The 54,442-nt window shown below is 70.8% G+C and carries 55 protein-coding genes and 8 pseudogenes (1 of these 63 cut by a window edge); 37 read left to right on the top strand and 26 right to left on the bottom strand.

Annotated features, from left to right (window positions below; translation table 11 throughout):
* Window positions 1–17 carry the final stretch of an endo alpha-1,4 polygalactosaminidase gene (locus RMT89_RS04470; RefSeq protein WP_315882590.1) on the top strand. 766 nt of this gene lie to the left of the window's left edge, so the window shows 17 of its 783 coding nt (coding positions 767–783); its start codon lies off the left edge, out of view; it ends in the stop codon at window positions 15–17.
* Between the two features lie 28 nt (window positions 18–45).
* Window positions 46–522, top strand: a complete 477-nt coding sequence (locus tag RMT89_RS04465) for a molybdenum cofactor biosysynthesis protein (protein ID WP_315882589.1) — start codon at window positions 46–48, stop codon at window positions 520–522.
* A 9-nt stretch (window positions 523–531) separates the two neighbouring features.
* Here the strand turns inward: RMT89_RS04465 and RMT89_RS04460 are convergent, their stop codons facing one another.
* The 7 genes and pseudogenes from RMT89_RS04460 to RMT89_RS04430 all read right to left on the bottom strand — a co-directional run bounded on the left by RMT89_RS04460 (window position 532) and on the right by RMT89_RS04430 (window position 5,051).
* Window positions 532–1,902 carry an endo-1,4-beta-xylanase gene (locus RMT89_RS04460; RefSeq protein ID WP_315882588.1) on the bottom strand — a complete coding sequence of 457 codons (1,371 nt, stop codon included), beginning with the start codon at window positions 1,900–1,902 and terminating at the stop codon, window positions 532–534.
* 165 nt (window positions 1,903–2,067) lie between these two features.
* Complete coding sequence (locus RMT89_RS04455; RefSeq protein ID WP_315882587.1) at window positions 2,068–2,712, bottom strand: SRPBCC family protein; 645 nt, start codon at window positions 2,710–2,712, stop codon at window positions 2,068–2,070.
* Entirely contained in the window at window positions 2,705–3,058 is a 354-nt protein-coding gene (locus tag RMT89_RS04450) for a metalloregulator ArsR/SmtB family transcription factor (protein ID WP_315882586.1), read from the bottom strand. Before RMT89_RS04450 ends, RMT89_RS04455 begins: the two co-directional genes overlap by 8 nt.
* Window positions 3,059–3,098: 40 nt before the next feature.
* Entirely contained in the window at window positions 3,099–3,449 is a 351-nt protein-coding gene (locus RMT89_RS04445) for a hypothetical protein (protein ID WP_315882585.1), read from the bottom strand.
* A gap of 11 nt (window positions 3,450–3,460) precedes the next feature.
* Complete coding sequence (locus RMT89_RS04440; protein ID WP_315882584.1) at window positions 3,461–4,246, bottom strand: alpha/beta fold hydrolase; 786 nt, start codon at window positions 4,244–4,246, stop codon at window positions 3,461–3,463.
* 197 nt (window positions 4,247–4,443) lie between these two features.
* Window positions 4,444–4,635: pseudogene (locus RMT89_RS04435) on the bottom strand (hypothetical protein); the annotation flags it as partial.
* A gap of 179 nt (window positions 4,636–4,814) precedes the next feature.
* A complete protein-coding gene (locus RMT89_RS04430) occupies window positions 4,815–5,051 on the bottom strand; it encodes a hypothetical protein (RefSeq protein WP_315882583.1) in 237 nt (78 codons plus the stop codon).
* A 186-nt stretch (window positions 5,052–5,237) separates the two neighbouring features.
* Between RMT89_RS04430 and RMT89_RS04425 the strand changes: the two genes are divergently transcribed.
* The 9 genes and pseudogenes from RMT89_RS04425 to RMT89_RS04385 all read left to right on the top strand — a co-directional run bounded on the left by RMT89_RS04425 (window position 5,238) and on the right by RMT89_RS04385 (window position 12,341).
* The gene (locus RMT89_RS04425; RefSeq protein WP_315882582.1) at window positions 5,238–5,891 is read left to right on the top strand and encodes a helix-turn-helix domain-containing protein; all 654 of its coding nucleotides are present in this window, start codon (window positions 5,238–5,240) and stop codon (window positions 5,889–5,891) included.
* A gap of 8 nt (window positions 5,892–5,899) precedes the next feature.
* Window positions 5,900–6,364 (top strand): annotated as a pseudogene (locus tag RMT89_RS04420) (SDR family NAD(P)-dependent oxidoreductase); the annotation flags it as partial.
* Window positions 6,365–6,416: 52 nt separating this feature from the next.
* A pseudogene (locus RMT89_RS04415) lies at window positions 6,417–6,968 on the top strand (zinc-binding dehydrogenase); the annotation flags it as partial.
* 192 nt (window positions 6,969–7,160) lie between these two features.
* The gene (locus RMT89_RS04410) at window positions 7,161–8,516 is read left to right on the top strand and encodes an ATP-binding protein (RefSeq protein ID WP_315882581.1); all 1,356 of its coding nucleotides are present in this window, start codon (window positions 7,161–7,163) and stop codon (window positions 8,514–8,516) included.
* Window positions 8,513–8,935: a roadblock/LC7 domain-containing protein gene (locus tag RMT89_RS04405; RefSeq protein ID WP_315882580.1), complete on the top strand. Its 423-nt coding sequence runs from the start codon at window positions 8,513–8,515 to the stop codon at window positions 8,933–8,935. Before RMT89_RS04410 ends, RMT89_RS04405 begins: the two co-directional genes overlap by 4 nt.
* Window positions 8,932–9,294, top strand: a complete 363-nt coding sequence (locus RMT89_RS04400) for a DUF742 domain-containing protein (RefSeq protein WP_315882579.1) — start codon at window positions 8,932–8,934, stop codon at window positions 9,292–9,294. The genes RMT89_RS04405 and RMT89_RS04400 overlap by 4 nt, the downstream gene beginning before the upstream one ends.
* Window positions 9,266–9,874: an ATP/GTP-binding protein gene (locus RMT89_RS04395; RefSeq protein ID WP_315882578.1), complete on the top strand. Its 609-nt coding sequence runs from the start codon at window positions 9,266–9,268 to the stop codon at window positions 9,872–9,874. The genes RMT89_RS04400 and RMT89_RS04395 overlap by 29 nt, the downstream gene beginning before the upstream one ends.
* Complete coding sequence (locus RMT89_RS04390) at window positions 9,871–11,109, top strand: cytochrome P450 (protein ID WP_315882577.1); 1,239 nt, start codon at window positions 9,871–9,873, stop codon at window positions 11,107–11,109. The genes RMT89_RS04395 and RMT89_RS04390 overlap by 4 nt, the downstream gene beginning before the upstream one ends.
* Complete coding sequence (locus RMT89_RS04385) at window positions 11,106–12,341, top strand: cytochrome P450 (protein ID WP_315882576.1); 1,236 nt, start codon at window positions 11,106–11,108, stop codon at window positions 12,339–12,341. The genes RMT89_RS04390 and RMT89_RS04385 overlap by 4 nt, the downstream gene beginning before the upstream one ends.
* Before the next feature lie 127 nt (window positions 12,342–12,468).
* Here RMT89_RS04385 and RMT89_RS04380 read toward each other — a convergent pair whose 3' ends face one another.
* Window positions 12,469–13,977 carry a helix-turn-helix domain-containing protein gene (locus RMT89_RS04380; protein WP_315882575.1) on the bottom strand — a complete coding sequence of 503 codons (1,509 nt, stop codon included), beginning with the start codon at window positions 13,975–13,977 and terminating at the stop codon, window positions 12,469–12,471.
* Between the two features lie 410 nt (window positions 13,978–14,387).
* On the opposite strand from RMT89_RS04380, the gene RMT89_RS04375 reads away from it, so the two are divergent.
* From RMT89_RS04375 to RMT89_RS04365, 3 genes are all read left to right on the top strand, one after another.
* Window positions 14,388–15,008 (top strand): L-threonylcarbamoyladenylate synthase, encoded by a 621-nt coding sequence (locus RMT89_RS04375; protein WP_315882574.1) that lies wholly within the window; start codon window positions 14,388–14,390, stop codon window positions 15,006–15,008.
* A 110-nt stretch (window positions 15,009–15,118) separates the two neighbouring features.
* Entirely contained in the window at window positions 15,119–15,922 is an 804-nt protein-coding gene (locus RMT89_RS04370; protein WP_315882573.1) for a dienelactone hydrolase family protein, read from the top strand.
* Window positions 15,919–16,698: an SDR family oxidoreductase gene (locus RMT89_RS04365; RefSeq protein ID WP_315882572.1), complete on the top strand. Its 780-nt coding sequence runs from the start codon at window positions 15,919–15,921 to the stop codon at window positions 16,696–16,698. Before RMT89_RS04370 ends, RMT89_RS04365 begins: the two co-directional genes overlap by 4 nt.
* Before the next feature lie 4 nt (window positions 16,699–16,702).
* On the opposite strand, the gene RMT89_RS04360 is transcribed toward RMT89_RS04365, so the two are convergent.
* The gene (locus RMT89_RS04360) at window positions 16,703–19,096 is read right to left on the bottom strand and encodes an excinuclease ABC subunit UvrA (protein ID WP_315882571.1); all 2,394 of its coding nucleotides are present in this window, start codon (window positions 19,094–19,096) and stop codon (window positions 16,703–16,705) included.
* Window positions 19,097–19,192: 96 nt separating this feature from the next.
* Window positions 19,193–19,526: pseudogene (locus RMT89_RS04355) on the bottom strand (VOC family protein); the annotation flags it as partial.
* 127 nt (window positions 19,527–19,653) lie between these two features.
* Between RMT89_RS04355 and RMT89_RS04350 the strand changes: the two are divergent.
* Window positions 19,654–19,875: pseudogene (locus RMT89_RS04350) on the top strand (alpha/beta hydrolase fold domain-containing protein); the annotation flags it as partial.
* Window positions 19,876–19,944: 69 nt separating this feature from the next.
* On the opposite strand, the gene argG reads toward RMT89_RS04350, so the two are convergent.
* Window positions 19,945–21,387, bottom strand: coding sequence for an argininosuccinate synthase (gene argG / locus RMT89_RS04345; RefSeq protein WP_315882570.1), 1,443 nt, complete (start codon window positions 21,385–21,387; stop codon window positions 19,945–19,947).
* A gap of 103 nt (window positions 21,388–21,490) precedes the next feature.
* Entirely contained in the window at window positions 21,491–21,841 is a 351-nt protein-coding gene (locus tag RMT89_RS04340; protein ID WP_399497568.1) for a hypothetical protein, read from the bottom strand.
* 200 nt (window positions 21,842–22,041) lie between these two features.
* On the opposite strand from RMT89_RS04340, the gene RMT89_RS04335 reads away from it, so the two are divergent.
* From RMT89_RS04335 to RMT89_RS04325, 3 genes and pseudogenes are all read left to right on the top strand, one after another.
* Window positions 22,042–22,869 (top strand): MHYT domain-containing protein, encoded by an 828-nt coding sequence (locus RMT89_RS04335; RefSeq protein WP_315882569.1) that lies wholly within the window; start codon window positions 22,042–22,044, stop codon window positions 22,867–22,869.
* Between the two features lie 20 nt (window positions 22,870–22,889).
* Window positions 22,890–24,392, top strand: a complete 1,503-nt coding sequence (locus tag RMT89_RS04330; RefSeq protein ID WP_315882568.1) for a metallophosphoesterase — start codon at window positions 22,890–22,892, stop codon at window positions 24,390–24,392.
* 50 nt (window positions 24,393–24,442) lie between these two features.
* Window positions 24,443–24,871: pseudogene (locus RMT89_RS04325) on the top strand (LLM class flavin-dependent oxidoreductase); the annotation flags it as partial.
* A 9-nt stretch (window positions 24,872–24,880) separates the two neighbouring features.
* On the opposite strand, the gene RMT89_RS04320 reads toward RMT89_RS04325, so the two are convergent.
* Window positions 24,881–26,083 carry an erythromycin esterase family protein gene (locus tag RMT89_RS04320; protein ID WP_315882567.1) on the bottom strand — a complete coding sequence of 401 codons (1,203 nt, stop codon included), beginning with the start codon at window positions 26,081–26,083 and terminating at the stop codon, window positions 24,881–24,883.
* A gap of 58 nt (window positions 26,084–26,141) precedes the next feature.
* On the opposite strand from RMT89_RS04320, the gene RMT89_RS04315 reads away from it, so the two are divergent.
* Entirely contained in the window at window positions 26,142–26,873 is a 732-nt protein-coding gene (locus tag RMT89_RS04315; protein ID WP_315882566.1) for a TioE family transcriptional regulator, read from the top strand.
* Window positions 26,874–26,989: 116 nt separating this feature from the next.
* The gene (locus RMT89_RS04310; protein ID WP_315882565.1) at window positions 26,990–27,205 is read left to right on the top strand and encodes a hypothetical protein; all 216 of its coding nucleotides are present in this window, start codon (window positions 26,990–26,992) and stop codon (window positions 27,203–27,205) included.
* Between the two features lie 34 nt (window positions 27,206–27,239).
* Here RMT89_RS04310 and RMT89_RS04305 read toward each other — a convergent pair whose 3' ends face one another.
* Entirely contained in the window at window positions 27,240–28,592 is a 1,353-nt protein-coding gene (locus tag RMT89_RS04305; RefSeq protein WP_315882564.1) for a phosphatase PAP2 family protein, read from the bottom strand.
* A gap of 317 nt (window positions 28,593–28,909) precedes the next feature.
* The gene (locus RMT89_RS04300; protein WP_315882563.1) at window positions 28,910–29,884 is read right to left on the bottom strand and encodes a TauD/TfdA family dioxygenase; all 975 of its coding nucleotides are present in this window, start codon (window positions 29,882–29,884) and stop codon (window positions 28,910–28,912) included.
* 144 nt (window positions 29,885–30,028) lie between these two features.
* On the opposite strand from RMT89_RS04300, the gene RMT89_RS04295 reads away from it, so the two are divergent.
* Complete coding sequence (locus RMT89_RS04295; RefSeq protein WP_315882562.1) at window positions 30,029–30,193, top strand: hypothetical protein; 165 nt, start codon at window positions 30,029–30,031, stop codon at window positions 30,191–30,193.
* Between the two features lie 95 nt (window positions 30,194–30,288).
* On the opposite strand, the gene RMT89_RS04290 is transcribed toward RMT89_RS04295, so the two are convergent.
* A complete protein-coding gene (locus RMT89_RS04290) occupies window positions 30,289–31,839 on the bottom strand; it encodes a GH32 C-terminal domain-containing protein (protein ID WP_315882561.1) in 1,551 nt (516 codons plus the stop codon).
* Window positions 31,840–32,002: 163 nt separating this feature from the next.
* On the opposite strand from RMT89_RS04290, the gene RMT89_RS04285 reads away from it, so the two are divergent.
* Genes RMT89_RS04285 through RMT89_RS04270 form a run of 4 tightly spaced genes read left to right on the top strand, consistent with a single transcriptional unit; the run spans window position 32,003 to window position 36,624 of the window.
* Complete coding sequence (locus tag RMT89_RS04285) at window positions 32,003–33,412, top strand: extracellular solute-binding protein (RefSeq protein ID WP_315882560.1); 1,410 nt, start codon at window positions 32,003–32,005, stop codon at window positions 33,410–33,412.
* Window positions 33,409–34,359, top strand: coding sequence for a sugar ABC transporter permease (locus RMT89_RS04280; RefSeq protein ID WP_315882559.1), 951 nt, complete (start codon window positions 33,409–33,411; stop codon window positions 34,357–34,359). The genes RMT89_RS04285 and RMT89_RS04280 overlap by 4 nt, the downstream gene beginning before the upstream one ends.
* Window positions 34,360–34,372: 13 nt before the next feature.
* Complete coding sequence (locus tag RMT89_RS04275) at window positions 34,373–35,227, top strand: carbohydrate ABC transporter permease (RefSeq protein ID WP_315882558.1); 855 nt, start codon at window positions 34,373–34,375, stop codon at window positions 35,225–35,227.
* Window positions 35,224–36,624 carry a glycoside hydrolase family 32 protein gene (locus RMT89_RS04270; RefSeq protein ID WP_315882557.1) on the top strand — a complete coding sequence of 467 codons (1,401 nt, stop codon included), beginning with the start codon at window positions 35,224–35,226 and terminating at the stop codon, window positions 36,622–36,624. Before RMT89_RS04275 ends, RMT89_RS04270 begins: the two co-directional genes overlap by 4 nt.
* On the opposite strand, the gene RMT89_RS04265 is transcribed toward RMT89_RS04270, so the two are convergent.
* Window positions 36,587–37,651, bottom strand: a complete 1,065-nt coding sequence (locus tag RMT89_RS04265) for a LacI family DNA-binding transcriptional regulator (protein WP_315882556.1) — start codon at window positions 37,649–37,651, stop codon at window positions 36,587–36,589. The two genes, RMT89_RS04270 and RMT89_RS04265, sit on opposite strands and share 38 nt — an antisense overlap.
* Window positions 37,652–37,747: 96 nt before the next feature.
* Here RMT89_RS04265 and RMT89_RS04260 point away from each other — a divergent pair, with 96 nt between their 5' ends.
* The 3 genes from RMT89_RS04260 (at window position 37,748) to RMT89_RS04250 (ending at window position 39,919) form a co-directional block, all read left to right on the top strand.
* Window positions 37,748–38,344 (top strand): DNA polymerase ligase N-terminal domain-containing protein, encoded by a 597-nt coding sequence (locus tag RMT89_RS04260; protein WP_315882555.1) that lies wholly within the window; start codon window positions 37,748–37,750, stop codon window positions 38,342–38,344.
* Window positions 38,345–38,347: 3 nt separating this feature from the next.
* Complete coding sequence (gene ligD / locus RMT89_RS04255) at window positions 38,348–39,379, top strand: non-homologous end-joining DNA ligase (RefSeq protein ID WP_315882554.1); 1,032 nt, start codon at window positions 38,348–38,350, stop codon at window positions 39,377–39,379.
* 99 nt (window positions 39,380–39,478) lie between these two features.
* Window positions 39,479–39,919 (top strand): cupin domain-containing protein, encoded by a 441-nt coding sequence (locus RMT89_RS04250; protein ID WP_315882553.1) that lies wholly within the window; start codon window positions 39,479–39,481, stop codon window positions 39,917–39,919.
* Here RMT89_RS04250 and RMT89_RS04245 read toward each other — a convergent pair.
* From RMT89_RS04245 to RMT89_RS04230, 4 genes and pseudogenes are all read right to left on the bottom strand, one after another.
* A pseudogene (locus RMT89_RS04245) lies at window positions 39,920–40,401 on the bottom strand (SpoIIE family protein phosphatase); the annotation flags it as partial.
* Window positions 40,402–40,493: 92 nt separating this feature from the next.
* Window positions 40,494–40,961, bottom strand: coding sequence for a peroxiredoxin (locus RMT89_RS04240; RefSeq protein ID WP_315882552.1), 468 nt, complete (start codon window positions 40,959–40,961; stop codon window positions 40,494–40,496).
* Between the two features lie 74 nt (window positions 40,962–41,035).
* Window positions 41,036–41,542, bottom strand: coding sequence for a MarR family transcriptional regulator (locus tag RMT89_RS04235; protein ID WP_315882551.1), 507 nt, complete (start codon window positions 41,540–41,542; stop codon window positions 41,036–41,038).
* A gap of 50 nt (window positions 41,543–41,592) precedes the next feature.
* Window positions 41,593–42,240, bottom strand: a complete 648-nt coding sequence (locus RMT89_RS04230; RefSeq protein WP_315882550.1) for a TetR/AcrR family transcriptional regulator — start codon at window positions 42,238–42,240, stop codon at window positions 41,593–41,595.
* Between the two features lie 181 nt (window positions 42,241–42,421).
* On the opposite strand from RMT89_RS04230, the gene RMT89_RS04225 reads away from it, so the two are divergent.
* From RMT89_RS04225 to RMT89_RS04215, 3 genes are all read left to right on the top strand, one after another.
* On the top strand, window positions 42,422–43,402 hold the full coding sequence (locus tag RMT89_RS04225) for an RNA ligase family protein (protein WP_315882549.1): 981 nt from the start codon (window positions 42,422–42,424) through the stop codon (window positions 43,400–43,402).
* A 143-nt stretch (window positions 43,403–43,545) separates the two neighbouring features.
* The gene (locus tag RMT89_RS04220) at window positions 43,546–44,322 is read left to right on the top strand and encodes an NPP1 family protein (protein ID WP_315882548.1); all 777 of its coding nucleotides are present in this window, start codon (window positions 43,546–43,548) and stop codon (window positions 44,320–44,322) included.
* A 91-nt stretch (window positions 44,323–44,413) separates the two neighbouring features.
* A complete protein-coding gene (locus RMT89_RS04215) occupies window positions 44,414–45,433 on the top strand; it encodes a questin oxidase family protein (protein ID WP_315882547.1) in 1,020 nt (339 codons plus the stop codon).
* Here the strand turns inward: RMT89_RS04215 and RMT89_RS04210 are convergent.
* Window positions 45,411–46,124 (bottom strand): annotated as a pseudogene (locus RMT89_RS04210) (DUF5937 family protein); the annotation flags it as partial. The gene RMT89_RS04215 and the pseudogene RMT89_RS04210 overlap by 23 nt on opposite strands.
* A 12-nt stretch (window positions 46,125–46,136) precedes the next feature.
* Between RMT89_RS04210 and RMT89_RS04205 the strand changes: the two are divergent.
* Together RMT89_RS04205 and hemC are read left to right on the top strand one after the other, a co-directional pair.
* Window positions 46,137–46,361 (top strand): hypothetical protein, encoded by a 225-nt coding sequence (locus tag RMT89_RS04205; protein WP_315882546.1) that lies wholly within the window; start codon window positions 46,137–46,139, stop codon window positions 46,359–46,361.
* A gap of 61 nt (window positions 46,362–46,422) precedes the next feature.
* The gene (hemC, locus tag RMT89_RS04200; protein ID WP_315882545.1) at window positions 46,423–47,358 is read left to right on the top strand and encodes a hydroxymethylbilane synthase; all 936 of its coding nucleotides are present in this window, start codon (window positions 46,423–46,425) and stop codon (window positions 47,356–47,358) included.
* A 14-nt stretch (window positions 47,359–47,372) separates the two neighbouring features.
* Here hemC and RMT89_RS04195 read toward each other — a convergent pair whose 3' ends face one another.
* Window positions 47,373–47,888, bottom strand: coding sequence for a hypothetical protein (locus RMT89_RS04195; RefSeq protein WP_315882544.1), 516 nt, complete (start codon window positions 47,886–47,888; stop codon window positions 47,373–47,375).
* 432 nt (window positions 47,889–48,320) lie between these two features.
* On the opposite strand from RMT89_RS04195, the gene RMT89_RS04190 reads away from it, so the two are divergent.
* Entirely contained in the window at window positions 48,321–49,112 is a 792-nt protein-coding gene (locus RMT89_RS04190) for an RNA polymerase sigma factor SigF (protein WP_315882543.1), read from the top strand.
* Here RMT89_RS04190 and RMT89_RS04185 read toward each other — a convergent pair.
* A complete protein-coding gene (locus tag RMT89_RS04185) occupies window positions 49,109–49,447 on the bottom strand; it encodes an ANTAR domain-containing protein (protein WP_315882542.1) in 339 nt (112 codons plus the stop codon). The two genes, RMT89_RS04190 and RMT89_RS04185, sit on opposite strands and share 4 nt — an antisense overlap.
* Before the next feature lie 170 nt (window positions 49,448–49,617).
* Here RMT89_RS04185 and RMT89_RS04180 point away from each other — a divergent pair, with 170 nt between their 5' ends.
* Window positions 49,618–50,421, top strand: coding sequence for a VOC family protein (locus RMT89_RS04180; protein WP_315882541.1), 804 nt, complete (start codon window positions 49,618–49,620; stop codon window positions 50,419–50,421).
* 113 nt (window positions 50,422–50,534) lie between these two features.
* Here the strand turns inward: RMT89_RS04180 and glgX are convergent, their stop codons facing one another.
* Both glgX and RMT89_RS04170 read right to left on the bottom strand, forming a co-directional pair.
* Window positions 50,535–52,679, bottom strand: a complete 2,145-nt coding sequence (gene glgX, locus RMT89_RS04175) for a glycogen debranching protein GlgX (protein WP_315882540.1) — start codon at window positions 52,677–52,679, stop codon at window positions 50,535–50,537.
* Window positions 52,676–53,188, bottom strand: a complete 513-nt coding sequence (locus tag RMT89_RS04170; protein WP_315882539.1) for a pep a2 — start codon at window positions 53,186–53,188, stop codon at window positions 52,676–52,678. The genes glgX and RMT89_RS04170 overlap by 4 nt, the downstream gene beginning before the upstream one ends.
* Window positions 53,189–53,492: 304 nt before the next feature.
* Between RMT89_RS04170 and RMT89_RS04165 the strand changes: the two genes are divergently transcribed.
* Both RMT89_RS04165 and RMT89_RS04160 read left to right on the top strand, forming a co-directional pair.
* Entirely contained in the window at window positions 53,493–53,792 is a 300-nt protein-coding gene (locus tag RMT89_RS04165) for a DUF5133 domain-containing protein (RefSeq protein WP_315882538.1), read from the top strand.
* Between the two features lie 75 nt (window positions 53,793–53,867).
* Window positions 53,868–54,442 (top strand): maltotransferase domain-containing protein (locus RMT89_RS04160; protein WP_315882537.1); only part of this gene is annotated, 575 nt, incomplete at its 3' end.

Raw genomic sequence — 54,442 nt, 5'->3', positions numbered from 1 at the left:
GGCGGGCGCCGTGCTGACCAGGACGGCCGTCCGTAGGGTGAGGACATGCGTATAGAGGTGGTGCAATTGCTGGTCTCGCCCCTGCACCGGCTCGCGGGACGGCCCGTCGACGGGCTGCCGCCGGAGCCGGACGGGGAGCTCGTGGAGCGGGCCGAGGTGCGCGAGGGGCTCGGTCTGGTCGGCGACCGGTACTTCGGGCAGCGGGCGCACCGGGACGCGTCAGTGACGTTGATGAGCGCGGAGAACCTGCCCGCCGACTCTGTGGACCTACGGGAGACCCGGCGCAATGTCCTGCTGCGGGGCGTCGACGTCGACTCCCTCGTCGGGTCGGTCATCAGCCTGGACTGCGGTGAGGGGCCGGTGACATTGACGGTGAACCGTCCGGCCCGGCCCTGCGCCTGGATGGACGTGACCATCGGGCCGGGAGCCCAGCGCGCGCTGCGCGGGAAGGGCGGTGTGCGATGCACCCCGCTGTCGGACGGGGTGCTCGCAGTCGGACCGGCGACGTTCCGGGTGCAGTGACGCGGGCCGTCAGGACGCCGTGCAGGAACCCAGCACGGGCGCCGCGCTGGTGCCGTTCTTCATGACGGTGAAGCCGAAGCTCGTGGACGCCCCGGCGGCCAGGCTGCCGTCGCCGTTGGGGCGCATCGTCATGACGTTGCCGGAGCTGTCCCAGGTGGGCGAGCCGTTCCAGGTCGCGGAGATCTTCTGCGGTGGGGTGACCGTGACGGTCGTCGCCCAGCTGGTGATCGCCGAACTGCCCGCGGTGACGGTCACCCTGCCGTTGAAGCGGTCACTCCACTCTTCCTGCTTGCTGTACGTCACGGAACAGGACGCGGTGCCCCCGCCCCCGCCGCCCGATCCGGATCCGCCGAGCGCGGTCAGTACGGCCGTGTAGGCGGGCTTCTTGTTGTAGTTGCCGTCGAACAGCAGGGGCGTTCCGGAGGCGCGCCAGGAGTACTTGTCGGTGACACCCCAGACGGTGATGCCGGTGCAGCGGCTGACGGCGAGACAGGCCTTCACGACGTTGCCGTAGCTGGTCGCCTGGGCGGTGCCGGAGCCCTCGATGTCCAGCTCGGTGATCTGGACGTCGACGCCGAGGTCGGCGAAGCGCTGCAGGTTCGCCTGGTAGTCGGAGGGTACCGGGGAGGCGCTGTTGAAGTGGGACTGGAAGCCGACGCAGTCGATCGGCACGCCGCGTGCCTTGAAGTCGCGGACCATGTTGTAGACGGCATTGCTCTTCGCGTTGACGCCGTCGGTGTTGTAGTCGTTGTAGCAGAGCTTGGCGGCCGGGTCGGCGGCGCGGGCGGTGCGGAACGCCTCCTCGATGAAGCCGTTGCCGAGCTTGTCCTGGAAGGGCGAGCTGCGCCGGGCTCCGCTGGAACCGTCCTGGAAGGCCTCGTTGACGACGTCCCAGGAGTCGATCTTGCCCTTCCAGCGCGTCATGACCTGGGTGATGTGGTTGTTCATCGCCGTCCTGAGGTCGGCGGTGCCCAACGAGCCGACCCAGCTGGGCAGTTGGGAGTGCCAGACCAGGGTGTGGCCGCGGACCTTCATGCCCCGGCTCTGGGCGTGGTTGACGATCTGGTCGGCGGGGCCGTAGGTGAAGTTGCCGCGGCTGGGCTCGACCGCGTCCCACTTCATCTCGTTCTCGGGGGTGACCGAGTTGAACTCGGTGTTGAGGGTCGAGGCGTAGGCGGCTTCGCCGAGGCGGTTCGCGGCGACGGCGGTGCCGAAGTAGCGGCCCTTCTCGGCCGCGGCGGCCCCGAGGGTGCTCGCCGCCTGCGCCGTGCCCGACAGGGCGGTGACGCCGGCGGCGGCGAGCAGGCCCGCGAGGCCGAGGACGAGGGTGGTGCGAGCGGTGCGTTTGGGGGCCTTGCGGATGGACGTGCGGGTAACCATCTAGTCCCCTTCTCCAGGTCCGAAAGTTTCGGACAGATTTCCGAATGGCGTCGCAGACCATAGGGGCAACCTGATGCACCGTCAACGGTTCGCGCGACATCCGGCGCCTCGCAGAGGCTCTCCTGACCCCTCGGCAACGGTTTCGGCTTCGAAAGTTTCGAGCCCTCAGGAAGGAGATTGGGTCCCGGTGTAGAAGGCGATCGTCGCCGCAGTGGTGGACTCCACGGCCTCCGCGTCCACGCCCGAGGCGGCGTACGCGGCACCCCACAACTCGCCCGAGCGGGTGTGACACGCCTTGCCCTCGTCGGACATCGCCCACTCCCGCGCCTGCTCCGGGCTGAACCCGCCGCCCGCGAGATGCATACCGAGCCCGAGGAGCACCATGTCCCAGCCGACCCCGGTGGCGCCGGGACCGTACTGCCCCCAGAACTCCTCCGGAACGACCGCCACATGCTCCAGTTCGAGGACGGTGCGCTCCTCGCCTTCCGGCGTCAGGCGCACCACGACCTCGCTGAACCCCGGGTCGGGACCGAACAGCCAGCTGACCCGCAGCAGGTTCGGCTCGTCGCACTGGAGGATCTCGCCGCCGGCCTGGCCCTGCAGCTGGTAGCGTCCGCCGACCTTGAACTCGCCGCTGACCGGCAGGAACCAGCGCGCGATCCGCTCGGGGGAGGTCACCGCGTCCCACACGTCGGCGACTTCGGCGTCGTACGACCGCCGCAGCAGCACCGTACGCGCCTCTCCCGCCTCGGCCTGCCGGGTGCCGACCTCGCGGTGCAGCCGATTGATCTCGTCGACGATGTCAGTCATCCTTGCTCACTTCCTCTGTGCGTCTGCGCTCGCGCTTGCCCCGCGCGAGCTCCGTCCCGAGCGCGTCGAGCCGCTGTTCCCAGAACCCCCGGAACCGTTCCAGCCAGTCGTCCACCTGGCGCAGCGGTGCGGCGTCCACGGCGTACAGCCGCCGGGTGCCTTCCGCCCGCACGGACGCGAAGCCGTTCTCCCGCAGCACTTTCAGGTGCTGGGACACGGCCGGCTGTGAGATCCCGAACTCCTCCTGGATGGCGGCGCCGATCGCGCCCGATGCCTGCTCACCCGTGGCGAGCAGCTCCAATATCCGGCGCCTGACCGGATCCCCCAGAACATCGAAGGCGTGCACGGATCCGACTATGCCACCCGCGGCTTATATAAGGCAACTCTTAAATAGAGACGCGGTGACCACCTCCATTGGGGACGTCCTCCAGGCGTTGTCCGGGCGGTTCGTAGAACGCGTACAGGGCGCCGGTGGCCGCCGGCGGCCGCAGTTCCGGCGCGGTGAAGGAGGCCCGGGCGATGCCGGCCCGGCCCTCGCGGACCGGCTCGGCGTTGCGGCGGACGGCCCGTCCCGCGGCCGTGGCCGATCGGTCCACGGCCGTGATCGTGCCGGTCTTCAGCAGCGGACAGACGAGTTGTACGGCCACTCCGCCGCAGCCGATCTCCAGCAGGCGGTCGGCCGGGCATACGTCGAGGAGGGCGACCGCCTGTCTGACGCGTTCCGGAACCGCTGCCATGGACGTGCCTGTCAGGCGGGCGATGACACCGTCACGAAGGAGTCGATCGCCTCGGTCAGCTCCTTCGGCTTCTCCACCGGGAGTTCGTGGCCCGCGTCGATGATGCGCACCAGGGCGCCGGGGCAGGCCTTGGCCATGCGGAGCATCTGGGTGACCGGCAGTTGGAGGTCGTGGTAGCCGTGCACCATCAGGGTGGGGACGCGGATCTCGCCGAGGCGGTCGAGGACGTCGAAGGCACGCATGGCGCCGTAGAGCGTCATGACGACCTCGCGGGGTGTGGCCGCGGAGGCGCGGATGTACTCGCGGATCTCCGCGCGGGGATAGCCGGGGGCGAAGGCGCGCTGGATGTTGGCGGCCACGAACAGCTTGAAGGGGACGAGGGTCGAGGCGGCCATCAGCAGGCCACGGCCGCGGCTGTACGTCATCCGGCCGATGGAGTTCACCAGCACCAGGCGCTCCACCCGCTCGGGATGGGCCAGGGTGATCGTCTGGGCGATCATGCCGCCCATCGAGTGGCCGACCAGGACGCACCGCTGGATCTCCAGGTGGTCGAGGAGGGCGAGGACGTCGGCGGCCAGCTCCTCGATGGTGCGTACGCCCGCTCCGCCGCTCTCCCCGTGTCCGCGCAGGTCGAGACGGACCACGCGCCGCCGCCCGGCGAAGTGGGCCGTCTGGTGGTCCCAGCGGTGCCGGTTCGCCGTCCAGCCGTGGATGAAGACCAGGGGCGCCTCGGCGCTGTCGCGGGGGCCCTCGTCGTCGTACGTCAGAGCTGCGCCGTCGACTGCGAGCTGCGGCATGGGGCCTCCTGCGTCCGGTCCGGTTACTGGCCGGTACGGTAGCCGGTCGTCCGGCCCGCCGTCACCGGTCCACGGAGGGTCAGTGACGCTGAAGAGCGTTCAAGCGGGCGGCCTGCCGCGTCAGGTGGTCGCGTTCGGCGAGGTTGGGCGCCTTCCGGGCCGCCTCCGCGTACAGCCGTGCCGCTGTCGTCAGGTCAACGGACCCAGGCCCCCTCCGGGGCCAGCGCCTGCCCGTCGACGAACTCGCCGGTCTTCTCCAGCCGGTCCGCGAAGTCCCGCATGTACTGCACGTGGGCCGAGATCTCCTCCGGCGTCCACTGGTCCATCGGTACGTCGTTCACTGCAGCCGGGGCGCCGCGGTAGTGCTTCAGAAGCAGGTACTTGGCCATGGTCTGTCTCCTGGGTGCTGGTGCGACCCATTGTGGTCGCGTTCACCACGGGGACGGAGCCACTCGTAGGTTCTCGACATCACCGGCAGAACTCTTTTCGGGATCTTCGCCCCAGACGGCAAAGGGCCCGGACACCGCGTGCCGCTGCGATGTCCGGGCGGGCCTGCGGGAGGTTGGCGTCAGCCGCCGCTGAGGCGGGAGCGCAGCAGTTCCTTTCCCAGTTCCGCGCCCTTGCGGCTGTCCGCCTGGGCCTTGCGGAACAGGTCCGCGACCTCGGTGTCCTTGTCGCGTTCCGCGTCCTGGATGTACGTCTCCAGGCGCAACGCGTTGTTCAGGCACGCCTCCACGTACCAGATCAGGTTGTAGTCCTTGTCCGGCGTACCGGTCACGCCGCCGGTCTCGGCACTGCTGGCCATCCGGGCCCCCTTCCTCGGTCGGGCCGGGGCCTGATCGGCCCCGTCTGTCGTTGCGCGCCGGGTACCCGCCCTGACCGCGGCCAGTCAGCCCAGACGAATGTCTCAGTGGGACACAAGTCTCACCGGGACTCATGTCCTAATGGGACTCATGTCCCAATGGGACATCACAGGGGTACCGTGAAGAACATGAAGGCAACGGAGCCCCCCGCACCGGAGGACCGCCGGCGGCGCAAAGCGCGCCGGACCCGGGACGCGCTCGCCACCGCCGCCCTGGACCTGATCCTGGAGCGCGGCCTGGCCGGCACCACCGTGGAGGAGATTGCCGAGCGCGCGGACGTCACGCGCCGCACCTTCAGCCGGCACTTCGCCGGCAAGGAGGACGCGGCCCTGGACTTCGTCCGAGGCGACGGCGACCGCATCAACACCCTGCTGCGCGCCCGCCCGGCCGGGGAGCCGCCGCTGCTGGCCTACCGGCTCGCGGTGCGCGCCTGGCTCGCCGACCAGGAGAACCCGGCCTGGCACCTGCGCCCGCGGATGCGCCGGTTGCTGACCCTCGTGGACCGCGAGCCCGCGCTGTTCGCCGCCTATGAACGCATCCGGGTCGACGCCCAGGAGGAGTCGATCCGGATCATCGCCGACCGGCTCGGCACCGACGACCTGCGGGACATGCGCCCGGCCGTCGTGGTCGACGCCGCCGCCGGCGTCCTGACCGCCGCGCTGCGCACCTGGGCGCGCCGGGAACCGGGAGCCGCAGACCTCGCCGCACTGGTGGAGCAGGCCTACGACGCCCTCACAGCGGAGGCCGCGTCCGCGGTCTCGCACCGCACTGCCGAAAGGTGAGCAGCACCATGAGCACCCCTCCCCTCACCGACCCCTCCACCGAGTTCGCCGGGCACAGCGCCCTGGTCACCGGCGCCGCGTCCGGCATCGGTCTGGCCACCGCCCGCCGCCTCGGGGCCGGCGGCGCGCAGGTCGTGATCGCCGACTTCAACGCCGAGGGCGCCGAGAAGGCCGCCGCCGAGCTGACGGCCGAGGGCCTCTCGGCCGCGGCCGTCGAAGTGGACGTCACCCGACCCGAGTCCGTGGAAGCGGCCGTGGAGTTCGCCGTCGACACCTTCGGCGGCCTGGACCTGGCGGTCAACAACGCCGGTATCGGCGGCCCGAGCGCACCCACGGGCGTGTACGACATCGCCGCCTACGACCGCGTGGTACGCACCAACCTCGACGGTGTCTTCTACTCGATGCGCTACGAACTGCCCGCCATCGAGGCCGGCGGCAAGGGCGGCGCGATCGTCAACGTCGCCTCCATCCTCGGCTCGGTCGCCTTCGCCGGCTCCCCCGCCTATGTCGCCGCCAAGCACGGACCAGTCGCTGCCCAAGCTGGTGCCCGGCTCGACCGCGGTCGTCATCGGCACCGGCGGGCTCGGCCATGTGGCGATCCAGCTGCTGCGGACGCTCACGCCCGCCCGGGTGATCGCCCTGGACGTGAGCGAGGACAAGCTGCGTCTCGCGCGTGAGGTCGGCGCCCATGAGGCGGTGCTGTCCGACGGGCGGGCCGCGGGCGCGGTGCGGGAGCTGACCGGCGGGCTCGGTGCCGAGGCGGTGTTCGACTTCGTCGGCGCGCAGCCGACGCTCACCACCGCGGGCGCCGTCGCGGCCGTCGAGGGCGATGTCACCATCGTCGGCATCGGTGGCGGGGCGCTGCCGGTCGGGTTCGGGCGGCTGCCGTTCGAGGTGTCGGTGAGTGCGCCGTACTGGGGCAGCCGCGGCGAGCTCGTCGAGGTGCTGGCGCTGGCCCGGTCCGGGGCGGTGTCGGTGCGCACCGAGACGTTCTCGCTGGACGAGGCTCCGCTCGCCTACGAGCGGCTGCACTCCGGCAGGATCAACGGGCGGGCGGTGATCCTCCCGAACAGCTGATCCTGTTTCAACTCGCCTGAACCATACGGCAATTCAGACAGTTGACGCAGAAGTGAACAGAGAGCGGGCAGATTCGGAGCGAAGTACCCATCGACCGTGCGAGAGCGGTCGATGACGGTGTGTACTGTGCTGCGAGCGCCTCATGAGGGGTCCTCGCACTCACCCCTGCCCACTCCTCTGGATACCGATTCGATGATCGAACTACCGGACCTGGCCGTCGGCGGTCTGGCCGTCGGCACACTGTCCGCGCTCGCCCTCGGCGGCGGGCTGCTCCGGTCGCGGCGGCAACGGGCCGTGCAGCGCGACGAGATCGCCGCGCTGCGCGCCCATCTCGACGGCGTGGTGCAGACGTTCGCAGCCGAGGTCGAGCATCTGGCGGCGAAGCGCGTTCCCGCCGCCGCCCGCCAGCTGGCGCATCCCCATGTCACCGTGCCGGGTCCCCTCCAGCTCCGGGCGGCCGGTTCCTCGCTCGGCGTCGCGATGGAGAACGTACTGAACCAGCTGCGTGTCGAACTCACCGCGCAGCACCTGCGCGTCGATGCCGCCGCCCAGGCCGGGATGCGCGGGGCCACCCGGGAGATCCAGGCCGCGCTGTACCGGCTCCAGGACGCCCTGCGCGGCCTTCAACAGCAGTACGACGACCCCGAGTTGGCGCAGACGCTGTTCGAACTGGACCATGAGAACGAGCAGTCGCTGCGGCGCGCGCAGGTGGCCGCCGTGGTGTGCGGGGCCTGGGTGGGGCTGGCCCGTGAGGAGTCCCACCTGGTGGACGCGGTGACCGGCGGCCAGGCCCGGCTCGCGGGCTACCACCGGGTCCAGGTCCACAACCACCTGCGGCCCGGCACCGCCCTGGTCTCGCACGCCGTCGAACCGGTCGCCATCATCGTCGCCGAACTGCTGGACAACGCGCTGCGGCACTCCGCGCCGGACACGGACGTCGTCGTCAACCTGGAACACGTCCACCACGGCGTCTGCGTCACCGTCGACGACTCGGGCCTCGGCATGACGCAGGACGAACGGGCCCGCGCCCAGCGGATGGTGGCCGGCACCGAGCCGATCCTGCTCACCGACCTCGGCGATCCCCCGCGCATGGGCCTCGCCGCGATCGGCCAGCTGACCCGCCAGTTCGACCTGACCGTGGACCTGTCCTCGCCCTCTCCCTACGGCGGCGTCCGGGCGGTCCTGCGCGTCGACAGCCACCTGCTGACCCGTATCGACCCCGAGGAACAGCCCCCGGCCGCCAGCGCCCCGCGCCCGACGCGCCGTACGCAGGACGACGAGCGTGCGCCCAGCACCTCGCACGACTACGTACCCGAACCGGAGACCCACGCCCCGCAGCCCACCGCCGACGGCCTGCCTCAGCGCCGCCGCCGCACCAGAGCGGCCGCCGCCGAGACGGCCGTACCCGAGCAGCGTCCGCCCGCACGGCGTCCCGAGGAGGCCGCCGCCGCGCTCGGCGCGCTCCAGGCCGCCACCGCCGCGGCACGTTCCGAGACCGCCGAGCACGACACCGAACGCGACGACCACGAAGGGGGCACGGCCCGATGACCGGCCGCGAAGCAGGAGACACGGCGTGGGTTCTGGATCCGATCCTTGAGGTGCCGCATGTCGTGGCCGCCGTGCTGCTCACCCGGGACGGACTCGTCACCGGGTACACGGACGCGCTCTCCCAGCCGTCGGCCGAGCGGGTGGCCGCCATCACGAGCACCGTGCAGGGGGCGTGCCGTACGGCCGCGGCGGCGTTCGCCGACCGGGAGGGGGCCGAGGTGCGGCAGGTGGTCATCGAGTCGGACCACGGGTACGTGCTGATCGTGCCGACCGACCACGGCACCTGTGTCGCCGCCTACGGCGACGGCGAGGTGCGCCTGGATCTGCTCGCCCACCGGGTGCACTCCCAGGTGGCACGGCTCGGCGAGAAGGCGATGGCCGCGGCGCCCCGAGGAGCCGACGGCGGCGCGCCGGCATGACAGGACGCCCGGGCGGCCGTCCTCTGGTCCCGGCGTATCTGTCGACCGGCGGCGTGGCCCGGCCCAGCCGCCCCCACCTGGAGCGGCTCTCGGTCCTCACCGGCAGCGGCGAACCCGCGCCGACCGGACTGCCCGCCGCCGAACTCGCCCTGCTGGACGCCCTGGACGGCGGCTCCCTGACGGTGGTGGAGGCGGCGGCGCACCTACGGCTTCCGGTCTCCGCCGTGCGGGTCCTGGCCGGCGCGCTGCTGGACCGGAACCTGGTCCTCGCCCGCGCCCCGATCCCCACCGCCGAACGCTTCGACCCCGACCTGCTGAAGAGAGTGGCCGATGGCCTTCGCGCCCTCAAGCACGACTAGCGGCATCCACCTGCCCGACACCGCCCGCGACCTGGTGAAGATCCTGGTCGCGGGCCCCTTCGGGGTGGGCAAGACCACGCTGATCGACTCCGTCTCCGAGATCCGGCCGCTGCACACCGAGGAGCGGCTCAGCGAGGCGTCCGCCCCGGTCGACGACCTGGCCGGGGTGCGGGAGAAGTCGACGACCACCGTCGCCATCGACTTCGGCCGGATCAGCCTCAACGACGGAATCGTGCTCTATCTCTTCGGCACACCCGGCCAGGAACGGTTCCGTTCCCTGTGGGACGACATCGCCTACGGGGCGCTCGGCGCGCTGGTGCTGGTCGACAGCCGCCGGATCGACGCCTCCTTCGACGTGCTCGGACTGGTCGAGGAGAGCGGGCTGCCGTACGCCGTAGCCTTCAACGCCTTCCCCGACGCGCCGAGCCACTACACCGAGGCGCAGTTGCGCGCCGCGCTGGACCTGGAGGCGGGCACGCCGCTGGTGACGTGCGACGCACGCGACGCGCACTCCTCCATCGACGCGCTGCTCGCGCTGGTCCAGCACCTGATCGACCGCCACCCTCCGGAGAACCGGTGACCACCTACCCCGCCGCCCAGCAGACCTTCTCCCGCTCCGCGCCCGTGCGGCTGTGGGAGGACGGCTTCGCGCTCGACCCCTATCGCTACTACGACGATCTGCGCGCCCAAGGCCCGGTCGGCTGGGCCGAGTTGGCACCGGGCGTACCGGCGTACGTCGTCACCGACCGGCGTGCCGCGCTGGATCTGCTGCACGACACCGAGACGTTCTCGCACGACCCGCGGCCGTGGGAGGCGACCGTCGCCGACGACTCGCCGGTGCTCGGCATGATGCGCTGGCGGCCCAACACCCTGTTCGCCGACGGCGCTGATCATGTCCGCTACCGCACCACCCTGATCGACACCTTCGACCGGGTCGAGCCGCATGACCTGCGGGCCCGGGTGCACCGCTCGGTGCGGCTCCTGGTGGGCCGGATCGGGCCGAAGGGCGAGGCGGATCTGGTGGGCGACTTCGCCCGGCCGCTGATGGCGCTCGTCTTCAACAACCTGTTCGGGCTGCCCGACAGTGCGAGCGACCGGCTCAACGCCGCGCTGGGCAAGATGATGGAGGGCGGGTCCGAAGCCGCCGAGGGCGAGGCGGAGTACGGCGGCTATGTGCTGGAGCTGATCGCCGCCAAGGCCGAACGGCGCGGCGAGGACCTGCCGAGCTGGCTGCTGGACCATCCGGCCGGGCTCACCCCGGAGGAGGTCACCTGGCAGGTCTTCCTCACCCTGGGCGCCGGACACGAACCGACGGCGAACCTGGTGTCCAACGCGCTCTCCCGCATCCTCGGCAACCCCTCCTACTACTCCACCCTCACCAGCGGCGCCCGCCCCGTGATGGACGCCGTGGTGGAGGTGCTGCACCACGAGACGCCGCTGGCGAACTACGGCGTCCACTACGCCCGCCGGCCCGTGACCTTCCACGGGGCGTGGATCAGGGCCGCGGTCCCGGTCGTCATCTCCTACGGAGCGCTCGCGCACGCCGCCGAGCAGGACCACGGCGGCCACCGGCAACCCGGTGACGCCTCGCACCTGTCCTGGTCGGCGGGCCCGCACGCCTGCCCGGTCAAACAGCACACGCTGCTCATCGCGACCGAGGCGATCGAGCGGCTCACCCAGTGGCTGCCCGATCTCGAACCCGTCCTGCCGCGCGAGCGTCTGACCTGGCGGCCGGGCCCGTTCCACCGCTCGCTGACCTCCCTGCCCGTGCGGTTCAGCCCCCGCTCCCCCGATCTGCCTGGAGGCCCGTCGTGACCGTGACCGACCGCACCGAACGCTTCGCCCTCGACCCGTTCGGATCCGACATCGCCGCCGAGTCGGCCCGGCTGCGCGCCCTCGGCCCGATCGTCCCGGTGGACCTGCCCGGCGGGATCCCGGCCTGGGCGCCGACCGGCTACGACACCCTCAAACAGCTGATCCTCGATCCTCGGGTCAGCAAGGACCCCCGCAAACACTGGAGGCTGTGGCCCGAGATCGGCGAACACCCCTCCTGGGGCTGGATCCTGGGCTGGGTCGGCGTGGTCAACATGCTCTCCACCTACGGCCCCGACCACACGCGGCTGCGCAAGCTGGTGGCGCCCAGCTTCACCCAGCGGCGCACCGAGGCGATGCGGTCCCGGGTCGAGGCGATCACCGCGGAGCTGCTCGACAAGGTGGCCGAGACCGGCGACGGCGTCGTGGACATCAAGGCGGCCCTCGCCCACCCCCTCCCTCTGCGATTCATCTGCGAACTCTTCGGCGTGCCCGACGAGTTGGTGGCCGACACCACCCGGCTGATCGCGGCCATCATGGACACCTCGGACCCCTCCCCCGAGCACGCCGCGTTCGTGCAGCAGCAGATCGGCACGGTGCTGCCCGCGCTGATCGCCCACCGCAGCGAGCATCCCGGTGATGATCTGACGACCGAGCTGATCCGGGTGCGCGACGAGGACGGCGACCGGCTCAGCGACGAGGAACTGCTGTACACGCTGCTGCTGGTGATCGGAGCCGGGTTCGAGACGACGGTCAACCTCATCGGCAACGCGGTCGTCGCGCTGCTCAGCCACCCCGAGCAGCTGGCCGCCGTGCGGTCCGGGGAGATCGGCTGGGACGCGGTCGTCGACGAGACCCTGCGGGTCCACCCCTCGATCGCCTCGCTGCCGCTGCGGTTCGCGGTCACCGACATCGAGGTCGGGGGTGTCACCATCCCGGCCGGGGACGCCATCATCACGACGTACGCCGCCGCGGGCCTCGATCCGGCGCACTACGGCCCGGACGCGGACGCCTTCGACGCGGCGCGCGGAGCGGACGACCACATGGCGTTCGGTATCGGTGTGCACCGCTGCATCGGCGCCCCGCTGGCCCGTGTGGAGGCGATGACGGCTCTGCCGGCCCTGTTCGACCGGTTCCCGGGCATGCGGCTCGCCGTCGAGACGGACGAACTGCGTCAGGTGCCGTCGTTCATCGCCTTCGGCTGGCAGGAGATCCCGGTGCTGCTGGGCGACTGACCCGGAGGAGGCCGCGCGAGGGCCGACCGGTCCCCCGTTCCGGTCGCGCCCCCGCGGCTCGTCGAACTTACGTCCAGGGCACGGTGCTTGTGAACCGCGTTGATGCCCGCTGCGGGGGGCGCGGGGCTCACCTGTGCACAAGTGAGTCCGGTTCGCCCCGCTTCACGCCGTGGAGGATGGGCTGATCGAGGTCGCCCGCCGCCAGATGAGCGAGCACGACCTCGTACAGGTCGCCACCGCCGACGAGGAGCTGCCGTTCGAGCACCGGTTCCGCGGCGCGGACATGGTCGCGCACCGTCTGCGCGTGCACACCCAGGGTCGTCGCGGCCCGCTCGGCGTTGCCGCCTGCCGCGATCCAGGTGCGCAGGGTGCGCCGCAGGTCCCGGGCGTCGGTGTCCAGACGGGCCAACAGGTCGTGCGCCCAGGCCCGCATGGCGGGGCCGGTGAGAAGGGCGCCGAGGTCGGCGGGTGCGGGGGCCGGGCTGTCCTGGCTGTGCTCCAGGCTCTCCTGGGTGTTGAGCGCGAGATGGACGACCGCGCGGGCGGTGAGGTCCGAGAAGTCAGTCCCCAGCAAGGCCTCCACGCGTTCCATCCGGGCGCGGACGGTGTTGCGGCTGACGCCGAGGACCTTCGCCGCGCTGACGGCGGTGAACTCCAGGCCGAGACGGGTGGTGGCGAGCAGCTCGGCATGCGTGTGGTGGGGCAGACGGCCGAGCGGACCCAGCAGCCGGGCCGTCCAGCCGTGCAGCGCGGCGGGGCCCATCAGGCGCTCGGGGTGGGTGCGTTCGGCGTACACGGCCGCCTTGTCGGGGCGGAAGTGCGCCACGGCCAACGCGCTCACGGCCTGCCCGTAGGCGGTCGCGGTCCGGGCGAGGCTGTGCCGGGCGCTGCCGCCGAGGAAGACGCGGGGGCGAGGGCCGATCAGCGAGCGCAGGGCACTGGCCGCGGCCTCGCGCGGGGTTACGACGATCACGTGCTCGTCCATGGCGGGACAGCGCACGACCAGCGCCTGCTCGCCGGTCGCGTCCAGGCACTCCTCGGCGAGCCGGTCGCGTTCCTCGGGACGGCTCTCGACGACGTAGACGCTGGCGGTGTCCGTGTCGAGCAGCCCCGGCCACAGGCCCGCGGCGACCCGGCGGGCGGCGACGGTGTCCTCGACCATCAGCAGCTGCAGGATCGCCAGGCGCAGATCGGAGGTGGCGCGTTCGAGGCGGTGCCCGGCGACGGTCGACTCATGGGCCCTGAGCAGCAGTTCGAGAGCCTGGACGGTGTGGGTGACGATCTCGGAGGCCCGCCGGTCGAAGGGGACCGTACGGGACACGGTCAGCACGCCCGCAGGCGCCGCCACCCGGACCAGCCGCAGATGACGCCCGGGCCCCTCCCACGCGGCGGAGGCGATCCGTCCGGCCACGATGTCCCCGAGCAGATCCTCGAACGGCCCGCTGTCCAGCGAGGTCCCCGCGAGTACGGTGCCGGAGTCGTCGTGCAGACAGGCCGTACCGTCCACGGCGGCAGCGAGCCAGGAGACGACCTGCCGGACGCTCTGCCCGCCGGGCCGCAGCAGATCGAGCAGCTCCCGCTCCCAGGCCGCGCCCTTCACCTCCGCACGACGGATCCCGTCCTCTCGGCCAGCCACGATCGGCCTTCCTCACCCTTCGTCCCGCTCTCGACATACCGGTTCGGGACGCTACCTCACACCCGCCGAACCGGCCGCCGACGCTCACAGCGAGGACGGGTGCCCAGGGCGGAGCGGTTCAGGCGCCTCGGACCCGGACATGCGGATGACCATCGCCGGGAAACGCGGGCGGTGCGGCCGGAAGAAGACCGGAAAAGTTGTAGCTCCTCGGGGGTGCGTGCGGCCATGGCTGTGAGGACGGCCGTCTCAGGCGCAGCACACCGATATGCGCGCCCAGGGCGGCGGCGTGACGGGCGGCGATCTCGTCCAGGGGGAGTTCCCGGTCGAGGATCCGTCGGAGCGGGAGACTCAAGTCGGGTCCCTGGAGGGACCTGCGCGTCCTGAGCGCCCGCAGGGCATACGCTCGGCGGATGGCGAAGTACTTCGATGTTCACCCCGACAATCCCCAGCCGCGTGTCGTCTCCCAGGTCGCCGACAGCGTCCGTGCCGATGCGCTCATCGCGTATCCGACGGACTCCTGCTATGCCCTGGGCTGCCGGCTGGGCAGCCGTGACGGGGTGGAGCGGATCCGGACCATCCGCCGTCTTGACGACCGGCACCACTTCACCCTGGTGTGCCAGGACTTCGCGCAGCTCGGCCAGTTCGTCCAGATCGACAACAACGTGTTCCGCGCGATCAAGGCCTCCACGCCGGGCAGTTACACCTTCATCCTGCCCGCGACGCGGGAGGTGCCGCGCATGCTCCAGCATCCGAAGAAGAAGACCGTAGGTGTCCGCATCCCCGACCATGTCGTGACCCAGGCGCTCCTCGCCGAGCTCGGCGAGCCGCTGCTGTCCAGCACCCTGCTGCTGCCCGACGAGGACGAACCGATGACGCAGGGCTGGGAGATCAAGGACCGCTTGGACCATGTGCTGGACGCGGTGGTCGACTCCGGGGAGTGCGGTACCGAGCCGACGACGGTCATCGACTTCTCCGGCGGCGAGGCCGAGATCGTGCGGCATGGCGCCGGGGACACCTCGCGCTTCGAGTGAGGCGGGGCCGGTCCGGGGGCTTGCGGCGGCGCGTGCCAGGATGGCCATGACCTGGCCTTCCCAGGGTCAGGCCGTCGCCGACTCCCCCAGCAGAGAGGCACGACCCCTACATGACCGTCGTACAGGGAACCGCCGTCGACATCGTCACCGAGGACGGCACCGCCGACGCCTATCTGGCCCACCCCGGTGACGGAGCACGCCATCCCGCGGTCCTGCTCTACATGGACGCCTTCGGACTACGGCCGCACCTGCGGGCCATGGCCGACCGGATCGCCGAGGCCGGACACACGGTCCTGGTGCCGAACGTGTTCTACCGTCACGGGCGCACCCCGGTGGTCGAGTTGCCCGAGTTCATCGATCCGTCGGCACACCCGGAGATCTTCCAGCAGCTCGGCCCGATCATGCAGTCCCTCACGCCCGAGCTCGCGATGCGGGACGCCGGTGCCTATCTGCGCTGGCTGGCCGGCAGCCCGCTGGCCGCCGAGGGCCCGGTCGCGCTGACCGGCTACTGCATGGGCGCCCGGCTGGCCCTGCTGACCGCGGGCACCTATCCGGAACGGGTCGCGGCGGCGGCCGGGTTCCACGGCGGGCGCCTGGCCACCGAGGACCCGGACAGCCCGCACCTGGTCGCCGAACACATCACCGCCGAGCTGTACTTCGGCCACGCCGACCAGGACCCCGCGCTGCCCGTGGAGCAGATCGAGCGGCTGGAGCACGCCCTGACGGCGGCGGGCGTCCGCCACCGCTGCGAGGTCTACCCGGGAGCGCCCCACGGCTTCACGCAGGCCGACACCGCGGCCTACCACCAGGAGGCGGACGAACGGCACTGGGCGGAGCTGCTGGAACTGCTCAAGCGCACGTTCCGCCCCCTGTTCGGGGTCCGGCGGCCACGCCCCTCCAAGATTCGGCCATGACATCGGCTGCCTACCTCTCCGGCCTGTTCTCCCTCGACGGCCGTGTCGCCCTGGTGACCGGCGGCAGCTCCGGCATCGGGCGGGCCATCGCCGGGGCTCTGGCCCGGGCGGGCGCGAGCGTCGTGGTCGTCGCCCGTAAGGAGGGGGAACTGGCCGAGACCGTAGAGGAGTTGACGGCCGACGGCTGCCGGGCCGCCTGGGTGAGCGCCGATCTGGGCACGCGCGACGGGGTGCGCGCGGGGGCGGAGGCGGCGGCCGCCGTGTTCGGGGAGCCCGGCATCCTCGTCAACTCCGCCGGGATCAACCTGCGGCCCCCGATGGCCGAGGTGGACGAGGACGTCTGGGACACCACGATGGCCGTGAACCTGGAGGCGCCCTATCTGCTGGGCCGCCGGTTCGGGCCCGGGATGGCCGAGCGCGGCTTCGGGCGGATCATCCACATCACGTCCCAGCAGGCGCACCGGGCGTTCGTGCAGAGCGGCGCCTACGGCGTCTCCAAGGGGGCGCTGGAGTCGCTGGCCCGGTCACAGGCGGAGGCCTGGTCGCCGTACGGCGTCACCTGCAACACGCTGGTGCCGGGGTTCGTGATGACGCCGCTCAACCGACGGCTGTCGTCCGACCCCGACAAGGTGGCGGCGCTCGCCGCCCGCACGATGGTCGGACGCAACGGCCTGGCCGAGGACTTCGCGGGGGCGGCGGTCTTCCTCGCGAGCCGCGCCTCCGCCTACGTCACCGGCCAGGCCCTGTTCGTCGACGGAGGTTTCTCCGTCCACTGAGCCCTCAGGCGCCGACGTACTCCGCCAGGTGCTCGCCGGTGAGCGTGGAGCGTGCCCCGACCAGGTCGGCGGGCGTGCCCTCGAAGACGATCCTGCCGCCGTCGTGACCGGCGCCGGGGCCCAGGTCGATGATCCAGTCGGCGTGGGCCATCACGGCTTGGTGGTGCTCGATGACGATGACCGACTTGCCGGAGTCCACCAGCCGGTCGAGCAGGCCGAGGAGTTGCTCGACGTCGGCGAGGTGGAGGCCGGTGGTCGGCTCGTCGAGGATGTAGACGCCGCCCTTGTCGGCCATGTGCGTGGCCAGCTTGAGCCGCTGCCGCTCGCCGCCGGACAGCGTGGTGAGCGGCTGGCCGAGGGTGAGGTAGCCGAGGCCGACGTCGGCGAGGCGGGCGAGGATGGCGTGCGCGGCCGGGGTGCGGGCGTCGCCGGAGCCGAAGAACTCCTCCGCCTCGGACACCGACATCCCGAGCACTTCGCTGATGTCGCGGCCGCCGAGGTGGTACTCCAGCACCGCGGCCTGGAACCGCTTGCCCTCGCAGTCCTCACAGGGGGTCGCCACGCTCTGCATGATCGCCAGGTCGGTGTAGATGACGCCGGCGCCGTTGCAGGTGGGGCAGGCGCCCTCGGAGTTGGCGCTGAACAGCGCCGGCTTCACGCCGTTGGCCTTGGCGAAGGCCTTGCGGATGGGCTCAAGCAGTCCGGTGTACGTCGCCGGGTTGCTGCGCCGGGAGCCGCGGATCGGGCTCTGGTCGACCGACACCACGCCCTCGGCCGCGGGGATGGAGCCGTGCAGCAGCGAGCTCTTGCCGGAGCCGGCGACGCCGGTGACGACGGTCAGCACGCCGAGCGGGATGTCGACGTCGACGTTCTGCAGGTTGTTCGCGGTCGCGCCGCGGATCTCCAGGGCGCCGGTGGCCTTGCGGACCGTGTCCTTCAGGACGGCCCGGTCGTCGAGGTGGCGGCCGGTGACGGTGCCGGAGGCGCGCAGCGCGTCGAGGGTGCCCTCGAAGCAGACGGTGCCGCCCGCCGTGCCGGCGCCGGGGCCGAGGTCGACGACGTGGTCGGCGATCGCGATCGCCTCCGGCTTGTGCTCCACGACGAGCACCGTGTTGCCCTTGTCCCGCAGCCGGATCAGCAGGTTGTTCATCCGCTGGATGTCATGGGGGTGCAGACCGATGGTGGGCTCGTCGAAGACGTAGGTGACATCGGTGAGCGAGGAGCCGAGGTGGCGGATCATCTTGACGCGCTGGGCCTCACCGCCGGACAGCGTGCCCGAAGGCCGGTCGAGGGCGAGATAGCCGAGGCCGATCTCCACGAACGAGTCGAGGGTCTGCTGGAGAGCGGTGAGCAGCGGCGCGACCGACGGCTCCTTGAGGGTGCGGACCCATTCGGCGAGGTCGCGGATCTCCATCGCGCAGGCGTCGGCGATGCTGATCTTCTTGATCTTCGAGGACCTGGCGCCCTCGCTGAGCCGGGTGCCGTCGCACTCGGGGCAGACGGTGAAGGTGACGGCCCGCTCCACGAAGGCGCGGATGTGCGGCTGCATCGCCTCCTTGTCCTTGGACAGGAAGGACTTCTGGATCTTCGGGATGAGGCCTTCGTAGGTGAGGTTGATGCCGTTGACCTTCACCTTGGTCGGCTCGCCGTAGAGGAAGTCGTGCATCTCCTTCTTGGTGAACCGGCGGATCGGCTTGTTCGGGTCGAGGAAGCCGGACTGGGCGTAGAGCCCGACGGTCCACTGGCTGTCCGACTTCCAGCCGGGGATGGTGAAGGCGCCCTCGGCGATCGACTTGGAGTCGTCGTAGAGCTGGGTGAGGTCGATGTCGGAGACCTTGCCCCGGCCCTCGCAGCGGGTGCACATGCCGCCGGTGCGTTCGAAGGTCGCCTTCTCTGCCTTGGTCTTGTCACCGCGCTGGACGGTGATCGCCCCGCTCGCCTTCACCGAGGCCGTGTTGAAGGAGTACGCGCTCGGCGGGCCGATGTGCGGCTTGCCGAGGCGGCTGAAGAGGATGCGCAGCATGGCGTTGGCGTCGGTGGCGGTGCCGACCGTGGAGCGCGGGTCGGCTCCCATCCGCTGCTGGTCGACGCTGATCACGGTGGTCAGGCCGTCGAGCACATCGACCTCGGGGCGTGCCAGGTTCGCCATGAAGCCCTGCACGAAAGCGGGGTAGGTCTCGTTGATCAGCCGCTGCGACTCGGTGGCGATCGTGTCGAACACCAGGGAGCTCTTGCCCGAGCCGGACACCCCGGTGAACACCGTCAGCCGGCGCTTGGGGATCTCGATGCTGACGTCCTTGAGGTTGTTCTCTCGGGCGCCGTGCACGCGGATCATGTCGTGGCTGTCGGCGATGTGCGGCGCAGGCGACTGCGTGTTCGCCGTGGTGGCCCTGCTCATCGTTGCTCCCGTCTCATCGGCTGTCGCCTGGCTGGATCTGACCGGCTTCGAACAGTACGTGAGGTTCTACTTGATCACCTCGGATACCGGGAGGGATCAGCGCTTCTGCTGGATCCGGATCATGTTCCCGGCCGGGTCGCGGAAGGCGCAGTCGCGGACGCCGTAGGGCTGGTCGACCGGCTCCTGGACGACCTCGGCGTCGGTGGCCTGGAGCCGGTCGAAGGTGCCGTCCACATCGGGGGGGCCAACAGGACGAAGCCGTAGGCGCCCTTGTCCATCATGCCGAGGATGGTGCGGCGCTCCTCGTCGGTGACGGCGGGGTCGGCGGCGGGCGGCGGCGGGCGGCGGGCGGCGTCAGCACGATCGAGGTGCCGGGCTGGCCGACGGGGCCGACGGTGATCCAGCGCATCTCGCCGTAGCCGAGACAGCTCATTTGGGGGGCTTCGTGCTCCCCTCGCCCTTTCGACCGTGCCGCCTCGTGAGCGGCCGGAGGCGTTTCGCCATGCGTCGACGGACTCCTTGGTGCCCAACGACGTGTTCCACGAGCTGTCGGTCCGCTCCCTCCGGCGCTGGTCATCACCGGTGAGGCCGATGTCCTGCGCGACGAGGGCGAGGCGTACGCCAACAAGCTCCGTGCAGCCGGGGTCGCCGTCACCGCCGTGCGTTTCCAGGGCGTCATCCACGACTTCGTGATGCTGAACGCCCTGCGCGAGACGCATGCCGCCGAGGCCGCGATCACCCTCGCGGTCGGCACACTGCGCTCCGCGCTGCGCGGCTGACGGCGTCGTCGACGCACACGGCGCGGCGGGGGGCTCCCTCAGGGGTCCACCCGCCGCGTTTGTGCACCGTCAGTCCGTGCCGAACTCCATGGCCGCGTTGTCGAGGAGTTCGTCGCTGTCGGGGCCCTTGCCGCCGGAGGCGATGGCCTCGGCGCCGCCCTCGGTCAGCGCGCCGATCAGGCTGGTCGCCCCGGCGCCCTCGACCGACGCGGCCTGCGGGGCGCCGACCATGCCGAGACCGGCGTACAGCTCCAGCTTGGTGCGGGAGTCGGCGATGTCGAGGTTGCGCATGGTGAGCTGGCCGATCCGGTCCACCGGGCCGAACGCCGCGTCCTCGGTGCGCTCCATGGACAGCTTGTCCGGGTGGTAGCTGAAGGTCGGACCGGTGGTGTCGAGGATCGAGTAGTCCTCGCCGCGCCGCAGCCGCAGCGTCACCTCGCCGGTGACGGCCTGGCCGACCCAGCGCTGCAGCGACTCGCGGATCATCAGCGCCTGCGGGTCCAGCCAGCGGCCCTCGTACATCAGCCGGCCGAGGCGCCGGCCCTCGTTGTGGTACTGGGCGAGGGTGTCCTCGTTGTGGATCGCGTTCACGAGACGCTCGTACGCGGCGTGCAGCAGGGCCATGCCCGGCGCCTCGTAGATGCCCCGGCTCTTGGCCTCGATGATCCGGTTCTCGATCTGGTCCGACATGCCGAGGCCGTGCCGGCCGCCGATGGCGTTGGCCTCCATGACCAGATCGACGGCGGAGGCGAACTCCTTGCCGTTGATCGTGACCGGGCGGCCCTGCTCGAAGCCGATCGTCACGTCCTCGGTGGCGATCTCCACCTCGGGGTCCCAGAACCGCACGCCCATGATCGGCTGCACGGTCTCCAGGCTGGTGTCCAGGTGCTCCAGGGTCTTGGCCTCGTGCGTGGCGCCCCAGATGTTGGCGTCCGTGGAGTACGCCTTCTCCGTCGAGTCCCGGTAGGGAAGGTCGTGGGCGACCAGCCACTCCGACATTTCCTTGCGGCCGCCCAGCTCGGTCACGAAGTCCGCGTCGAGCCAGGGCTTGTAGATCCGCAGGTGCGGGTTGGCGAGCAGGCCGTAGCGGTAGAACCGCTCGATGTCGTTGCCCTTGAACGTCGAGCCGTCGCCCCAGATCTGGACATCGTCCTCGAGCATCGCCCGGACCAGCAGGGTGCCGGTGACGGCACGGCCGAGCGGGGTGGTGTTGAAGTACGCCCGTCCGCCGGAGCGGATGTGGAACGCACCGCAGGTCAGTGCGGCAAGACCCTCCTCGACCAGCGCCGCGCGGCAGTCGACCAGGCGCGCGATCTCGGCGCCGTAGGTCTTCGCGCGACCGGGCACCGACGCGATGTCGGGCTCGTCGTACTGGCCGATGTCGGCGGTGTACGTGCAGGGCACGGCACCCTTGTCGCGCATCCAGGCGACCGCTACCGAGGTGTCGAGGCCCCCGGAGAAGGCGATCCCGACGCGCGAGCCGACGGGGAGGGAGGTAAGCACTTTGGACATAGCAGAAGTATGCATGAGAGCGCATGAACATGCAACGCCGACCCGAGGGCCCCGGCCGGGAGGCGCAGGAGGGCATCCCGGGCCTCCCGCCGGGAAAACGCGGTCAGGCCCGGTTGATCCGTGCGGCAATACCGTGCCCGAGTGCCAGATAGACCACCGCGGGCAGGCCGTAATTCAGGACCACCCGCAGCCCCTCTGTGTCCATCGTGAAAATATCCTGTGCCCATCCGGACAACCAGTCGGCCGAGCCGTGGACGAACTCGACGAAGGTATTTCCCTGATTCGCGTCGAGCAGGTAAAGCAAGATCCACAAACCCAGCAGACCTGCTGCGATGTCGCCGATCGTGCTGATCGTCAGGGCGGTCCTGCGGGCTGCGGTCCGGTTGCGCGCGGTGCGGTCGGGCCGGGTGGGCGGTTCGTACGTCTGGTATCCGGAAACCGGGTCGGTGTTCACGAGAATTCCGATCTGAGGGGTTGTTTTTGTCAGCGGTCGATCCGCTTCTCCCTGCCTCTGCGTTCACCGGACGCAATTGCGTTACATCGCCGCCGGACCACCCCTGCTCCAGAACGTGCCGCTGTGAAGGCTAGCTTCACAGAGCCCTCACCCCGTACACCTTGCACGACAACCAGCCATGGCTCTGGGGGAGTTGGCTCATGGAAGGCACGGTCGACGGGTTCCGCTACGGCGCGGTGACCCCGGTGGCGGCGTATTCGATGGCCTGCCTGGGAGGGGCGCTGGGACTTCGCTGCATCGTCCGGTCCCTGATCAACGAACAGTCCTGGAAGCCCGGCTGGCTGGCCCTGGGTGCCACGTCGGTCGGCTGCGGCATCTGGACCATGCACTTCATCGCGATGATCGGCTTCCAGGTCGAGGAGACCCGGATCCGCTACGACACGTCGCTGACGGTGCTGAGCCTGATCGTGGCGATCCTGGTGGTCGGCGTCGGGGTGTTCATCGTGGGGTATCGCGGCGCGGGGGCGGCTTCGCTGACTCTCGCGGGCGTCATCACCGGGCTCGGCGTGGCGGCCATGCACTACCTCGGCATGGCGGCGATGCGCCTCAACGGGGACATCCGGTACCACGCGATCACGGTCGGCCTCTCGATCCTGATCGCCATCGCCGCCGCCACCGCGGCGCTGTGGGCCGCGGTGTCCGTTCGCGGCTTCCTGATGAGCCTCGGGGCGAGCCTGGTGATGGGGGTGGCCGTGTCGGGCATGCACTACACCGGCATGGCGGCCGTGAACGTGCATCTGCACAGCTCGGCCGGGGCGTGGTCGGGTGACTCGCCCACCTCGCTGCTGCTGCCCATGCTGCTCGGGCCGATCGTGTTCCTGCTGCTGGCGGGCGTGGTGGTGATGTTCGATCCGCTGCTGATCCTCGGCGACGGCGACTGGAACCGGCGCGCCGAACAGGGCTCCGCCCATCGGGAGACCGCGACCCGGGGAACCGTCAAAAGCGGTCCCCCGCAAGCCCGTCCGTAGATGATTGTTACGGTTCACCGGTGTCTGATTCTTCACGCGATACCGCCGAAGGCGCCGGCTGGGGAACCGCGGACCCCGGCGAGTACCAACGGCTCATGCCCACCGAGGTCCAGAAGATCTCCTGGCTGGACCCGAGGATGCTGTGGGCGGCCCGCAACGGCGTGCTGGCCTCCTGGTTCGGGGATCCGACGGGCCGGACCCGCAGCCGCTGGGTGGCTCAGCGGGCCGCGGCCGGTGCGCCGGGCGACAAGGTGATCGAGCGAACGGATCCCGACCGCTTCTCGTTCCTGGTCATAGGGGACACCGGTGAGGGCGACGACCCTCAATACGCCGTAGTACCAGGGTTCCTGAAGGCGGGTCAGGACACCAGCTTCGCCGTGCTGGCCAGTGACGTGATCTACCCGGTGGGCAGCGCGGACGACTACGGCACGAAGTTCTTCCGCCCGTACCAGGACTACCGGGCGCCGATCTACGCGATACCCGGCAACCACGACTGGTACGAGGAGCTGGGCGCCTTCATGCGCGTCTTCTGCGGCGACGCCCCGCCCCTCGCACCCGAGCCGAAGCCACGCGCGCTGACCCGGGCCTGGTGGCGCTCGCTGCTGTGGCGCCGCCCGCGCTCCACCGACGGCCAACGCCTGGACGAGGCCCGCAAGTTGCGCTCGGACCCGGCCCAACAGGCGGTCCAGCCGGGCCCGTACTGGGCCGTCGACGCCGGACCGATACGGATCGTAGGCATCGACACCGGGCTGCTGGGCACGCTGGATGCCGAACAGGGCGCCTGGCTGCGCGAGGTCTCTCGCGACCCACGCCCGAAGATCCTGATCACGGGCTCGCCGCTGTACGTGGACGGCGAGTACCACCCCTGCGAGATCGAGGGCGGCGGAACAGTGGACGAGATAGTCCGCGACCCGGCGCATCGCTATGTGGCGGCGATAGGCGGCGACATCCACAACTACCAGCGCTACCCGGTGCAGGTGGAGGGGCGGACGATCCAGTACGTCGTCTCGGGCGGCGGAGGCGCCTTCATGCACGCCACCCACACCATCCCCCGGGTCGACGTGGCGAACGTTACCGAGCGGGACTTCCGCTGCTACCCCCTGCGCGGCGACTCCCTGGCCTTCTACAGCAGGCTCTACGGCCGTCGCCTGCGCCTGCGCCGCTTCTTCACGCTCACCGAGGCGGAGGCGGCGGCGGTGGTCGCGGAGCGCCTGGGCATCCCGCTGACCCGCTCCCAGCAGGCGACGACGCGCATCACGCGCCGCACCCGCCTCGTAGCCGGCCTGCTCGGCGCAGGCCGCCGCCCCGACCGCACGGCCCGCTTCCGCCTGCCCGTACGCAAGATCTACACCTCGTTCTTCTCCCCCAGCTCGGCGACGTACAGCCCGCCGTTCTTCAAGTGCTTCCTGCGCATGGATGTCTTCCCGGAGTCGATCCGGCTGCGCTGTTACGCGGCGACGGGCAACCGGGCGCAGGAGATCGACCCGCCGGTGGAGGACGAGGTGACGATCCCCCTGGTGTGAACGGAACACCAGCGCCGACGAGAAGAGGGTGGCGGTGGCGGACCCACGCGCTCGGCTGGGAGAACCCACTGCGCCTGGCCGAGGACCTGGCGACGAGCGACATCCTGTCCGGCGGCCGCCTGAACCCGGGCGTCAGCGTGGGCCCGCCGAGGCACTTCGACCGGGTGAAGGAGGCGCTGTACCCGGACACCGCCGGGTCCGAGGACTCAGCGGTACGGAGGGCACGGGGGCGGCAGCCTCAGCTCGGCCGGGTGGGCGGGCGGGCAGGGGACGAATCTCCTGTTCAGCAGCGTGGTGAAGGCGGAGGAGTCCGAGCACTTCGCCGAGATCCAGCCCCACATCCACGCCTTCCGCTCCGCCCACCCGGACGGCGACAAGGCCCGCGTCTCCCAGGGCCTGGTGGTCATCCCCACGGACTCTGCAACACCGGCACAACGGCCAAGTACGAGAGCTACGCGGCAAGCCGCACCCCCCGCACCGATGTTGAGTCAGCTCTGCGGGACGTCCTTGATGAACGCGAGTCCGTCGATGGACGCCAGATGGGCCGGGTCGAACGGGGCGTAGCCGAACCAAGGGGACACGCGGGTGGCCGGTGGCGCGTCGCCGAGGGTGGTGGTCAGGTTGGCGGTGTCGACGAGGTACTGGTCCTGTGGGAGCGCGTACAGGAGTCCTTCGAGGGTGTTCGGCGGTGGGGTGTCCACTCCCCGGTGCCGGATCGTGCCGAGGGCCGTGGCCACGAAGGCGTACTCCTCGTCCAGGTAGGCACTGACCAGCGCGCCGGCGCTCCACCACTTCACCGGCCCCTCCCACATCTGCATCGTGCTCTTCTGCCGCTGGAGATGGGAGTTGTGGGCGTGGACGAATGCCGGGCCCCTGGCGGCGAGGGCGAGGAGGTTGGCGGCCATCATCGAATCGCGCACGCCCAGCAGCCGGGCCATGCGGGCCGGTGAGGTGTCGGCCATCCAGTAGTGGTAGCGCAGCAGGCCGGTGGCGGTGCGACCGTGCAGGCGCGCGCGGTCCCAGTCGTTCCGTGAAGTCTCCGTGATCAGGTGCGGTGTGTGCTCGTCGAGCAGCGCCACCAGATCGTCGGCGAGCAGCCGCAGTTCCGCGGCCTCGGCCGAGCGCCCCACGGACTGGGTCGGGTCCGTCATCGTGGCGGGATCGGTCCACGGGTCGTCGGTGCCGAGCAAGCGGTCGAGTGTTTCCGCGGTGCAGGGGAGCAGGTCCGTGCGCACGTGTGCCGAGAGGTAGGCGTGGAGCGCGGTGAGGGACTGCCGGGGGCTCGCGGCGCCGGTGATCTCCAAGGGGCCGTCGAAACCGGCGAAGCGGAGCTGCTCGGAGGCGGGGCGGCCGTCGTTGTAGGCGCGCATCCAGCGCACGAGCTCACGGTTGGCCTCGGAAGCGCCCCAGCCGTGACTGAATCCGTGCTCCATGACCTCGTCGAGGGTGCCGGTGCCCGAGGTGACGTAGTCGTCCACGAGCAGGCCCCTCATGCAGTCGCTCTCGATCGTGATCGTCCGGTAACCCTCCTGCTCGGCGAGCTGACGGAACAGCTCGTTGCGCAGGTCGAGCAGAGCGTCCTCGCCGTGGGTGGGCTCGCCCAGCGCGAGCAGTCGGGGCCGGGTCGGGAGCAGCTTCATGAGAGCGGCAGCCTCGACGGCATGCGTGGTGCCCTTGATGTCCGTAGCCATGCCTTCAACGGTATCGTTGAACCTTCGGTTGAAACTTTCTCGCGGTATCGGCGGGCTCATGGCGCGAAACCTTCAAAACGGTGAACGGCTCAGGCCGGTTGACCTGGCGCGCGGGCACGGTCTGTCCACGCAGGCGGTCAGGAACTACGAGGAGGCGGGCATTCTTCCGGCCGCCGCTCGCACACCCCACGGCTACCGCACCTATACCTCGCTGCACGCGGCGGCCCTGCGCGCGTTCCTCGCCCTGGTGCCCGGCCACGGTCATCGGACGGCGACGTCGATCATGCGGGCGGTGAACGAGGGCGCGGCCGAGGAGGCGTTCCGCCTCATCGACGAGAGCCATGCCCAGCTCCTCGACGACCGGCGGACCCTCCAGGCCGTGGAGAGCGCCCTTCGCGACCTGGAGCCCCTCACTGGGTCGGAGTGGGCTGCGGCGTCCTCACCCGGTGGCATGTTCATCGGGCCGCTGGCAGGCATGCTCGGGATCCGGCCCGCGACGCTGCGCAAATGGGAGCGGGCCGGGCTGGTGAGCCCGCGCCGCGACCCGCTGACCGGGTACCGCGTGTACGACGAGGCCGACGTACGGGATACCCGGCTGGCCCACCAACTCCGGCGGGGCGGCTACCTGCTGGAGCAGATCGCCCCGCTCATCGCCCAGGTGCGGGCGGCCAGAGGTCTCGAGCCACTGGAGGCCGCCCTGCGCGACTGGCACGGCCGGCTGTCGGCCCGCGGGCGGGCGATGCTGACCGGCGCCGCGGAGCTGGACGCGTACCTCCGCGAGCGGGGATGAGACACCGCCGCGAAGAGGCCGACGGGGTGTTCCCCAGCGGTGTCGGGGGGCCGACGAGGGACCGTTCAGCCATGCTGGAACAGGGCGGATCCTCTTCTTGCGACAAGGAGCACCGTATGCCCACGAACCCGCTCGAACGATTCCTGGCAGCCCTGGACCCGGAGCACAAGGAGGCCGTCGGCGCCAAGCCGCGCGAGGAGCAGGAACGCCTCGCGGCGGCCTGGGAACGGGAACTGGAAGCGGACGACGAGCTCGACACCCTCGACGAACTGTCACCGCCGGCAGCGGAAGCCGAGGCGGCTCGCCGCGTCCTGGACCGCGAGACCGACTAGCGGGGCCCACCTTCGCAGTGATCACTCACACGGCTCAGACCAGTTCGAGTTGCCGTTCCGGTTCTCGCGCTGATGGGGCCGTCGCTTCCCACCGTGCGGCGGTCCGTACGTAGCCGTAGATCACCGAGGTCATCGCCAGCAGGAGCAGGGGCCCGGCCACCCACGGATGCTTGGCCATTTCCAGCGGCACATAGCGGTACGACACCAAGAGCGCGGTGAAGACCGTCGCGCCGTAGGCAACCAGCCGGATCCCCGATCGATCCCAGCCCCGGTCGAATGTCCGCAGGGCCGCCTCGATCGTGAGCGTGAACACCCCGCCGGCGATGAGGTCCGCGCCGTAGTGGTAGCCGAATCCCAGCGTCGCGGCGAGCGTGGCGATCAGCCAGAACGTTCCTGCGTAGCGCAGAAGTCGTGGGGCCTTGCGGGAATGGATGAAGATCGCGACCGCCCACGCCGTGTGCAGGCTGGGCATGCAGTTGCGGGGGGTGATCCCGTCGAACGGCATGTGCTGCGGGGGGCTGATCGGCGGCAGAGTCTGCGGCCATAGATTGGCCGCGGCCCACTGCACGCTGGGCGCCGATTCGGGCGCCCACAGGCTGACCGACGCCCATTGCTCGGTGCCGGTGCCGTAGGCGAAGACCGGTCCGACCACCGGGTAGATCATGTAGAAGGCCGGTCCGATCAGGCCTATCACCAGGAAGGTGCGCACCAGGTGGTGGCGGGGAAAGCGGCGCTCCGCCGCGACGCCACGGAATTGATACAGCGCGACGACGACCGCGGCCACTGGGAGTTGGCCGTAGACGAAGTCGAGGACATTGAAGCCGATGGGGCCGGAGGCCTCGACGATCCGGCCCACCAGCCAGGACGGGTCACCCAGGGCGTGATCGGCGGTCGCCACGTACTGGTCGAGCACCAACGGTCGGGTCTTCGAGGTGATGAACAGCCAGGTGTCGCCGGTCTTGCGGCCGGCCATCAGCAGTAGGGCCAGCCCTACGCCCTTGAGTAGGAGGACGCGTTCGTTGCCGGTGCGGCGCGTGACGGCGATGACCGCACAGCCCAGAATCACCCACAATGCGCCATTACCGAAGGGGTGACCTTCCGTCACCTTGACATCAAGCATCCAACGGATCGTCGAGAAAGCGACGTCGATACCGATCGCGGCGCCCACCGCGATGAATCGTTGCCGCCAGGTGAGTACCACCATCATCAACGCCATGGAGGCGTACAACAGACCGCCCGATTTGGGGGCGAATATCACCTCTCGCGTCTGGGTGGTGATCGGCCCCGGCAGGCCGTAGCGACGCGCTGCGAACTCCAGCGCCACGAGGAACCCGAGGGCCACGACACCCGCTACGACCCAGAGTCCCGCCCGGGGTTGACGCCACACGGAGGGCGTGACTCCGGAGCCTATTCGCGGGGATGTGCGTGATGGTCTGTATCTCAATTTTTGGCCGATTTAGTCGATTTTGATCAAAGGGCAGGGTGATTTCGCTCGTCCGACGAGGGAAGACGGAGAGATCACAGTCCGGGTTCCAGTCCGGCCGACAAATACGGCCACAGGCAGCCCGCAGTGCCCCGTTTGCGTACGAACGTGAACCCCCAAGACCCCCGACCCCCAGGTCAAAGCCCCCGCATCATACGGGTTTCCCCGGGGTTGGTCCTAGGGCAAGGCGACATGCCTTTTGCGTTCACCGCGAGGGGCCCTCACCAGCGCCCCGCCGCACTCCCCACGATCGCCTCCGACGCCTTCCCGTCCACGCCGACCGGCACCTCGCCGGCCACCATCACCCGGTGCATGATCCGGGGATGATCAAGGTGGGCGTTGTCGCTCGGGGCCAGATGGATCGTCGCACGGTTGTCCCAGAAGGCCACGCTCCCCGGTTCCCAGCGGAAGCGGACCGTGTACTCGGGGCGGACCGCCTGGTCCAGGAGGAGGTCCAGGAGGGCCTGGCTCTCGGCGCGGGAGAGGTCGGCGATCTGTTCCACGTAGTAGCCGTTGATGCAGAGGATGCGCTCGCCTGTCTCCGGGTGGACGCGTACCAGCGGGTGGAGCGTCGCCACCTGGTGGTCCAGGAGGTGCCGGACGTACGCGTCCTCCCCGGGGCGCGGCTGATAGCCGACCCCCAGGCGGTGTTCCGCCCTCAGGCCGGACACGAACTCCCCCAGCGGGGCCGACAGTCCGGCGTAGGCGGCCGCCAGGTTCGACCACGTCGTGTCGCCGCCGTACGGCGGAACCGTCTGCGCGCGCAGGATCGTCGCGGCGGGCGGGTCGACGCGGGCGCCGTGGTCACAGTGCCAGCCGCGCAGCAAGGTGTGCCGGCGGCGGCGCAGCCACTCGTCGTGGTCCATGCCGAAACGGCCGCCCAGTTCCAGCCGGTCCGCCGTCGTCTCCACCTCAGGGAAGTCCGGCGGTGACGCCTTGCCGCGGCGCGGGAGCACCACCAGTGAGCCGAAGCGGCGCGCGAACGCCACATGCCCGGCGTGGTCGAGCCGTTGGTCCCGGAAGAAGACCACCTTCCAGCGCAGTACCGCCGCCCGGATCGCGGCGACCACGGCGTCGTCCAGGTCGGCCGCCAGGTCCACGCCCGTGATCTCCGCGCCGATGTGCCCGGCGGCCGGTTTCACCTCGATGCCCGCGATCGGCTCCGTTTCCTCCGCGGTGGCCCTGTCCCTGGTCATGCGCACTCCGTCGGTCGTCAGCACCGGCTCCGTCCCCGCCGGATCCCTCAAGATCGTGACAGCAAACGGCGGGCCTGGCGAGGGTGCCCCGTCAGTGCGTTGAGCGTCCGGCGACCGGCCGCTCCCACCCCGATCATGCTGCCTGTGGTGGAAGCCGACGAGGAGTGGGACACGGTCGTCCCCGACGAGAGCGTGATGCGCCCGGGCGCGGAGGACCTGTGCACGCGCCTCGGGCTCGGCGGGGCAGCGCTGACCCTTTCCCGGACGGATCGCAGCCGGTGTGCGCCGTCGGCCGGCAGTACGTCCTGATGTCCCGCCTGCGCGGCGGGAACCTGGCCCGCTGCTGGGACCGGGTGCCGAGGGCCGACCGGAACGGGTCGTCGGCGATTAGGCCTGGTTCGGCCTCACAGCGTGAACTCCCGTATCACCGTGTTCCGGAACACCGCCCTCCCGTCGATCGAGAACAGCGCGACGCCGGTGTCGATCAGGTACGGGAACGCCTCGCAGGAGTGCACATGGCGGCCGTCGTCGACGAACATCTCCACCGACGTCCGGTCCACCAGGATGCGCAGCCGAACCGTCCCCGCCGCCCGGCCGAAGGGGCTCTTGCTCTCCTGCCAGCGGCCTGAGACATCCGGGTTGACGGTGGGGCGGCGGTTCAGGAAGGCGTAGTCGCCGTAGATCCCGGCGGCGATGTGCCGCGAGCCGTCGGACGAGCGGCGCAACTGCACTCCCGCTCCGGTGAGTTGGTCCCAGGTGATCTCGCAGGACAGTTCGTAGGCCGTGCCGCGGTAGTCGAGGACGCGGGTGCCTTCGACGGAAAGGTCGCCCAGGCTCACGGTCCGGGAGACGTACGTGTCCAGCGCGGCGACCGGGCGTGAGGCCAGGTAGTACGTGCCGGAGGAGGACCGTCGCATCGTGATCTCGCGGACGATCGAGTCGGTCCCGTTGAAGCCGTCGGTGTCGATGGTCGGCGTGATGTTGGCGTAGTCCCAGTTGTTCAGCCAGCCCATCGCGTACCGCTTCCCGGGATCCACCGAGCCGTCGGCGCGGTGCCGGTCGAAGGTGACGGCGCCGTACCAGTCCCAGCCGTGATCGAGCCACTGGGGCTCGGAGGCGTCCGGCGTGAAGGCGCTTCCGTCGAAGGCGCCGGTCCAGTACGCGTACGTGTTCGGCAGCCCCGCGCCCTTGCCGTTGGCGCTCACTCCCAGGACCCACTTCACGGTGCCGTCCTCGGCCGTGATCCGGAACAGGTCGGGGCACTCCAGCACGCCGAGCCCCTCCTTGACGAAGCCCCCGGCGTACGTCCACTCCCGCAGGTTCTCGGAGTGGTAGAAGCCGACCTTCGTGTGCTCGGCCAGTGCCATCACCCACCGCCCGCGCTCCGCGTCCCGGATCACCTTCGGGTCGCGGAAGTCCTTCACCCCGGGGTTGGGCAGCACCGGCTCGACGCCGTCATGGGTGAAGGTACGGCCGCCGTCCGTCGAGTAATACAGGTACTGCGCCTGGGAGTCGGCGCCCTCGACCGGTTCCATGGTGGCGAGCACGACCACCGCGCCCGCCCCGTAACCCGCGGTGTTCCCGGTGTCCACCACCGCCGATCCGGTCCACACGTCACCGTTCGGCGTGGTGTCCTTCGGCACCGCGATCCCCTGGTCCCGGAAGGCCACCAGATCGGTGCTGGTGGCCAGTCGCCAGGCCGTGCCCGCCTGGGTCCCGCCGGTGAAGTAGTCCGGGTTGTAGAGGTAGAAGTACCGGTACTCGCCATCGATCCAGATGGGGCGCTGGGGGTCGTTCTTCCACTGGTCGGGCACGGTGAAGTGGTACTCGGCGCGGTAACTCGCGCACGCGGCGGCCGACTTGGGCTTCGCCGCCGCCGGCGCGGCGGGCAGCAGCGCGGCCGCCGTCCCCACGGCCGAGCCGGCGAACAGCGCTCTTCTGGTCATCCCACGCATCAGACACAGTCCCTTTCCTCGGGATGGCGGCTCATGTGATGAACCAGGACTGTGGGACCTAACTCGTTAAAGGTCAAGTGGTTCACCACTCTTGACAGGCACGAAACACGCTCCACATCATCTGGGGCATCACTGCTCGACTAACACGAGTTAGGCCCGCCCGATGACCGACTCGCACCTCACCCGCCGCACCCTGTTGCGGTACGGCGCCTATGGCGCCGGTGCCGCCGCGCTGGCCGGCACCGCCGCCTCCTGGGACCGGCTCACCGGAGCCGACATCCCCGGCCGCGACGACGACTCACTCGTCGTCGCCACCCTCGGGCCCGCCTACGGCCCCGAGGCCATCCGCACGCTCACCGACGGCTTCAAGAAGCTCCACCCCGACATCAAACTGCGGGTCAACGCGGTGCAGGCCGTCGACTGGTCGGACTTCTTCGCCAAGATCCTCACCCAGATCGCCGCGGGCACGGCCCCGGACCTCGTCTACGTCGCCACGGAGGGCGTCCAGCTCTTCGCCCAGCGTCTCGGGGTGGCTCTGGACAAGTGGGTGAAGCGGGACGCGGCCGAGCTGCGCGAGTACTTCGCCGACGTCCACCCCTCGCTGGTGGAGTCGATGATGTACGAGGGGAGCCTCTACCAGCTGCCGGTCGAGTTCAACGCGGCCGACATGTACCTCAACCACCAGGTCCTCCAGCGCGCGGGCGCGGGCTTCCCGGCCCCCGACTGGACCCGCGACGACTTCACCGCGCTGCTGCGGGACATGAAGAAGTCCAGCGGCTCCCAGTTCACGCCGTACTTCTGGACCAACCGGCTGTGGGGCGGTGTCGTCCCCTGGCTGTTCGCCAACGGCACCAACCTCCTCGCCGAGTCCAAGGCACCGGGCGGCGCCTGGCTGTGGGAGGGCTTCTACCCCGCCGCCGAACGGCAGGGCCGCGGGGGCGGCTTCCGCTGGACGACCCCGCAGGCTACCGAGGCGCGCGTGGAGGAGGCGTACGACTATCTCGCCTCCCTCATCCAGGAGGACCTGTGCACCCGCCCCGAGGGCGGCAACGGCCAGAACCTCGTCGGCGTGTTCTCCACCGGCCGGGTCGGCGTCACCCCCGCGGGCGGCTTCTGGGCGGGCGGTCTGCACCTGGCCGGCATGAAGGCCACGGACTACGACGTCCAGTACTTCCCCCGCTGGCGCACCCAGCGCATGCAGTTCGGCGCCGCCGGCTACGCCCTGCTGCGCACCTCCAAGCGGCAGGAGGAGGCCTGGGAGTTCATCAAGTACGCGGCCCGCAAGGACACCCTGGACCGGCTCTTCGTGACCAACCAGACCACCCCGGCGCGCCGCTCGATGCTCACCGCCGACCGCTACCGGGAGACCGGCCCGAACCACTGGCGGGTCTTCTACGACACCCTCGACAAGTTCCCCGACACCGGGCCGATCCCCGCGCCGCCGCAGGTCGCCGAGGTGCAACAGGTCCTCCTCAAGCACACCGGCACGGCCCTGGCCTCCCGGCGCACGGTGGGCCCCGCGCTGCGCCGGATGCAGAGCGACCTGGAGAAGGCCATGGAGCGTGACGTATGACGAACACCCAGATCCAGGCCGTACGGCCGCGACCGGCCGCGCCCCCCGCAAGCGCCCCGAAGCCCTCCGCCCGCGACCGGGGCAGCCGGCTGCTGGCCACGCTGTTCCTGGCGCCGACGATCGTCGGCATCGTCGTCTTCACCGTCGTACCGATCGCCGGATCGATCGTCCTGAGCCTGTTCCGCTGGAACGTCATCGACGATCCGAGCTTCGCGGGGGCCGCCAACTACCGTGAGGTGTTCAGCGATTCGACCGATCTGGTGTCCTTCCGCAACACCCTCGTGTTCATGGTGTTCGCGGTCGCGTTGCAACTGCTGATCGCGCTGGTGCTGGCGCTCGCGGTGAACGGGCGGATGCCGGTGTGGCTGCGCTCGGTCTTCCGGTCGGCGTTCTTCTTCCCGCTGGTGCTGTCCTCGGCGTCGATCTCGGTCGTGATGAAGTACCTGTTCAACCAGGACTTCGGGGTGGTGAACTGGCTGCTCGCGCTGGTCGGGATCGCGCCGGTGCCCTGGCTGACGTCGGAGAACGGCGCGATGACGGCGGTCGTGCTGGTCTATGTCTGGCAGCAGTTCGGCTTCTCGTTCCTGCTGTTCGTCGGCGGCCTCAACAACATCCCCAAGGAGATCCACGAGGCGGCCGCCCTGGACGGCGCGACGGGCCTGCGCAAGCACCTCACGGTCACGCTGCCCCTGTTGTCGCCCACGCTGCTGGTCGCGTCGGTGGTCGGCATCATCAACGCCCTCCAGGTCTTCGAGCAGCCGTACGTCCTCACCAACGGCGGTCCCGGCGACTCCACCCGCACCGTCGTGATGGTCATCTACGAGAACGCCTTCGAGCAGCTGCGCTTCGGCGAGGCGTCCGCGGTGGGCGTGCTGCTGTTCGTGCTGATCATGGCGGTGACCGCCCTCCAGTTCCGGCTCAGCCGGCGTTTCGTCCACTACCAGTGAGCCGGTGAGTCCCATGAGCCAAGCGACCATGAACCTCAGCCGTACCCGGCACAGGCTCGCGCCCTGGGCGCGGATCGCCGGGCTGACCCTATGCGCGCTGCTGACCCTGGGCCCGGTCGTGTGGACCGTGTCCACCTCGCTGCGCACTCCGGCCGAATCCTTCGACCTGCCCCCGAAGATCATCCCGACGAGTCCGACGGTGGAGTCCTACCGCGGGGTCTTCGAGCAGATCGACGTCTGGCTGCTCGCGCTGAACTCGACGCTGGTGACCGCGCTGATCGCGGGGGGCCAGATGATCACGGCGGGCCTGGCCGGGTACGCCTTCGCGCGCCTCGAATTCCGCTTCAAGAAGCCGCTGTTCGGGCTGGTGCTGGCGACGATGATGGTGCCGCTCCAGGTCACCATCGTGCCGGTGTTCCTCGTCCTGAAGTCGATGGGCCTGACCGACACCCTGCTCGGTCTGGTCATCCCGGCCTTCCCGACCGCCTTCGGCACCTTCCTGATGCGCCAGTACTTCCTCGGTATGCCGAAGGACCTCGGCGAGGCGGCGATGCTGGACGGCTGCGGGCCCTGGCGGATCTTCCGGTCCGTGTACGCCCCGCTGGCCGCGCCCGGGCTCGCGATCGTCGGTGTGCTGGCCTTCAACTACCACTGGAACGAGTTCTTCCGGCCCCTGATCCTGGCGACCTCCGGCCAGAACTACACCCTCCCCCTCGGCCTGGTCTCCCTCCAGGGCAACCTCGGCACCGGCTCGATCTCGGTCGTGCTCGCCGGAGTCGTCCTGTCCATGATCCCCGCCGTCGCCGTCTTCGTCGTCGGCCAGCGCCCTCTGCGTGAGGGCATCACGTCCGCAGGAGTCAACCGTTGAGCCACGCGCCCGCGTCCTTGGACCCGAACGCCCCCCGCTTCCGGGTCCGTCCGCCCGCCAACTGGGTCAACGACCCCAACGGCCCCTTCCGTTGGCGTGGCCGCCACCACCTCTTCTACCAGCACAACCCGGATGCTCCCGTGCACACGAACGTCCACTGGGGCCATGTCTCCAGCGCCGACCTGGTCACCTGGGAGCACCATCCGATCGCGCTCGCCCCGACTCCGGGCGGGCCGGACGAGGCGGGGTGCTGGTCCGGGTGCGTGGTGGACGACGGTGGAGTGCCGACGGCGGTGTACACGGGGGTCGACCGGCAGCACGTCGGGCTCGGCACGGTCTGTCTGGCCCGGACCGCCGACCCCGAGGACCCCGCGCTCACGGAGTGGAAGCCGCTGCCCGCGCCCGTGGTCCTCGGCCCGCCCGCCGATCTCGACGTGGTGATGTTCCGCGACCCGTTCGTCTTCCACAGCGGCGGCCGGCGCCGGGCCCTGCTCGGCGCGGGTCACGCCGACGGGACGCCGTCGGTCCTGCTGTACGACTGCGACGACCTGACCGACTGGCGCTTCGCGGGCGTCCTGCTCGACGGGAACGACCCGGTTGCGGCGGAGGCGTTCGGTGACAGGGCGGTGGGCTGGGAGTGCCCGCAGATGTACGCGACGGCGAGCGGGGACTGGGTCCTGGTCGTCTCGCTGTGGGACGGCGACCCGTGGGCCACCGGATATCTGACGGGCCGTCTGATACCTGACGCGTCCGGTGAGTTGCGCTTCGCGGCACACACGGGCGGGCGGCTGGACGAGGGGCGGGACTTCTACGCGCCCGCCGTGCTCCAGGAGGACGGCCGGGCCCTGATGTGGGGCTGGTCCTGGGAGGCGCGCGAGCAGAGCGAGGTGGACCGCGCGGGGTGGGCCGGGGTGCTCAGCGCGCCGAGGGTGGTCGACGTCCATGCGGACGGCGCGCTGTGTGTCGTACCGGCGCCGGAGCTGGAACTCCTGCGTGCGGACGAGCCGTTCGTGACGGCACAGGGCACAGCGACGCTCCCTGAGGCCTACGACCTGACCGTCACAGCGGACGGCCCGGCGACGCTGACTCTGCTGCGGTCCGCCGCGGGCGCCGAGCTGACGCTGCGGCTGGATCCCGCCGAGGGCGTGGTGACACTGGACCGCAGTGGCTGGCCCCGGGCGCGGCAGGACGGCTCCGCGCCGATCGAGGTACGGGTGCCCGGCGGGCCGCGGCTGGAGGTGCGGGTCCTCGCGGACGGCTCCCTGCTGGAACTGTTCGTCGGTGACCGGGCGACGGTCACCGAGCGGGTCTACCGGCGCCCGGACGACATGCCCGAACTGCGCGTGTCCGGGGCCTCCGTCACCGGCTGGGAGCTGGTCCCACCGACGCACGGGTGACCACCTCGCAGGCGAGCCGCCGGGTGGTGGCCGGCGGGGTGCGGCCGGTGTCGATGGCGTCGAGCAGGAGGCGCGCGGCGGCCTCGCCCATCGCCCGGTGCGGCAGCGAGACCGTCGTCAGGGGCGGTGCGAGGAACGCGGCCATGTGCTCCTGGTCGTCGTAGCCGACGATCGACAGATCGCCGGGGATGGTGATACCGAGCCGGGTCGCGGCGTGCAGGACGCCCGCCGCGACCCGGTCGTTGTAGCAGAACACGCCGGTCGGGCGACGGTCGGCGGGGACATCGTCGAGGATGCGCAGCGCGCCCTCGTAACCGCCGGAGATCTCGCCGCCGGTCCGTACGACCCACTCCTTGGGGACGGTGATCCCCTCCGCCCGCAGGGCGTCCCGGAAGCCGCGCAGCCGCTCGACGGACGCGATGTCGTCGAGGCCGCCGATGTGCGCGACCCGGCGGTGCCCCTGCTCCAGGAGCAGCCGGGCCGCCGTACGTCCTCCGGCTCGCTCGGCCGGGACGACGGCGGGCAGGGAGTCGTCCTCGGGCAGACAGTTGGCGAGGACGGAGTGGGTGCGGTGCAGGCCCTCGGGGACGCGGACCCGGCGCAGGGACATGGCCGCGTAGATGATGCCGTCCACCCGGCGGTCGAGGAGTTCGGCGACCGCCGCGTCCTCCTTGGCCGGGTCGCCCCCGGAATCCACGGTCAGCACGAGGTGGTCGCTGTCCCAGGCGGTCTCCATGGCACCGCGCAGCAGCCGGCCCGCGAACGGCGAGGAGGCGATCTCGTCGGTGACCAGTCCGATCACGGCCGTACGGCGGCGGCGCAGCCCTCGGGCGACGGGGTCGGGGCGGTAGCCGAGCTGGGCGGCGGCCTGCCGGATGCGTTCCTGGGTGGCGGGTGAGAGATTGCCCTTGGCGCGCCCGTTGAAGACGAAGGACACGGCGGTGTGCGACACCCCGGCGAGCCGCGCGACATCCCGCGACGTGGGCCGCGGGGACCCCGTCAGCTGCCTCTCCTCGCCTGCACCCATGCCGTCCGCCGCCCTTGTCCCACCCCACCGGTTGATCACTCTCACCCTATCCGCGACCGGCGTTGAGTACCGCGCCTGCCGGGGTACCCGGGGCCCGTGAGTGAACGACTACGCACATATCACGGCAAGCGCGACTTCACACGGACCAGGGAACCGCAGGGCCAGGACGCCACCCCGGGCGGCGAAGGGCATCGCTTCGTCGTGCAGATCCACGACGCGAGCACCCTGCACTTCGACTTCCGGCTGCAGGTGGACGACGTACTGAAGTCCTGGTCGATCCCCAAGGGGCCGTCCGACGACCCCAAGGACAAGCGGCTGGCCGTGCCGACCGAGGATCATCCGCTGGAGTACGAGGAGTTCGAGGGGGTCATTCCGGAGGGCGAGTACGGCGGCGGGACCGTGATCGTGTGGGATCACGGGACGTACGAGCCCCTCAGTCACGACCGCAAGGGGCGGCCCGTCGACTTCGGGGAGTCCATCGAGCACGGGCACGCGACCTTCCGCCTGAGCGGCTCGAAGCTGCACGGGGAGTACGCGCTGACCCGCATCCGCGACGACGGGGCCTGGCTGTTGGTCAAGGCGAAGGGCGACCGGGCCAGGGCCCACGGCACCCCTGACCCGCGCCGCGCCAGGTCGGTGACGTCCGGGCGTACGCTCGCGCAGGTCGCCGCGGCGGACGGCGGGGAGGAGTGAGCGGTGAGCGGCCTGCTCGACTCCCTGCCCGACGAGCAGCGCTCCCTGCTGCGCACAGCGCGCCCGGGCGCGGAGCGGGCCGCACGGCCGATGCTGGCCACGCTGAGCGACCGGCGGGACTTCTCCGATCCCTCCGAGGACTGGCTCTTCGAGCGGAAGCTGGACGGCATCCGGGTGCTGGCCGTCCGTGAGGGCGATCAGGTGGCGCTGCTGTCCCGGTCCGGGCGGCGGCTGAACGCCACGTATCCGGAGATCGTCGACGCCCTGGCCGGGCAGGCGTGCACGGACTTCACCGTCGACGGCGAGATCGTCGCGTTCTCGCGCGGCCGGACCGACTTCTCCCGGCTCCAGCAGCGCATGGGGCTGACCCGGCGGCAGGACGTGGAGGCGAGCGGTGTCGCCGTGACGTACTACGTGTTCGATCTGCTCAGGCTGGAGGGGCAGGACACCACACGGCTGCCGTTGCGCGGCCGCAAGTCACTGCTGCGGCGCGCCCTGGCCTATCGCGCTCCGCTCCGGCTGACACCCCATCGCAACGAGGGCGGTGCCGAGTTGCTGGCCGACTCCTGCGGACGCGGCTGGGAGGGACTGATCGCCAAGCGGGCCGACGGCGAGTACCAGCCGCGCCGGTCGACGGACTGGCTGAAGCTCAAGTGCTCCCAGGGGCAGGAGTTCGTGGTGGGCGGCTTCACCGAACCGGCGGGCAGCCGGGTGGGGCTCGGTGCGCTGCTGCTCGGCTATCACCAGGACGGGCGGCTGCGGTACGCGGGCAAGGTCGGCACCGGTTTCGACCGGGCCACGCTGCTGGATCTGAGGGGGCGTCTGGACGGGATGCGCGGCTCCGGCTCGCCGTTCGACGGTCCGGTGCGTGAGGCGGGGGCGCGGTGGGTGGAGCCGCGGCTGGTCGCGCAGATCGCCTTCACCGAGTGGACGCGGGACGGCATGCTGCGTCATCCCCGCTATCTGGGGCTGCGGGACGACAAGGAGCCGGGCGAGGTGGTGCGGGAGCGGCCCGCGGGCCGGGTGGCCGTCTGAGGGGACGTGGATCTTCTGATTCCGGCCCCAACTCGCCCTTGGTGCCTCTATGTTCACGGCGAAGTCGACGCTGTCCGCTCTCGGCCGGGAGGCCCTCGTATGCGCTTCGCCCTGCGCTCCGCCGTCACCGCGGCGGTGGCCGCCGCCACGTTCTTCCTCTCCGGAACCGGTACCGCCCAGGCGACTCCCCCGGGCCCCGGGGTCACCGGACGGGTCATCAGCCAGACCACGGTCGGCGGCACCGACTACATCCTGCGGGAGATAACCATTCCGCCCGGTCAGGCCACCGGGTGGCACTACCACGACGGCCCCTTGTACGCCTGGGTGCAGCAGGGCACGCTGAGCCACTTCGACTCGACCTGCGCCTCCGACGGCGTCTATCGCAAGGGGAGCTTCATCGAGGAGCCGGCCGGGCCGGGCAACGTCCACATCGGGCGCAACCTCGGTGACACGGCCATCGTCCTGAAGGTGCTGTACGTCCTGCCGCAGGGGGCGCCGTTCTCGCAGGACGCGCCGAACCCGGGCTGCCCCTTCCAGTGATCAGCCCGGCGGGAGCGGCTGTTGCGCCCAGATCGTCTTGCCGCGGCCGGTCTGTCCGCGCCCCAGCGCTGGGTGAGCTGGGCGACCAGGAGGAGTCCGCGGCCGCCCCCGTCGTAGGCGTGCACCTCACCGCAGCTGCGGTGAGGTGCAACTGCCGTCGGAGACCTCGCAGATGAGGCTGTGGTCGCGGATCAGGCGGCCAGTTGTTCGGTCGCGGAATGCCGGGCGGGAGACAGCTCGGCCGGGTCCGGGGTCACGTCCCAGGTGGCGACGCGGTCGGCGCCCAGCGTCCGGGGGCGGGCCAGCAGCAGGGCCACGTCGTCGCTGGGCTCCTCCGGCATGACGGCCTTCAGTACGGTGTCGCACAGGGCGTCGAGCGAGTCGGCGGACGCGGCCGGCGCACGGCACAGTTCGGCGCCGGCGTGGTCGAGGTCACGTTCCTCGATCAGACCGTCCGTGTACAGGGCGACGACCGCAGATTGCTGTGGAAGACACGGCTGTGCTCGGCGTCCTCGACGGTCTCCGAATGGTCCTCCGGGCGCGGCGCATCACCCGCGCCCGGAAAGGGCCGGTCTCAGCCCTTGCGGCCGCGCAGCGCCTCCAGCGCCCGGTCGGCGTGGGTGTTCATCCGCAGCTCGCTGCGCACGACCTCCAGCACCTTGCGGTCCTGCCCTATGACGAAGGTGGTGCGCTTGGTCGGGGCCAGCGACAGGCCGCGCTTGACGCCGAACCGCTCGCGGACCGTGCCGTCGGCGTCGGAGAGCAGCGGCATGCCGAGCGTGTGCCGTCCGGCGAACTCCTGCTGGCGCTCGACGGGGTCACCGCTGACGCCGACGGGCCGGGCGCCGACGGCGGCGAACTCGGCGGCCAGGTCGCGGAAGTGGCAGGCCTGGGCGGTGCAGCCGGGGGTCAGGGCGGCGGGGTAGAAGAAGAGCACCACCGGCCCCTCGGCGAGCAGTTCGGACAGTTTGCGGGGGGTGCCGGTCTCGTCGGGGAGGGCGAAGTCCTCGACCGTGTCCCCGATCTCCACACGTGCGCTCACTTCTGTCCCTCCGGTCCGGGCCCGACTGGCCGTCTGCGGCGCGATGTTACCGGAGGGTACCTCGGTGACTCCGGTCAGGTACCGGCCGTGTGCTGTGCCGGTTCCTCGTCGACGGAGTACGCGAGGAAGTCGTCCACCATGCGGTGGAACAGGGTGGCGAGATGTCGTAGTTCCTCCGGCTTCCAGTCGGCCAGCGCCAGTTGCATCCCGCGGGCGCCGGCCTCGCGGACACTGGCGATGGCGCGGTGGCCGGCCTCGGTGAGCTCGACGCGCTGGGCGCGGCGGTCGGCCGGGTCGGGGACACGGGAGACATGGCCGGACTTCTCCAGCTGCTGCACGGTGCGGGTGACGTGCGAGGCCTCCACTCCGAGACGGGTGGCCAGCTCCCCCGGGCGCAGCGGTTCGGTGTCGGCGACCTGGCGCAGCAGTGCCACGGCGGCGCGGTCCAGCGGCACCCCGGCCACGGCCATCAGGCGTTCGTGCTGGCGGGCGCGGGTGCTCAGGTAGGTGATGCGGGTGAGGGCGCGCTCGATCTCGATCACTTCGGCGGAGGGGACGCCGGGCAGCGGCGGGGTGGACATACCCGCCAGTTTACCAGCTCGTTGCCTAACTCAAGTAACTTGCCTTCGGGTCACGTCGCGGTGACCGGTGCCTGCCACATGCCGACGAGCGCGTCCACCAGCCCCGTGGCGGCGTCCGCCCAGTCGGTGCGGGGCGTGGCGGTGCCCTCGGCGAGCGCGCGTTCCCGCTCGGAGGCCATGTGGACGATCAGATGGCGTGCCATGTCACCGCGCTCCGCCCGGACGTCGTCGGGCAGCTCGGGCAGACACCGGCGCAGTCCGTCGACGATCTCCCGCAGCGCCGGGGAGCCCAGGGCCTCCTCGACCATGATCCGGTGCAGGGCGGGATCGGTCATGACCTGGGCGCAGAAGCGGGCGTACCAGGTGGGGCTGCCGAGGGCGGCCAGGTGCTCGAACACGGGCCGGACCAGGCAGTCCACCCAGTCGCGCAGCTCCGTGGAGCCGGTGACCCGCTCGACCAGACGGGTCCTGATCTCCTCGACGGGGGCCGCGTGCTTGCGGACGATCGCGCGGACCAGGTCGGTCCTGGTGCCGAAGTGGTAGCCGACGGCGGTGTTGTTGCCCTGCCCGGCGGCCTCACCGACCTGGCGGTTGGAGACCGCGTACACCCCGCGCTCGGCGTACAGCCGCTCGGCCGCGGTCAGGATCAGCTCCCGGGTCGCGCTGACCTGCTCCGCCCGGACCGCCCTGCCTGCCATGCTCATCACCACACCGGGACTGCTCGATCCGCCCGCGCCCGGCCGGTCCCTTCGGCCACCGCGGATCCGCCGCGCGGCGGCTGCTCCAAGAACGGAAGCCTACGGGGCAGTGCTCCCGCCGTTCAGGCGAAACCCGAGGCCCGGGGGCGTGCCGGGGCGCCCGCCCGTCGACAACTGACCCGTGAGCCTGCCGCTGATCCCCCCGATGCTCGCCACGCCCGGCACCCTCCCGCCCGCGACACAGGACGCGCGCTGGGCCTACGAGACCAAGCAGGACGGCCAGCGGGTGGTGGTCTACCTCGCGGGGGACGGCAGCCTGGTCCTGCGTGCCCGTTCCGGCGAGGAGGTCACCGCCGCCTATCCCGAACTGCTCCCGCTGGGCGGCGCGCTCGGCGCCACGCCCGCCGTACTGGACGGGGAGGTGCTGGCCCTCGACGAACAGGGACGGGCCGACTTCCAGTTGCTCCAGTCCCGGATGGGCCTGGCCCACGCACCGGGCCGGGCGGCGCGCAGGGCCGCGCAGACGCCCGTCCACCTGGTGCTGTTCGACGTCATGCACCTGGGCGACCGCTCGCTGGTCCCGCTCTCCTATGTGCGGCGCCGCGAGCAGTTGGAGAGGCTCGGCCTCGACGGACCGCACTGGTCGACGCCCGCGGCCATCGTCGGCCACGGGGAGCAGGCGCTGAGCGCCACCCGGGAGCACGGTCTGGAGGGCCTGGTCTGCAAGCGGCTGGACTCGGTGTACGAGCCCGGGGTGCGTTCCCGGGCCTGGATCAAGATCCGCAACATGCACAGCGAGGACGTCGTGGTGGGCGGCTGGCTGCCGGGCAAGGGACGGATCACGGGACTGCCGGGTGCGGTGCTGGTGGGCCAGCGAGCCGAAGGGCGCCTGCGGTACGTGGGCGGGGTGGGCACGGGCTGGAGCCGGCAGGAGCGGGAGCAGCTCGGCGCGTTGCTCAGGGCCGCCGAGACGGACGTATGCCCGTTCGATCCGGTGCCCGTGGTCCCCGGCGCGCACTGGGCCGTTCCGCGGCTGGTCGGAGAGGTGCGGTTCAGCACCCGTACCCGGGCCGGGCTGTTGCGTCAGCCGTCCTGGCTGCGACTGCGGCCCGATCTCACGCCGGAGGAGTCGGCGGCCGAGCTGCCGGACGACGTCGACTGACTCTTCCTCAAGATCCAACTGTTGGGGCGGCCGTAACCGGAGGGACGCCCACCCCCTCTTGGCGCGGACATGAAAAGTCGGGAAGCTGAACTTCCCTTTCCCCCACAGCCGTTGGGCTGCGCCCGCATCACGAGGAGGACGCAGTGTCGTCACTGTCGTTGAAGAAGCACCGCAGAAGATGGCTCACCGGTCTCGCCGGTGCCGCCGCGCTCGTCATCGCCTTCCCCTCCGCCGCCTTCGCGGCCCCGCCGCCGGCGCTGCCCGCCAACGCCGAGTCCGCCGAGTTCACCTACCAGCCGGCCTTCGACTACGACACGGACGGCTGCTACTCCACGCCCGCGATCGGCCCGGACGGAACCGTCAACGGCGGCCTCAACCCGACCGGCGCCCTCAACGGCAGCTGCCGTGACGCCTCGGACCTCGACAACACCAACAGCTACTCGCGCTACAAGTGCAACAACGGCTGGTGCGCCTACATGTACGGCCTGTACTTCGAGAAGGACCAGGCCGTCGCGGGCAGCAGCATCGGCGGGCACCGGCACGACTGGGAGCACGTCGTGATCTGGGTGCAGAGCGGCGCCGTCAAGTACGTCTCGACGTCCAATCACGGCTCGTTCACGGTGAGCGCGGCGTCCAGTGTCCGCTTCGACGGCACGCACGCGAAGATCGTGTACCACAAGGACGGCATCAGCACGCACACCTTCCGGCTGGCAAACTCCAATGACGAGCCGCCGGAGAACCACAAGGGCACCTGGCAGTACCCGCCGCTGGTCGGCTGGAACGGCTACCCGCCGGGCGTGCGCGACAAGCTGGTCGCCTACAACTTCGGCAGCGCCAACTTCGGCCTGAAGGACGCCAGTTTCGGCAACCACCTCGCGTCCGCCAAGCCGTCGGGCATCACCTTCGACCCGTACGCGTGAGCCTCGGGCCCGGGGCGTAGGACCAGCGGCGCTTCCCGCCTCCGCCCCGGGCCCGATCCGATTCCCCGAGCCGCTGTCTAGCGTGATCGGCATGGACACCACCGACACGAGCGGACAGCTCGAAGAAGCCCTGGAACGCCTGCACGCCGCCGGTCCGGAACGCGACGGCTGGCTGTCCAACCACGCCCCCATGGTCGTCGAGGCGCTCGCCGCGCACGGCCACGCGGGGGCGGTGCACCGCTGGGTGGACCTGTACCGGCCCAAGCTGGAGGACTTCCCCGACCGTCTTGCCCCCGTCACGGACGACAACTGGGTCTCGGCGCTGGGTGATCCGCGCCGGATCACGGACTGGACCGACCACTTCTCCCGCACGCTGGCCGACCGGCCCTGGCGGGACGTCCTCGCCGAGTGGTGGCCACGGCTGCTGCCCGGGATGTACGGCGGCGCGACGCACGTGATCATCCGGGTCGGACATGCCGTACGTGCCCTGGAGGCCGGTGAGTCCGCGCCCCGGCGCACCGAACTCGCCCACGCCCTGGGCTACTGGGCGGCCCGGCACCAGCCCGTGACCGGCTTCGCCGTGCTGCCGGGCGCGCCGACCGCCCGGGAGGCCCTGGACGCCGTACCCGCCATCGCGAAGGGGCACTTGGGATTCCGGGACCGTCTGGCCGCCGTGCACCGGCTGCCCGTGTGGGCGCAGGACGTCACCGACCCGGACCTCGCGCGGGACCGGCTCACCGAGCTCGTCCGCGCCACGACGCACCGCTACGCCACCCACGCCCACGGCGAGCCGACGATGCTCGTGCACGCGGCGACGGCCCCCAACGCCGTGCTGCGCACGCTGGATTCACTGCCGCGCGACCAGTGGGCGCCGAGCCTGCACGCGGCCTGGACCGCGTCCGCCGCCGTCACCGCCATGTACACCCCCGACGAGCCGGTCGCCTACGAGCCGCCCGCCCGGCTCACCGGCGAGGAGGTCATGGAACGGGCCCTCGCCCACGGCGACGAGCACGTCATCAAGCTCACCGACACGGCCCTGGACGTCGGCGACGAGCCGGCGCTCGCCGCGGCCCAGCGGGCGATCGAGCTCAGCGAGCCTCTGGCGCCCTGAACACCAGGGCGTCGCCCGACTCGGTCCGCCCGTACAGGACATAGTGCCCCTCGCGCCGTGAGGTCAGCAGTCCGGCCTCCCGCAGCACCGACAGATGGGCCGGGACGGTCGACGGCGCGAGGCCGTGCCGGGGGGCGAGTTCGGTGGTCGAGGCGGGAGCGGTCAGGCCGGTGAGAACCGCGGCACGTTGGTGGCCGAGGAGCTGGGCGAGTGCCTGCGACGGGCTCGGCGCGGCGGCGTCCTGGAGACCGCCCATCCCCCGGGCCGGGTAGATGACGGTGGTCTGCCAGGGCCGGGCGAAGCCGCTGACGACGTCCGGCCACACGAACACGCTCGGCATCAGCAATACGCCCCGCCCGTCGGCGCGTTGGGCGTCGGCGAGATCGCCGTACATCCGCAGGGTGAGAGTGTGTCCTGCCCAGCCGATGCCGGGGTGCAGGCCGGTGAGCAGCGCGTCGAGTCCACCGCCCGCCGCCTGCCGGGAGCGGTGGGCGATGTCGGCCTCCAGGACGGCGCGGTGGCGTGGCCAGTCCGGGGCGAGCAGGGCGTGCCAGACCCGCTCGGTCAGGTCGGCCAGGCGGCGGACGGTGGCGGCGGGGTCGTCGAGCGCCGCGCGCCCTGGACCTATCTGCGCCGCCACCGGCCGACCGTCGATCTCTCCCAGGGCTGGGGGCACAACTCGCAGTGGCGCACGGACTTCCGCGTGGACGTCCGTACCCCTGAGGGCGACCACGTCAACGTGTGCGAGCGCGGCGACATCGACGCCGGGGGCCAGGACAGCGTGGACGCGCTGCTCACCCCCGTGGAGCGGCGTGAACTTCTGGGCCACCGCTGCCTGGTGCGCACGCCCGACGACGTCGCCGCGCTTGCGGACACGGCCGAACGCCGGCAGGAGTACCACTTCCCCTTCGAGTGGCGGCTGTCCTGAACCGACGGGAATTCGAGCGGTACCGCACGGACCCTGTGATCCGAAGGTCTATCGTGTCGGCATGTCCGTCCCCGAACTGATCCGTATCGTCTCCCGCGACTCGCCCATGGCGCTCGCCCAAGTGGAGCGCGTCCGCGCCGAGTTGACGGCCCTGTATCCAGGCGTGCGGACCGAGGTCGTGCCGGTGAAGACGACCGGTGACAAGTGGCTGGGAGACCTGTCGAAGGTCGAGGGGAAGGGGGCGTTCACCAAGGAGGTGGACGCCGCCCTGCCCGCCGGTGAGGCCGATCTGGCGGTGCACTGCGTCAAGGACGTTCCCGCCGACCGGCCGCTTCCCGCGGGGACTGTCTTCGCCGCCTTCCTCAAGCGGGACGACATCCGCGACGCGCTGGTGCACCCGGGCGGCCTGACCCTGGACGAGCTGCCGGACGGCACCCGGATCGGCACCTCGTCGGTGCGCCGGGTCGCCCAACTCGCCGCGACCCACCCGCATCTGGAGTGCGTGCCCTTCCGCGGCAACGCCAACCGGCGGCTTTCGAAGCTACAGGCCGGCGAGGCGGACGCGCTGCTGCTCGCGGTGTCCGGTCTGGAGCGGATCGACCGGCGTGACGTGATCAGCGAGGTCCTCTCCCCCGAGACGATGATGCCGCCGATCGGCGCGGGCATCCTCGCCCTGCAGTGCCGGGAGGACGACGAGGAGCTCATCGACGCCGTCAGCGGCCTCGGCGATCCGGACACCCACCGGGAGGCCACCGCCGAGCGGATGTTCCTGCATGTGCTCCAGGGGCACTGCAACAGCCCGATCGCCGGGTACGCGCGTGTGGACCACGGCGGGGAACTGTCCCTGCGGGCGTGCGTGTTCACCCCGGACGGCAAGACCCGGCTCAACGCCCACGAGTGGGCCGGCCGGCTGGATCCGGCCACCCTGGGCACCTCGGTCGCCGTGGCGCTGCTGCGTCAGGGCGCGCGCGAGATCATCGACGGCATCCCGCACTGAGGCGCGGCACCGCGTCAGGCGGTGCCCTCTTCGGCCTGGTCGCGCAGGAAGTTGCTGACCTGGTGGGCGAGGCACTCCCGCCCCGGGCCGGTGTGGGCCGAGCCCTCGTACAGGCCGATGCCGCCCGCCCAGAGCCGGCGCTCGGTCCACTCCTCGTCGACCCGCAACTGGATCTGGACGTCGACCTGGTTCAGGCTCGCCTCCGGCCCGGCCGCGTACAGCACGGCGGTAGCCCGGCGCAGCGGGTAGACGTCGAAGCCCTCGATGAACTGCGAGTTGCGCCAGTCGATGAAGGCACTCTCCCCCTCAGACCCGATCCGCACATCGATCTGGCCGTCCTCCAGGTGAATGCCGTAGTGCCGCTCACCGCGATTCTCGACCGTCACGCGCAGGCTGCAGTACGTCAGCCCCTCGGCGGCGTCGTCACGTCCACGCGGAGGCTCGGCCTGCTCCAGACGGTGGACTCGGACGCGCAGACCGGCATGCTCGTCGTACTCCTGCCAGTCCCCGACCACGTTCGGCTCGCACACACTGCACCTCTTCGACCTCAGAGAGCTGCTTCCTATCTGTGCGCTCAGCGCACTGTCAAATGAGCGGAATGCGCTGTGGCCAGCGCATTCACCCTCTTTGATCGCTGATCAAGCGCTGCCCAGGCACAATCGGTCACCCGGCGCGCCGGCCGGACACGCGAGCGTGCCGCACATCACGTCGGCCGTCTTGATCAGTGGGCACCCTCACGCACCGAATTCGATCGATTTCAGAATGTCGCCATATTCGCCATATTCGCCGAAATCGGGGCAATTGTTTTGAGTTCGTGAGGGCGGGAATCCTCTATGCAGTGCTTCGGACAGGAGGCACGTCCGTGGGAGCCCGGCTCCGGGCCCCGGATGTCCTCCGCGCGCTTTCGGGGCCGCTTCCACGGTGACTGTCCCACCCAGCACCTGCTGAGGGAGGCGCGCTTCATGCCTGTCACCGGCAGAACGAAGCAGCACCCGCACGATGACGCCCCCGATACCGCCGCCGATTTCGAACGGCTCGCGCGGTTGCCGCAGGGGCCCGAGCGCAAGGCGCTCCGTGACGCACTGGTTCAGGCCTGGCTGCCCATGGCGGAGCGCATCGCGGTCCGCTTCAAGGGACGCGGTGAGGCTCTGGAAGACCTCTATCAGGTGGCCGCGCTCGGCCTGGTCAAGGCCGTCGACCACTACGACCCGGCCCGCGGCTGCGCCTTCGAGGCGTACGCGGTGCCGACCGTCACCGGCGAGATCAAGCGGCACTTCCGCGACCACATGTGGACGCTGCATGTGCCACGCCGGGTTCAGGACCTGCGCAACCGCGTGCGGCAGGCGGCCAAGGAGCTGTCGCAGACGACCCCGGGCCGCGCCCCCACCGTGGCCGAGATCGCCGACCGGACCGAGCTGAGCGAGTCCGAGGTGCGCGCCGGCATGGAGGCCCTGGACTGCTTCTCCGCACTGTCGCTGGAGGCGGAGATGCCCGGCACCGACGGCTACGCCCTCGGCGACTCACTGGGCGGGCCCGATCCGGGCTTCGACATCGTCGTCGACCGAGTGGCCGTACGCCCCTGTCTGGAGAAGCTGCCCGAGCGTGAGCGCACCATCCTCTATCTGCGGTTCTTCCGCGGCATGACGCAGAGCTGCATCGCCCAGCAACTGGGGATCTCCCAGATGCACGTCTCCCGACTGCTCAACGGCTGCTTCGCGCATCTGCGGGAGGAACTGATGACCCAGGCCCGTTAGCGCTCCTCTTCCGGCGTCCCCGGGATCTGCGTCGGACCGTAACGGTCGAGAGCGTCCTCCAACTCGGCGCGGATCTCCGGGGGCATCGCTCCGTCGCGGCCCCAGATCAGGATCAGGTCCGCGACATTACGGAGCTTGATGTTGGTGTGCTGGGAGACGTCCTTCAGCACCGCCCAGCCCTGGTCCGGGCCGACCCGGCCCAGCGCCACGATCATCCCGATCGCCTGGTCCACCACCGCGTGGGAGGTGACGGCCTCTTTGAGCTGCTCGACTTCTTCCTGCAGCTCGGAGATCCGGTTGGTCTCGTCGGCAGGCTCCTGCGGTACGCGGGTCACGCATCCATCCTCGTCACTCGGGCGGCGGTATGCCACTGCGTGGGGGGTGGAATCATCATTGTTTCGGCGCGGCGGCCGGGGTACTCGGCAGGCGCCGTCAGAGGTACCGGCCGGACACTGGGAAGAGACGCCGGTGGCCGCCGGCCCGGCGAGACCAGGACGCGACAGCCATGAACCACGACACGAAGCTCCCCAGCGGCACGAGAAACGTGGTCTCCACGCACTCCGTGTTCGGCGCGCCCTGCTGGGTGAGCCTGACCAGCCGCGACCTGCAGACCACCCAGGATTTCTACACCGCCGTCTTCGGCTGGCGCTGGCGCACCGGCAAACTCGGCGACCGCTTCCGGATCGCCCTGGCCGACGGCGTACCGGTCGCCGGGATCGCCGGCGTCGCGACGATGTGGCAGATGGCGGTCGCGTGGACGCCGTACTTCGCCGTGCCGAGCGCGGACGAGGCCGTGTCGAGGGTGCAGGAGCGCGGCGGTACGGCCGCGGTCGGGCCGATCTCCTTCCCGCCCGGGCGCGCGGCGCTGCTCGCCGACCGGGACGGCGCGACCTTCGGCATCTGGGAGGGTGAGCTGGTCAGCGACTGGGAGACCTGGCGCCGCTCCACCCCGGCCTTCATCCGCCTGCACACCCGCGACGCCTTCGACGCCGCGATCTTCTACGGCGAGGTCCTGGACTGGGCCTCGGAGCGCCCCGGCTGCTGCGAGGTGCGCTACGAGGGCGGCGAGGTCGTGCTGCGCAGCGGCGGTGACGTGGTGGCCCGGATCGTGTCGGGGGCGCTCGGCGCCGCCCCCGACCCCACCATCCGCCCGCACTGGCAGGTCCATTTCGCGGTCCCGGACGTGGCGGCCTGCGCCCGGACCGCGGAGCAGCACGGCGGGAGCGTCCTGTCGAAGACCGGGGACGAGGCCGTGCTGCGGGATTCCGACGGCGCCCAGTTCACCGTGACCTCGCGCCGCGAGCGCTAGAAGTGTCCTGAAGATCTTGCTTGGGCCGCCCCGATCGCCCAGGTTCGCCCGCAAAAGTCGACCGGGGCAATCCGGTGCAAGTCGGGCGGGTTTTCAAGATTCTCAGTGGTCTCCTAGACGGCGGCTGTCCTGGACGGGCGGGACAGCAGGACGAGGCTGCGGGCGGCGACCGTCCTCGTCGTGGCCGCCTTGTGCTCGGTCTCGTCGGGGGCCTGCGGCTCGGCGGTGTCGATCAGGGTGGTCCAGCGGTCGCCGTAGGTGGCGTCCGGGAGCTGGAAGTCCACCGGCTCCCAGTAGCTGTTGAGCAGCAGCAGGAAGGAGTCGTCCACGACGGGCCGGCCGCACCGGTCGGGCTCGGCGATGGCGTCGCCGTTGAGGAACACACCCACGCAGTGGGCGTCGGAGCGCTGCCAGTCCTCCTCCGTCATCTCGCCGGCGTCCGGCAGCAGCCAGACCAGGTCGGGCAGCGGCTGGCCCGCGTGCGTCACGGTCTCGCCGCGGAAGAAGCGGCGGCGGCGCAGGACGGGATGAGCGGTGCGCAGGCCGATGACGTAGCGCGTGAAGTCCGCGAGAGCGCGCTGCTCGTCGGTCAGCCGCCAGTCGATCCAGGAGACCTCGTTGTCCTGGCAGTAGGCGTTGTTGTTGCCGCGCTGGGTACGGCCGAGTTCGTCGCCGTGGCAGAGCATCGGGATGCCCTGCGACAGCAGCAGCGTGGCGAGGAAGTTGCGCTGCTGGCGGGCGCGCAGCTCAAGGACGGCCGGATCGCGGGTCTCGCCCTCCGCGCCGCAGTTCCAGGACCGGTTGACGCTCTCGCCGTCCCGGTTGCCCTCGCCGTTGGCCTCGTTGTGCTTGTCGTTGTACGAGACGAGGTCGCGCAGGGTGAAACCGTCGTGCGCGGTGACGAAGTTGACGCTGGCACGCGGCCGACGCCTGCTGTGCTGGTACAGGTCGGAGGAGCCGGTCAGCCGGGAGGCGAAGTCGCCCAGGGTGTGTTCGCCGCCGCGCCAGAAGTCGCGCACGGTGTCGCGGTACTTGCCGTTCCACTCCGACCACAGCGGCGGGAAGTTGCCGACCTGGTAGCCGCCCTCGCCGACGTCCCAGGGCTCGGCGATCAGTTTGACGCGGCTGATCACCGGGTCCTGCTGGATCAGGTCGAAGAACGCCGAGAGCCGGTCCACCTCGTGGAACTGCCGGGCCAGGGTGGCCGCGAGGTCGAAGCGGAAGCCGTCGACATGCATCTCGGTGACCCAGTACCGCAGCGAGTCCATGATCAGCTGCAGGACGTAGGGGTGCCGCATCAGCAGGCTGTTCCCGGTGCCGGTGGTGTCGTAGTAGTGGGTCCAGTCGCCGTCCACCAACCGGTAGTAGGAGGCGTTGTCGATGCCGCGGAAGGACAGGGTGGGGCCCTTCTCGTTGCCCTCGGCGGTGTGGTTGTAGACGACGTCCAGGATCACTTCGAGACCGGCCTCGTGCAGTGCCTTCACCATCGCCTTGAACTCGGTGACCTGCTGGCCACGGGTGCCATGGGCGGCGTAGGCGTTGTGCGGGGCGAAGAAGCCGATCGTGTTGTAGCCCCAGTAGTTCGCGAGGCCCCGGTCGGTCAGCACACCGTCCTGGACGAACTGGTGCACGGGCATCAGCTCGACGGCCGTGACCCCCAGCGAGGTCAGATGCTCGACGACCGCGGGGTGCGCGAGACCGGCGTAGGTGCCGCGCAGCTCGGCGGGGACACCCGGATGGGTGCGGCTCAGGCCGCGGACGTGGGCCTCGTAGATGACGGTGTCCGCGTACGGCCGCCGGGGCGGACGGTCGTCGCCCCAGTCGAAGTAGGGGTCGGTCACCACGCCGAGCATGGTGTGCCCGGCGCTGTCGGCCGGGGAGGGGCCGTCGGGGGAGCGTTCGAAGAGGGAGGAGTGGCTGTCCATCTGCCCGTCGACCGCCTGGGTGTACGGGTCGAGGAGCAGCTTCGCCGGATTGCAGCGGTGGCCGAGGGCCGGGGCCCAGGGGCCGTGCACCCGGTAGCCGTACCGCTGGCCGGGGCCGACGCCGGGCAGGTAGCCGTGCCAGACGAATCCGTCGACCTCGGTCAGCTCCACGCTGCGGTGCTTGCCCGCGTCGTCGACGAGGACCAGCTCGACCCGCTCGGCGACCTCGCTGAACAGGGCGAAGTTGGTGCCCTGTCCGTCGTAGGCGGCGCCCAACGGGTAGGGGTGCCCGCTCCAGGCGGGCACCCCTGCACGGTGCTTGCGCGCGGTCACCGCGCCTCCTCCAGCACCCGGTCCGGGGTGCTCGCCGGGCCGGCCAGCGCGGCGGCCGGGACCTCGCGGGGCACCTGAAGCACCTCGCGCAGGCTGGGCGCCGGGGCCGTCGGGACCAGCGGGACGCGCTCGCCGGCGCGGGCCCGCTGCGAGAACCAGATGACCTTGCTGCCGGTTTCCGTGGCGCAGCAGCCCCAGCCGTCGCTGATCGCGGCGATCTGCTCAAGGCAGCCGCGCAGATCCTGGTCCGGGCGCAGATCACGGTCGTTGTCCCCGATGGCCGTGATGAGGTGCTGTCCGTTCCACCACATCTCGATCGACGTGTTCTTGTCCGTGGCGTGCTCGTCGATGGCGTTCAGCAGCAGTTCGGCGCCGCCGCAGACGGGCTCCACGAGGTTCTCCAGGTCCCAGAACCGGAGGTGTGCGGCCAGGATGCGCCTGACCTGCCCGACCCGTTCCGGACTGACTTCCACGTCGAGGTGGTAGTAGCAGGGCACTGCGGTCTTCATCTCGTTGGCTCCTCACCGGCGAGGCTCGGCACTTCCCCGTCCCCGCGGGACGGGCCCCGAACGCGAAGCGTGAGCGTTGATCGCTTCTGAGTCACCTCAAGGGTGGGAGTGCTACGCCATTCGTGCAACACGAGGAGTCAACCGGGGGATCATCCGGGATGGTTGAAGCTCTAACAAGACGCTGGGTCGTCACACGTGCACCATGAGTGAAGACCTCCATGCCCGTAAGGCATCCGTGTGTGCGCGCACGACCACCCCCCACCGTGTGGTGACGTGCCATGAAACCCGAGAGGTGAACGGCGTCATGTTGCTACCGGCCAAAGCCGAAGTCGCCCGCCAGCTTGGGCGCTACCGGGCCTGGGAGCGCGTCATGCTCGCGTCCCCGAACGACCAGGCCGTGCGGGCCACTTTCGAGGACGCGGGCTACACGCTGTGCGTGCTGATGGGCAAGCGCTGCGCGCGCGAGGCCGCGGACGCGGCCGAGCGCTATCTGCGCACCAACCTCGGCACCTACCTGCGCGAGCAGAACGAACGCCCCCGTCCGGGCGTCGCCGCGAGACGGGGTCCACCGACCGCCAAGCGGCGTTCCCGGGCCGGCAGGTAGACCCTTCCGGCGCAGCTTGAATCCCCCGGCCGGGCCCTTCAGGGGCCCGGCCATGAGCACGGCGGAGGCGAGACCATGAAGGCAACCGCGGCCATCGGCCGTATCCCGGTACGGAACGTCCAGCCGGCCGTGGAGTGCGGCAGGCGCCCTGCGAAGGCGGTGACCGGCGAGACGTTCGAGGTCTCGGCGACCGTGTTCCGCGAGGGTCACGACGCCGTGGCCGCCAATGTCGTGCTGCGGGATCCCGAGGGCCGGCCGGGCCCGTGGACGCCGATGCGTGAACTGGCGCCGGGCACCGACCGCTGGGGCGCCGAGGTCACCCCCGACGCCGAGGGCCTGTGGACGTACACCGTGGAGGCGTGGGGCGACCCGGTCGCCACCTGGCGCCACACCGCCCGCATCAAGGTGCCCGCCGGGATCGACACCGGGCTGGTCCTGGAGGAGGGCGCGGATCTCTTCGAGCGTGCGGCGGCCGGGGTTCCCGCCGAGCGGCGACCGGTCCTCCTCCGTGCGGTCGACACCCTCAGGGACGACTCCCTGCCGGTCGTGTCCCGACTGGCCGCCGCCTTCCGGCCCCAGGTGGACGCGGTGCTGTCCCGGTATCCGCTGCGGGAGTTGGTGACGGCCTCGGAGCCGCTGCCGCTGCTGGT

The organism is Streptomyces sp. P17, from assembly GCF_032436805.1.
Classification (GTDB): Bacteria; Actinomycetota; Actinomycetes; order Streptomycetales; family Streptomycetaceae; genus Streptomyces.
This window is presented reverse-complemented; position numbering and strand designations above follow the sequence as displayed.

What these genes read in the sequence shown, in the direction of transcription:
- RMT89_RS04465 (WP_315882589.1), top strand. Translation starts at nt 46, where the DNA reads ATGCGTATAGAGGTGGTGCAATTGCTGGTCTCGCCCCTGCACCGGCTC.
- RMT89_RS04400 (WP_315882579.1), top strand. Translation starts at nt 8,932, where the DNA reads ATGACAGGACGCCCGGGCGGCCGTCCTCTGGTCCCGGCGTATCTGTCG.
- hemC (WP_315882545.1), top strand. Translation starts at nt 46,423, where the DNA reads ATGTCCGTCCCCGAACTGATCCGTATCGTCTCCCGCGACTCGCCCATG.
- RMT89_RS04190 (WP_315882543.1), top strand. Translation starts at nt 48,321, where the DNA reads ATGCCTGTCACCGGCAGAACGAAGCAGCACCCGCACGATGACGCCCCC.
- RMT89_RS04215 (WP_315882547.1), top strand. Translation starts at nt 44,414, where the DNA reads ATGGACACCACCGACACGAGCGGACAGCTCGAAGAAGCCCTGGAACGC.
- RMT89_RS04410 (WP_315882581.1), top strand. Translation starts at nt 7,161, where the DNA reads ATGATCGAACTACCGGACCTGGCCGTCGGCGGTCTGGCCGTCGGCACA.
- RMT89_RS04445 (WP_315882585.1), bottom strand. Translation starts at nt 3,449, where the DNA reads ATGGCAGCGGTTCCGGAACGCGTCAGACAGGCGGTCGCCCTCCTCGAC.
- RMT89_RS04300 (WP_315882563.1), bottom strand. Translation starts at nt 29,884, where the DNA reads ATGACCAGGGACAGGGCCACCGCGGAGGAAACGGAGCCGATCGCGGGC.
- RMT89_RS04460 (WP_315882588.1), bottom strand. Translation starts at nt 1,902, where the DNA reads ATGGTTACCCGCACGTCCATCCGCAAGGCCCCCAAACGCACCGCTCGC.
- RMT89_RS04230 (WP_315882550.1), bottom strand. Translation starts at nt 42,240, where the DNA reads ATGGCAGGCAGGGCGGTCCGGGCGGAGCAGGTCAGCGCGACCCGGGAG.
- RMT89_RS04250 (WP_315882553.1), top strand. Translation starts at nt 39,479, where the DNA reads ATGCGCTTCGCCCTGCGCTCCGCCGTCACCGCGGCGGTGGCCGCCGCC.
- RMT89_RS04430 (WP_315882583.1), bottom strand. Translation starts at nt 5,051, where the DNA reads ATGGCCAGCAGTGCCGAGACCGGCGGCGTGACCGGTACGCCGGACAAG.
- RMT89_RS04170 (WP_315882539.1), bottom strand. Translation starts at nt 53,188, where the DNA reads ATGAAGACCGCAGTGCCCTGCTACTACCACCTCGACGTGGAAGTCAGT.
- argG (WP_315882570.1), bottom strand. Translation starts at nt 21,387, where the DNA reads ATGTCCAAAGTGCTTACCTCCCTCCCCGTCGGCTCGCGCGTCGGGATC.
- RMT89_RS04335 (WP_315882569.1), top strand. Translation starts at nt 22,042, where the DNA reads ATGGAAGGCACGGTCGACGGGTTCCGCTACGGCGCGGTGACCCCGGTG.
- RMT89_RS04370 (WP_315882573.1), top strand. Translation starts at nt 15,119, where the DNA reads ATGACCGTCGTACAGGGAACCGCCGTCGACATCGTCACCGAGGACGGC.
- RMT89_RS04165 (WP_315882538.1), top strand. Translation starts at nt 53,493, where the DNA reads ATGTTGCTACCGGCCAAAGCCGAAGTCGCCCGCCAGCTTGGGCGCTAC.
- RMT89_RS04315 (WP_315882566.1), top strand. Translation starts at nt 26,142, where the DNA reads ATGGCGCGAAACCTTCAAAACGGTGAACGGCTCAGGCCGGTTGACCTG.
- RMT89_RS04365 (WP_315882572.1), top strand. Translation starts at nt 15,919, where the DNA reads ATGACATCGGCTGCCTACCTCTCCGGCCTGTTCTCCCTCGACGGCCGT.
- RMT89_RS04265 (WP_315882556.1), bottom strand. Translation starts at nt 37,651, where the DNA reads ATGGGTGCAGGCGAGGAGAGGCAGCTGACGGGGTCCCCGCGGCCCACG.
- RMT89_RS04440 (WP_315882584.1), bottom strand. Translation starts at nt 4,246, where the DNA reads ATGCCGCAGCTCGCAGTCGACGGCGCAGCTCTGACGTACGACGACGAG.
- RMT89_RS04180 (WP_315882541.1), top strand. Translation starts at nt 49,618, where the DNA reads ATGAACCACGACACGAAGCTCCCCAGCGGCACGAGAAACGTGGTCTCC.
- RMT89_RS04425 (WP_315882582.1), top strand. Translation starts at nt 5,238, where the DNA reads ATGAAGGCAACGGAGCCCCCCGCACCGGAGGACCGCCGGCGGCGCAAA.
- RMT89_RS04455 (WP_315882587.1), bottom strand. Translation starts at nt 2,712, where the DNA reads ATGACTGACATCGTCGACGAGATCAATCGGCTGCACCGCGAGGTCGGC.
- RMT89_RS04280 (WP_315882559.1), top strand. Translation starts at nt 33,409, where the DNA reads ATGACGAACACCCAGATCCAGGCCGTACGGCCGCGACCGGCCGCGCCC.
- RMT89_RS04375 (WP_315882574.1), top strand. Translation starts at nt 14,388, where the DNA reads ATGGCGAAGTACTTCGATGTTCACCCCGACAATCCCCAGCCGCGTGTC.
- RMT89_RS04395 (WP_315882578.1), top strand. Translation starts at nt 9,266, where the DNA reads ATGGCCTTCGCGCCCTCAAGCACGACTAGCGGCATCCACCTGCCCGAC.
- RMT89_RS04290 (WP_315882561.1), bottom strand. Translation starts at nt 31,839, where the DNA reads ATGCGTGGGATGACCAGAAGAGCGCTGTTCGCCGGCTCGGCCGTGGGG.
- RMT89_RS04235 (WP_315882551.1), bottom strand. Translation starts at nt 41,542, where the DNA reads ATGTCCACCCCGCCGCTGCCCGGCGTCCCCTCCGCCGAAGTGATCGAG.
- RMT89_RS04310 (WP_315882565.1), top strand. Translation starts at nt 26,990, where the DNA reads ATGCCCACGAACCCGCTCGAACGATTCCTGGCAGCCCTGGACCCGGAG.
- RMT89_RS04360 (WP_315882571.1), bottom strand. Translation starts at nt 19,096, where the DNA reads ATGAGCAGGGCCACCACGGCGAACACGCAGTCGCCTGCGCCGCACATC.
- RMT89_RS04320 (WP_315882567.1), bottom strand. Translation starts at nt 26,083, where the DNA reads ATGGCTACGGACATCAAGGGCACCACGCATGCCGTCGAGGCTGCCGCT.
- RMT89_RS04275 (WP_315882558.1), top strand. Translation starts at nt 34,373, where the DNA reads ATGAGCCAAGCGACCATGAACCTCAGCCGTACCCGGCACAGGCTCGCG.
- RMT89_RS04285 (WP_315882560.1), top strand. Translation starts at nt 32,003, where the DNA reads ATGACCGACTCGCACCTCACCCGCCGCACCCTGTTGCGGTACGGCGCC.
- RMT89_RS04405 (WP_315882580.1), top strand. Translation starts at nt 8,513, where the DNA reads ATGACCGGCCGCGAAGCAGGAGACACGGCGTGGGTTCTGGATCCGATC.